The organism is Parabacteroides sp. KHUB-02 (assembly GCF_056640955.1).
In genome coordinates this window covers 576,205-633,875 of sequence record NZ_JBWQEV010000001.1, presented here as the reverse complement: position 1 = coordinate 633,875, position 57,671 = coordinate 576,205, and the positions used below count along the sequence as shown (strand labels likewise).

The 57,671-nt window shown below is 46.8% G+C and carries 47 protein-coding genes and 3 pseudogenes (2 of these 50 only partly in view); 22 read left to right on the top strand and 28 right to left on the bottom strand.

Translation table 11 applies throughout. The features are described from left to right. The 8 genes from ACYIA1_RS02940 to ACYIA1_RS02905 form a co-directional block, all read left to right on the top strand. On the top strand, positions 1 to 123 hold the 3' portion of the coding sequence (locus tag ACYIA1_RS02940) for an efflux RND transporter periplasmic adaptor subunit (RefSeq protein WP_008774010.1). The gene continues 903 nt to the left of window position 1, outside the view; the window shows 123 of its 1,026 coding nt (coding positions 904-1,026); the start codon falls outside the window, past its left edge; its stop codon occupies positions 121 to 123. Between the two features lie 6 nt (positions 124 to 129). Then, a complete protein-coding gene (locus ACYIA1_RS02935; protein WP_480334327.1) occupies positions 130 to 3,249 on the top strand; it encodes an efflux RND transporter permease subunit in 3,120 nt (1,039 codons plus the stop codon). Between the two features lie 170 nt (positions 3,250 to 3,419). Continuing rightward, positions 3,420 to 3,713, top strand: a complete 294-nt coding sequence (locus ACYIA1_RS02930; RefSeq protein ID WP_005866064.1) for a PG0541 family transporter-associated protein — start codon at positions 3,420 to 3,422, stop codon at positions 3,711 to 3,713. Positions 3,714 to 3,749: 36 nt separating this feature from the next. Then, positions 3,750 to 4,973, top strand: a complete 1,224-nt coding sequence (locus ACYIA1_RS02925) for an NADH:flavin oxidoreductase (RefSeq protein ID WP_044545947.1) — start codon at positions 3,750 to 3,752, stop codon at positions 4,971 to 4,973. Next, complete coding sequence (locus ACYIA1_RS02920; protein ID WP_005861964.1) at positions 4,973 to 5,764, top strand: SDR family NAD(P)-dependent oxidoreductase; 792 nt, start codon at positions 4,973 to 4,975, stop codon at positions 5,762 to 5,764. Before ACYIA1_RS02925 ends, ACYIA1_RS02920 begins: the two co-directional genes overlap by 1 nt. 136 nt (positions 5,765 to 5,900) lie before the next feature. Further along, the gene (locus ACYIA1_RS02915; RefSeq protein WP_005861962.1) at positions 5,901 to 6,485 is read left to right on the top strand and encodes a 50S ribosomal protein L25/general stress protein Ctc; all 585 of its coding nucleotides are present in this window, start codon (positions 5,901 to 5,903) and stop codon (positions 6,483 to 6,485) included. A gap of 85 nt (positions 6,486 to 6,570) precedes the next feature. Continuing rightward, entirely contained in the window at positions 6,571 to 7,134 is a 564-nt protein-coding gene (gene pth / locus ACYIA1_RS02910; protein WP_005861960.1) for an aminoacyl-tRNA hydrolase, read from the top strand. A 21-nt stretch (positions 7,135 to 7,155) separates the two neighbouring features. Beyond that, positions 7,156 to 7,584 (top strand): RNA-binding S4 domain-containing protein, encoded by a 429-nt coding sequence (locus ACYIA1_RS02905; protein ID WP_057326416.1) that lies wholly within the window; start codon positions 7,156 to 7,158, stop codon positions 7,582 to 7,584. A 178-nt stretch (positions 7,585 to 7,762) separates the two neighbouring features. Here ACYIA1_RS02905 and ACYIA1_RS02900 read toward each other — a convergent pair whose 3' ends face one another. The 3 genes from ACYIA1_RS02900 to ACYIA1_RS02890 form a co-directional block, all read right to left on the bottom strand. Continuing rightward, positions 7,763 to 8,233, bottom strand: coding sequence for a toxin-antitoxin system YwqK family antitoxin (locus ACYIA1_RS02900; protein WP_005866059.1), 471 nt, complete (start codon positions 8,231 to 8,233; stop codon positions 7,763 to 7,765). Between the two features lie 102 nt (positions 8,234 to 8,335). Continuing rightward, a complete protein-coding gene (locus ACYIA1_RS02895; RefSeq protein ID WP_005866058.1) occupies positions 8,336 to 9,697 on the bottom strand; it encodes a hypothetical protein in 1,362 nt (453 codons plus the stop codon). A 36-nt stretch (positions 9,698 to 9,733) separates the two neighbouring features. Beyond that, complete coding sequence (locus ACYIA1_RS02890; protein ID WP_057326415.1) at positions 9,734 to 12,529, bottom strand: TonB-dependent receptor; 2,796 nt, start codon at positions 12,527 to 12,529, stop codon at positions 9,734 to 9,736. Positions 12,530 to 12,725: 196 nt separating this feature from the next. On the opposite strand from ACYIA1_RS02890, the gene ACYIA1_RS02885 reads away from it, so the two are divergent. The 11 genes from ACYIA1_RS02885 (at position 12,726) to ACYIA1_RS02835 (ending at position 31,517) form a co-directional block, all read left to right on the top strand. Continuing rightward, positions 12,726 to 13,997: a DUF3843 family protein gene (locus ACYIA1_RS02885; RefSeq protein ID WP_480334321.1), complete on the top strand. Its 1,272-nt coding sequence runs from the start codon at positions 12,726 to 12,728 to the stop codon at positions 13,995 to 13,997. 303 nt (positions 13,998 to 14,300) lie between these two features. Beyond that, the gene (gltB, locus tag ACYIA1_RS02880; protein WP_480334319.1) at positions 14,301 to 18,818 is read left to right on the top strand and encodes a glutamate synthase large subunit; all 4,518 of its coding nucleotides are present in this window, start codon (positions 14,301 to 14,303) and stop codon (positions 18,816 to 18,818) included. Between the two features lie 25 nt (positions 18,819 to 18,843). Next, positions 18,844 to 20,268 (top strand): glutamate synthase subunit beta, encoded by a 1,425-nt coding sequence (locus tag ACYIA1_RS02875; protein WP_121961672.1) that lies wholly within the window; start codon positions 18,844 to 18,846, stop codon positions 20,266 to 20,268. Between the two features lie 26 nt (positions 20,269 to 20,294). After that, a complete protein-coding gene (asnB, locus tag ACYIA1_RS02870) occupies positions 20,295 to 21,959 on the top strand; it encodes an asparagine synthase B (protein ID WP_480334317.1) in 1,665 nt (554 codons plus the stop codon). Positions 21,960 to 22,081: 122 nt separating this feature from the next. Further along, the gene (locus ACYIA1_RS02865) at positions 22,082 to 23,803 is read left to right on the top strand and encodes a DUF6383 domain-containing protein (protein WP_480334315.1); all 1,722 of its coding nucleotides are present in this window, start codon (positions 22,082 to 22,084) and stop codon (positions 23,801 to 23,803) included. A 754-nt stretch (positions 23,804 to 24,557) separates the two neighbouring features. Beyond that, on the top strand, positions 24,558 to 25,367 hold the full coding sequence (dapF, locus tag ACYIA1_RS02860; protein WP_005866043.1) for a diaminopimelate epimerase: 810 nt from the start codon (positions 24,558 to 24,560) through the stop codon (positions 25,365 to 25,367). Positions 25,368 to 25,423: 56 nt separating this feature from the next. After that, the gene (locus ACYIA1_RS02855) at positions 25,424 to 26,653 is read left to right on the top strand and encodes an LL-diaminopimelate aminotransferase (protein ID WP_005866042.1); all 1,230 of its coding nucleotides are present in this window, start codon (positions 25,424 to 25,426) and stop codon (positions 26,651 to 26,653) included. Between the two features lie 36 nt (positions 26,654 to 26,689). After that, a complete protein-coding gene (locus tag ACYIA1_RS02850; RefSeq protein WP_008774024.1) occupies positions 26,690 to 28,876 on the top strand; it encodes a glutamine synthetase III family protein in 2,187 nt (728 codons plus the stop codon). Between the two features lie 206 nt (positions 28,877 to 29,082). Further along, on the top strand, positions 29,083 to 29,280 hold the full coding sequence (locus ACYIA1_RS02845; RefSeq protein WP_227154411.1) for a hypothetical protein: 198 nt from the start codon (positions 29,083 to 29,085) through the stop codon (positions 29,278 to 29,280). Next, on the top strand, positions 29,259 to 29,582 hold the full coding sequence (locus tag ACYIA1_RS02840) for a type II toxin-antitoxin system RelE/ParE family toxin (RefSeq protein WP_008774025.1): 324 nt from the start codon (positions 29,259 to 29,261) through the stop codon (positions 29,580 to 29,582). Before ACYIA1_RS02845 ends, ACYIA1_RS02840 begins: the two co-directional genes overlap by 22 nt. Before the next feature lie 12 nt (positions 29,583 to 29,594). Continuing rightward, entirely contained in the window at positions 29,595 to 31,517 is a 1,923-nt protein-coding gene (locus ACYIA1_RS02835; RefSeq protein WP_057326412.1) for an NAD(+) synthase, read from the top strand. A 145-nt stretch (positions 31,518 to 31,662) separates the two neighbouring features. Here the strand turns inward: ACYIA1_RS02835 and ACYIA1_RS02830 are convergent, their stop codons facing one another. From ACYIA1_RS02830 to ACYIA1_RS02815, 4 genes are all read right to left on the bottom strand, one after another. Further along, entirely contained in the window at positions 31,663 to 35,292 is a 3,630-nt protein-coding gene (locus tag ACYIA1_RS02830; RefSeq protein WP_480334311.1) for an ATP-binding protein, read from the bottom strand. Beyond that, a complete protein-coding gene (locus ACYIA1_RS02825; protein WP_005866029.1) occupies positions 35,276 to 35,845 on the bottom strand; it encodes a condensin complex protein MksE in 570 nt (189 codons plus the stop codon). The genes ACYIA1_RS02830 and ACYIA1_RS02825 overlap by 17 nt, the downstream gene beginning before the upstream one ends. Before the next feature lie 84 nt (positions 35,846 to 35,929). Next, a complete protein-coding gene (locus ACYIA1_RS02820) occupies positions 35,930 to 37,117 on the bottom strand; it encodes a hypothetical protein (protein WP_008780837.1) in 1,188 nt (395 codons plus the stop codon). Positions 37,118 to 37,271: 154 nt separating this feature from the next. After that, positions 37,272 to 38,285 (bottom strand): Gfo/Idh/MocA family protein, encoded by a 1,014-nt coding sequence (locus ACYIA1_RS02815; protein WP_005861919.1) that lies wholly within the window; start codon positions 38,283 to 38,285, stop codon positions 37,272 to 37,274. Between the two features lie 166 nt (positions 38,286 to 38,451). On the opposite strand from ACYIA1_RS02815, the gene ACYIA1_RS02810 reads away from it, so the two are divergent. After that, positions 38,452 to 39,039: a DUF4251 domain-containing protein gene (locus ACYIA1_RS02810; protein WP_005861917.1), complete on the top strand. Its 588-nt coding sequence runs from the start codon at positions 38,452 to 38,454 to the stop codon at positions 39,037 to 39,039. Positions 39,040 to 39,122: 83 nt separating this feature from the next. On the opposite strand, the gene gcvT is transcribed toward ACYIA1_RS02810, so the two are convergent. The 5 genes from gcvT to rplU all read right to left on the bottom strand — a co-directional run bounded on the left by gcvT (position 39,123) and on the right by rplU (position 43,668). Beyond that, on the bottom strand, positions 39,123 to 40,208 hold the full coding sequence (gene gcvT, locus ACYIA1_RS02805; RefSeq protein WP_122382607.1) for a glycine cleavage system aminomethyltransferase GcvT: 1,086 nt from the start codon (positions 40,206 to 40,208) through the stop codon (positions 39,123 to 39,125). A gap of 13 nt (positions 40,209 to 40,221) precedes the next feature. Continuing rightward, positions 40,222 to 41,442 carry a peptidase T gene (pepT, locus tag ACYIA1_RS02800; RefSeq protein ID WP_008774030.1) on the bottom strand — a complete coding sequence of 407 codons (1,221 nt, stop codon included), beginning with the start codon at positions 41,440 to 41,442 and terminating at the stop codon, positions 40,222 to 40,224. A gap of 56 nt (positions 41,443 to 41,498) precedes the next feature. Further along, positions 41,499 to 42,905, bottom strand: a complete 1,407-nt coding sequence (locus ACYIA1_RS02795; RefSeq protein ID WP_008774031.1) for an amidophosphoribosyltransferase — start codon at positions 42,903 to 42,905, stop codon at positions 41,499 to 41,501. A 156-nt stretch (positions 42,906 to 43,061) separates the two neighbouring features. Continuing rightward, on the bottom strand, positions 43,062 to 43,328 hold the full coding sequence (rpmA, locus tag ACYIA1_RS02790; protein WP_005861909.1) for a 50S ribosomal protein L27: 267 nt from the start codon (positions 43,326 to 43,328) through the stop codon (positions 43,062 to 43,064). Between the two features lie 22 nt (positions 43,329 to 43,350). Beyond that, entirely contained in the window at positions 43,351 to 43,668 is a 318-nt protein-coding gene (gene rplU, locus ACYIA1_RS02785; RefSeq protein ID WP_005861907.1) for a 50S ribosomal protein L21, read from the bottom strand. 221 nt (positions 43,669 to 43,889) lie between these two features. On the opposite strand from rplU, the gene ACYIA1_RS02780 reads away from it, so the two are divergent. Together ACYIA1_RS02780 and ACYIA1_RS02775 are read left to right on the top strand one after the other, a co-directional pair. Continuing rightward, positions 43,890 to 44,225 carry a helix-turn-helix domain-containing protein gene (locus tag ACYIA1_RS02780; protein WP_005861905.1) on the top strand — a complete coding sequence of 112 codons (336 nt, stop codon included), beginning with the start codon at positions 43,890 to 43,892 and terminating at the stop codon, positions 44,223 to 44,225. Continuing rightward, on the top strand, positions 44,225 to 45,355 hold the full coding sequence (locus ACYIA1_RS02775) for a type II toxin-antitoxin system HipA family toxin (protein ID WP_121960981.1): 1,131 nt from the start codon (positions 44,225 to 44,227) through the stop codon (positions 45,353 to 45,355). Before ACYIA1_RS02780 ends, ACYIA1_RS02775 begins: the two co-directional genes overlap by 1 nt. A 20-nt stretch (positions 45,356 to 45,375) precedes the next feature. On the opposite strand, the gene ACYIA1_RS02770 is transcribed toward ACYIA1_RS02775, so the two are convergent. The 16 genes and pseudogenes from ACYIA1_RS02770 to ACYIA1_RS02695 all read right to left on the bottom strand — a co-directional run. After that, positions 45,376 to 45,534, bottom strand: coding sequence for a hypothetical protein (locus ACYIA1_RS02770; RefSeq protein WP_154396217.1), 159 nt, complete (start codon positions 45,532 to 45,534; stop codon positions 45,376 to 45,378). A 193-nt stretch (positions 45,535 to 45,727) separates the two neighbouring features. Further along, positions 45,728 to 46,960: a protoporphyrinogen/coproporphyrinogen oxidase gene (locus tag ACYIA1_RS02765; protein ID WP_121961003.1), complete on the bottom strand. Its 1,233-nt coding sequence runs from the start codon at positions 46,958 to 46,960 to the stop codon at positions 45,728 to 45,730. Positions 46,961 to 46,962: 2 nt separating this feature from the next. After that, positions 46,963 to 47,730: a glycosyltransferase family 2 protein gene (locus ACYIA1_RS02760; protein WP_121960982.1), complete on the bottom strand. Its 768-nt coding sequence runs from the start codon at positions 47,728 to 47,730 to the stop codon at positions 46,963 to 46,965. A gap of 46 nt (positions 47,731 to 47,776) precedes the next feature. Next, positions 47,777 to 48,877, bottom strand: a complete 1,101-nt coding sequence (locus ACYIA1_RS02755) for a glycosyltransferase (protein ID WP_196041532.1) — start codon at positions 48,875 to 48,877, stop codon at positions 47,777 to 47,779. Further along, positions 48,874 to 49,812 (bottom strand): glycosyltransferase, encoded by a 939-nt coding sequence (locus ACYIA1_RS02750; protein WP_122382605.1) that lies wholly within the window; start codon positions 49,810 to 49,812, stop codon positions 48,874 to 48,876. Before ACYIA1_RS02750 ends, ACYIA1_RS02755 begins: the two co-directional genes overlap by 4 nt. Further along, a complete protein-coding gene (locus tag ACYIA1_RS02745; protein WP_121960985.1) occupies positions 49,805 to 50,986 on the bottom strand; it encodes an O-antigen polymerase in 1,182 nt (393 codons plus the stop codon). Before ACYIA1_RS02745 ends, ACYIA1_RS02750 begins: the two co-directional genes overlap by 8 nt. Positions 50,987 to 51,012: 26 nt before the next feature. After that, positions 51,013 to 52,029, bottom strand: a complete 1,017-nt coding sequence (locus tag ACYIA1_RS02740) for a glycosyltransferase family 2 protein (protein ID WP_195328405.1) — start codon at positions 52,027 to 52,029, stop codon at positions 51,013 to 51,015. Beyond that, positions 52,030 to 53,580 (bottom strand): lipopolysaccharide biosynthesis protein, encoded by a 1,551-nt coding sequence (locus tag ACYIA1_RS02735; RefSeq protein ID WP_121960987.1) that lies wholly within the window; start codon positions 53,578 to 53,580, stop codon positions 52,030 to 52,032. A 352-nt stretch (positions 53,581 to 53,932) separates the two neighbouring features. After that, a pseudogene (locus tag ACYIA1_RS02730) lies at positions 53,933 to 54,196 on the bottom strand (IS66 family transposase); the annotation flags it as partial. A 24-nt stretch (positions 54,197 to 54,220) separates the two neighbouring features. Beyond that, a pseudogene (locus tag ACYIA1_RS02725) lies at positions 54,221 to 54,477 on the bottom strand (IS66 family transposase); the annotation flags it as partial. A 199-nt stretch (positions 54,478 to 54,676) separates the two neighbouring features. Next, positions 54,677 to 54,820 (bottom strand): annotated as a pseudogene (locus ACYIA1_RS02720) (DUF3791 domain-containing protein); the annotation flags it as partial. Between the two features lie 83 nt (positions 54,821 to 54,903). After that, positions 54,904 to 56,028 carry an MraY family glycosyltransferase gene (locus tag ACYIA1_RS02715; protein WP_122297363.1) on the bottom strand — a complete coding sequence of 375 codons (1,125 nt, stop codon included), beginning with the start codon at positions 56,026 to 56,028 and terminating at the stop codon, positions 54,904 to 54,906. A 17-nt stretch (positions 56,029 to 56,045) separates the two neighbouring features. Further along, on the bottom strand, positions 56,046 to 56,189 hold the full coding sequence (locus ACYIA1_RS02710; RefSeq protein WP_008774046.1) for a hypothetical protein: 144 nt from the start codon (positions 56,187 to 56,189) through the stop codon (positions 56,046 to 56,048). Positions 56,190 to 56,191: 2 nt separating this feature from the next. After that, positions 56,192 to 56,329: a hypothetical protein gene (locus ACYIA1_RS02705; protein ID WP_172618146.1), complete on the bottom strand. Its 138-nt coding sequence runs from the start codon at positions 56,327 to 56,329 to the stop codon at positions 56,192 to 56,194. A 14-nt stretch (positions 56,330 to 56,343) separates the two neighbouring features. Further along, positions 56,344 to 56,745: a hypothetical protein gene (locus ACYIA1_RS02700; RefSeq protein WP_122297362.1), complete on the bottom strand. Its 402-nt coding sequence runs from the start codon at positions 56,743 to 56,745 to the stop codon at positions 56,344 to 56,346. A gap of 53 nt (positions 56,746 to 56,798) precedes the next feature. Then, positions 56,799 to 57,671, bottom strand: the 3' portion of a protein-coding gene (locus tag ACYIA1_RS02695; protein ID WP_122297361.1) for a transcriptional regulator. 249 nt of this gene lie beyond the right edge of the window; the window shows 873 of its 1,122 coding nt (coding positions 250-1,122); its start codon lies off the right edge, out of view — the gene reads right to left on this strand; it ends in the stop codon at positions 56,799 to 56,801.

Here is a 57,671-nt window from a genome sequence, read left to right as displayed (position 1 = left end):
CTAGGACGCCGTATGGGTGATAAATATGAGATCATATCCGGAGTGGAGGATGGCGACCAAGTGGTTATCACCGGGCAAAGCCGCCTGACGAACGGTATGGAAGTTGAAATCGAAAACGAATAACAGACTATGAGTTTATATGGAACAGCGGTAAGAAAGCCCGTATCGACCGCCCTTGTATTTGTGGCGATCGTGATCTTCGGACTTTTTTCCTTAAGCAGGTTATCAGTAGACTTGCTTCCGGAGATAGAGACGAACACCATCATGGTGATGACGGCCTATCCCGGCGCCAGTGCTTCGGATATCGAGATGAATGTTTCGAAGCCCTTGGAAAACGTATTGAATAGCGTAAGCGACTTGAAGCATATCACGTCGCAATCCCGTGAGAATATATCGATCGTAACGTTGGAATTTAATTATGGCATCGATATCGATGTCGCCACGAACGATGTCCGCGACAAACTGGACATGGTAGAGTCTTCCCTACCCGATGACGTAGAGAATCCGATCATCTTCAAGTTCGGTACGGACGATATCCCCATCTTGATCCTTTCCGTGACTGCGGAGGAGAGCACGAACGCTCTTTACAAGATATTGGATGATAAGGTATCCAACCCATTGGCCCGTATCAGTGGCGTGGGTGCCGTGTCTATCTCCGGTACGCCGATCCGTGAGTTGCAAGTGTATTGCGACCCGTACAAATTGGAGGCTTACGGCCAGACCATCGAAGGTATCTCTACCATCATCGCGCAAGAGAACCGGAATACACCGGGAGGTAGCGTAGATATCGGCTCTAATACCTACTCCTTGCGTGTTCAAGGAGAATTCACGGACGCTAAGCAGATGCTAGACCTAGTGATCGGTAGCCAGAACGGAAAGAACGTATATCTGCGTGACGTGGCCCGTGTAGAGGACAGTATCGAGGAACGTGCGCAAGAAACGTTCAACAACGGCACGAAAGGTGGTATGATCGTCATACAGAAACAGTCCGGAGCGAACTCGGTGAACATCGCCAAGAAGGTACACCAGAAACTTCCGGAGATACAGGCTAGCTTACCCTCAGACGTGAAGCTGGACGTAATCATGGATACTTCCACGAATATCTTGAATACGATCGATAGCTTGAAAGAGACGATCATGATTACCTTTATCATCGTTATGTTGGTGGTATTCGTGTTCTTGGGACGTTGGAGGGCCACGTTTATCATTATCTTGACCATCCCGATCTCCTTGATCGCTTCTTTCGCTTATTTGCTGGCCTCGGGTAATACGTTAAACATTATCTCGTTGAGCTCACTTTCTATCGCTATCGGCATGGTGGTGGACGACGCTATCGTGGTATTGGAGAACGTAACGACCCATATCGAGCGGGGTAGCCAGCCGAAACAGGCCGCCGTACACGCCACGAACGAGGTGGCTATCTCGGTTATCGCCTCCACCCTTACGATGTTGGCGGTGTTCTTGCCGTTGACGATGGTTACGGGTATGGCGGGTATCTTATTTAAGCAGTTAGGATGGATCGTTAGTATCATCATGATCGTTTCTACGGTAGGTGCCTTGACATTGACCCCGATGCTTTGCTCACAGTTATTACGCCAGCAACCGGAGAAGGGTAAATTGTACCGGATGTTCTTCACGCCTATCGAAAAGGGATTGAACGCCTTGGATCGCGGTTACGGACGCTTCTTGAACTGGGCCGTACGCCACCGGAAAACGGTGATCGTAGGCGCTACGCTGATCTTCATCGGCAGTATGATGCTGATACCGGTCATCAAGACGGAATTTTTCCCGACGCAAGATAACGCACGCATCGGTATAACGATTGAGTTGCCGATCGGTACACGGCAGGATATTACCCGTGAGTTAGCTCTCGACATCGACAAGAAGTTCCGTGAGAAATATCCGGAGATACTGATCAGTAACTTCACGGAAGGTACGGCGGATACGGATAATACCTTCGCTCAGCTAAGCAATAACGGTACGCATATTATCGAGTTCAATATAAACCTGACTAGCGTGGGCGACCGTGAGAGAGGTCTTACCGAGATTTGCGAGTTGATGCGGCAGGACTTAGCCCAATACAGCGAGATCAAGAAATTCGAGGTACTCGCCGGAGGGCAGGAAGGTTCTATGGGTGGAGAGACCTCGGTTAACATCGAGATCTATGGTTTTGATTTCGCCCAGACAGATGCCGTGGCGAATGAGATCGCCCGTCGTATGAGAAATGTAAAAGGATGCTCGCAAGTAAATATCAGCCGTGAGGATTATATCCCGGAATACCAGATCGACTTCGACGGGGAGAAACTGGCCATCAACGGGCTGAACGTAACAACCGCCTCCATGTATCTCCGAAACCGTGTAAATGGTTCCACCGCTTCAAAATATCGTGAGGATGGAGATGAGTATGATATCAAGGTACGTTACGCCCCAGAGTTCCGTGAGTCCGTAGAGGATCTTGAGAATATTTTGATCTATAACAATGAAGGCAAAGGCATCCGCATCCGTGATTTAGGCAAGGTAGTGGAACGTATGACTCCCCCGACCATCGAGCGTAAAGACCGTGAGCGTGTGATCACCGTATCTGCCGTAGCGGGTAAGGGAGCGGCATTGAGCGACTTGGTTGCCGCCGCCCGGAACGAGTTGAAACAAATGGATATCCCATCCGACGTAAGTTGGCAGTTGGGTGGAACATTCGAAGATCAGCAGGATACATTTACCGATTTGGGTATCTTGATGGTATTGATCATCATCTTGGTATTCATCGTGATGGCTGCCCAGTTCGAGTCGTTGGTAGACCCGTTCGTGATCATGTTCTCTATCCCGTTCGCCTTTACAGGTATCGTATTGGGATTGGCGGTCACGCAGACACCATTGGGCGTTATGGCTTTGATCGGCGTGATCATGTTGATGGGTATCGTGGTTAAGAACGGTATCGTGCTGATCGACTATACGATCTTATGCCGGGAGCGTGGCATGGGTATTATCACGTCGGTAGTGACTGCCGGTAAATCCCGTCTCCGTCCGGTATTGATGACAACGTTGACGACCGTTTTGGGTATGATCCCGATGGCGGTGGGAACCGGCGAAGGTTCCGAGATGTGGCGCTCGATGGGTATGACTGTGGCTTGGGGTCTTTCCGTATCCACCTTGATTACCTTGATTATTGTTCCGACGGTCTATGCCGTATTCGCTGCCAACGGCGTAAAACGAAGACGCCGCAAAATAAGGAAGGCATTACGAAATAATTAATTATCTTTGCGTACCATAGGGAAGCCGAGGCCAAGCAAACCTCGATGGGCATTGTTAGGTCATAACAATGCCCATTGTAAGGTGCTTACGATGCCCATTATAAGCAGGCTTGAATGCCCATCGTAAGAAAAGCTTCCCTACGGATATGCGATCTCATAAAAAACAACTATATGAAAGCGATATTTATATCTTTCAATCAAGCGTATTACGAAGCTATCGTCAGTATCATGGACCGTAATAACCTTAAAGGTTTTACCTATTGGGATGTCGTGCAAGGACGGGGAAGTAAAACAGGCGAGCCACATTACGGCAATCACGCTTGGCCTACCTTGAATTCAGCTATCCTTACGATGGTAGAAGACGAGAAGGTCGATCATTTTCTGGAAATCCTACACAACTTAGACAAGGAAACGGAAGCGCAAGGGCTTCGGGCCTTCGTCTGGAATATAGAGAAAACCATCTAACTTAATTTTTCGAAACAACTATATTAATCTATTGATATGGACAAATCAATCCTGTTTACACCCGGTAAGATCGGTCCGCTAACACTTAGGAACCGCACGATCCGGGCCGCCGCATTCGAGAGTATGTGCCCGGGAAACGCTCCCTCGGAGCAGTTATTCAACTATCACACATCCGTAGCCGCCGGAGGGATCGGCATGACGAACATAGCTTATGCCGCCGTGACGCAAAGCGGCTTGTCGTTCGAGCGTCAGCTGTGGATGCGTCCGGATATTATTCCCGGCCTCCGCAAGCTCACCGACGCTATCCATAAAGAGGGAGCCGCCGCTTCCATCCAGTTAGGCCATTGTGGTAATATGTCGCATAAGCGGATTTGCGGATGCACGCCTATTTCAGCGTCCAGCGGTTTCAACCTCTACTCTCCCACGATCGTACGAGGTATGAAACAATCCGAGATCGCTTCCATGGCTCGTGCCTACGGTGAGGCCGTACGATTGGCACGTGAGGCAGGTATGGACGCTGTCGAGATCCATGCCGGGCATGGTTATCTGATCAGCCAATTCCTTTCCCCGTATACCAACCACCGGAAAGACGAATATGGAGGAAGCCTTGAGAACCGTATGCGCTTCATGAGAATGTGTATGGAAGAGGTGATGAAAGCAGCAGGTTCCGACATGGCCGTAACCGTAAAGACCAATATGCGGGACGGGTTCAAGGGAGGACTTGAAATAGACGAATGCCTAGAAGTAGCCCGTACACTCCAAGACCAATGCGGAGCGCATGCCTTAGTACTAAGCGGCGGATTCGTGAGCCGTGCCCCCATGTATGTAATGCGGGGAGAAATGCCGATCCGTACGATGGCGTATTATATGCCTCGCGGCTATCTACCGATTGGAATCCGCATGGTAGGTAAATATATGATTCCCTCGGAACCGTTTAAGGAGGCTTACTTCCTTGAAGATGCGTTGAAATTCCGCAAAGCCTTACATTTACCTCTTATTTACGTAGGAGGATTGGTCTCCAGAGACAAGATCGAGGAGGTACTGAACGACGGGTTCGAGTTTGTGGCCATGGCACGTGCCTTGGTGAACGAGCCGGGCTTCGTCAACCGTATGAAAGAAGACGAGCACGCTCGTTGCGATTGTGGGCATAGCAACTATTGTATCGCCCGTATGTATAGTGAGGATATGGTCTGTCATAAGAACGTGAAAGGTCTTCCGGAATGTATCGTACGTGAAATCAAAAGGCTTGAATATAAATAATGGAAAAGAAATGGGCTTTAGTCACGGGGGCCAGCTCCGGAATAGGTCTCGCCTATGCCGAGGAACTAGCCTCACGAGGCTATCAGTTAGTGATCGTCAGCAATGAGGAGCAGGCGATCCGGGAGAAAGGTGAGTTTCTCTCCGAGAAATATGGTATAGAAGTTTTGCCGCTTTATCGTGATTTGGCGATCCCCGGGGCGGCCAAGGAGCTATATGATACTTGCCAAGAGAAAAACATCCCAATAGAGGTATTGGTCAATAACGCCGGTATGTTTTTTTTCTGCGAGACCTTACAAGCTAAGGCCAACATCGTCGAGAAAATGCTCTACCTCCACGTGACCACTCCTACCCAGCTTTGTTATTATTTCGGGCAAGAGATGAAGAAACGGCGTCATGGATATATCCTCAATATGTCATCCCTATCTTGTTGGCTACCTTATCCGGGAATTACGCTGTACGCTTCCACCAAGCGATACTTGAAAAGCTTCTCCCGAGGCTTGCGTTCAGAGTTACTGGATTATGGAGTAAGCGTAACCGTACTTTGTCCCGGCGCCGTCGCCACGAATTTATATAACCTAAGCGACAACTTAAAGACCTTAGCGATCCGCCTAGGTATCATGATGCGTCCGGAAAAACTGGCTAAAAAAGGGATTAATGCCTTGTTTCACCACCGGGCTTCCCTATTACCGGGCCTCTTCAACAAAATATGCACACCCCTCGTAATGCTCCTCCCCCACGGCCTTGTCCGTTGGATCATGCGAACCACGAAATTAGTGAAGCTAGATCGATAATCCGACAAATAACATGCGAAATATTTGTCACATCAAACAAAAATCGTATCTTTGCACCGCTTTTTAGCCCCGTACCGTGTGATGGGAAATTAGGAAGCAAAATAACTAATTTTGAGTAACACAAAAATTAAAGAAAATGAAGACATTTGAGTTAGAAGGAAAAGGAAGAGAGATCGTCGCTCGTTCCGCTGATCAGAAAAGAGCCTTGAAGGCAATGCGTAAGAACAATGAAATTCCCGCTGTATTATACGGTGGCGAAAAAGTAACTCACTTCACGGTTACAAAAGAAGCCGTTCGTAAGTTGGTTTACACTCCGGAGATTTTCGTTGTTGAGTTAAGCATTGACGGTAACAAGACGATGGCAATCGTTAAGGACATGCAGTTTCAACCTGTAACTGACGAAATCCTTCACATGGACTTCTTGGAAGTATCTAAGGACAAAGCCGTAGTAATGGAAGTTCCGGTTGTTTTGGAAGGTCACGCAGAAGGTGTTAAAGCCGGTGGTAAGTTGTCTCTTCAAATGAGAAAACTGAAAGTGAAAGCTATATACGATCAAATCCCTGAAAAGTTGACGATTAATGTGGATCACCTTGGCTTAGGTAAGACTATGCAGGTAGGTGCTTTGCACTTCGAAGGTCTTGAATTGATGAACGCTAAAAACGCTGTTGTTTGCGCCGTTCAATTGACTCGTGCCGCTCGTGGTGCTCAGGCTAAAGGATAATCTGAGGTAAAAACATTATTACAATACATGAAGGGGAGGATATTCATAGAATGTTCTTCCCCTTTCTTTTATAGATTCGAGGATAATGAAATATTTGATAACAGGACTTGGTAATATCGGTTCCGAATATTGGGGAACCCGCCATAATATAGGTTTCCGGGTTGTCAACCATCTGGTAGAGAGCGTAGGAGGCAATTTCACTGAGGAGCGATACGGGGCAATCGCACGCATACGGGTGAAAAACTGTGACTTGATCGTGCTAAAGCCGAATACCTTTATGAACCTCAGCGGCAACGCCGTTCGGTACTGGTTGCAAAAAGAGAACATTCCCGTGGAAAATCTATTGATCGTCGTAGATGATCTGGCATTGCCATTCGGAACCTTACGTCTGAAACCAAAGGGTAGCGACGCCGGGCATAACGGGTTGAAGAATATCGCCCAGTTATTGAATACGCAGGAATATTCCCGCCTTCGTTTCGGCATAGGCAGCGATTTCCCACGGGGCGGACAGATCGATTACGTGCTAGGGAAATTTCCCCCGGAGGAATTGCAATTGATGCCAGAGATATTGGATCGTGCGACAGAGATCATCAAGAGCTTCTGCCTCGCCGGCATCCAGATTACGATGAATCAATTTAATAATAAATAAAAAGAGACTGAGAATACAGATATGAACGAGGTACGTATCGATAAATGGATGTGGGCGACCCGTATCTTTAAGACCCGCACGATAGCCGCGGAAGCTTGCAAGAAAGGGCGTATCATGATAGGTGGAGTAACGATCAAACCTTCCCGCATGATCAAGGTTGGCGATGTGATCCAAGTGCGTAAACCGCCGATCACCTTCTCTTTTAAGGTAATCGGATTGATCGAGAATCGTGTGGGCGCGAAGCTCGTCCCGAATTACTTGGAGAACGTGACAACCCCGGATCAGTATGAGATTCTGGAGATGAACCGTATCTCCGGTTTCGTGAACCGTGCGAAAGGTCTCGGACGTCCTACCAAGAAAGACCGTCGTGAACTGGAGCAATTCACTGAGCCGGAATTCATGGATGCCGGATTCGATTTCGAGTTCGACTTTGGAGAAGAGGAAGAGTAGTAAGCATGCTGATTTCCATTTAATTACATTTACCAATATTTTCATCAAGAAGTAAAAGTATTTTCACCTAGAGGTAAAACTGTTTACATACTGATGTAACGACATTTACCTCTAGAGGAAAAAACATTTACCATTAGAGGTAAATGGCGTTACAACGGTATGTAAACGGCAATTATCCCTATTGATTCTCCTCGGAAAGCAGATTCCCCTCCTCATCCCAGCTACGCCAGACACCAGATTTCTTCCCTGCCGTATAGAACATCTCATACAACAAATTTCCCTTATCACTCCAGATACGCCAAGGGCCGTCCTTTTGCCCTTCCTTATAAGAAGCCAGGCCGATCAGCTGGCCGTTCTCATTATATGTACGCCATTCTCCGTGAAAGATCCCATGATAATAGGAACGCACCTCGGCGATCTTGCCACTCGGATAATAAATCACGTAAGTTCCCTCCGGACGGCCATCTTTCAAATATAACTCCATCTTAAGCATACCATCGTCATAAAATTCCGTATAACGACCCGTATATGGAGTGGTTTGCGTGGCATCGGTATAATACTGTCCTTCGCTTAAAACCAAGTCTTGCGCTTGTACGGTCCATGAGGCCCCCGCCATAAAAGCAGAAAATAACAATAGCTTTTTATTCATGATACATTCTTATCTAAATTATATGCGAAAAGACACCGAGGGATCTTTCCGGATACCTCAGTGCCCCAAACAAATTCACAGCCTATTCAAAGTCAAGCTAAATTAATATTCAGTGTTATTCGGATCGAAGTTGGTCCAGTTAGCGGCCCAGTCATTCTTGCCATCAAAAGCTCCCTTATAAGATACCTTCTCGAAGAAAGCGTCGTTCAAAGCCGTATCAGAGAAATCCGCTCCGTCAATCTTATCCGCTACGATCGATGTATAGTCACCATCTTTAGCGATGATATCATTGCTGGAAGCGTAAGTAAGGTTGCTCAAGTCTGCTGTCTGAAAGTAATTTTGGCTAGTTTCATCCTTGAAATTCTCCCACATACCGGCGAAGATCACATTCTTAACAACCGCACCCACATTTGCGTTTTGCAGATACAAACCGTATGGCCAACCCACGAAAATCGAGTTATACACATTCAAGGAAGAGTTACGGCGGATGTGCATAGCGGCTTGGAATGATCCACCCTTAGCGCCATTAGCCGCGTCTTCCGTAACATAAAAGATATCATTTTCCGTTTTACCAGCTGATTCACCATAGAACGGACCGATCAAGGTCACGTTAGAAAAGACCGGAGTGGTAAGTGGAGTATTATTGGAACCATCAGCGTCGTTATCAGACTCGAAGCCATTGGACTTGGACGTATCAGCGTGCTTCGGGTCGCGAACGCCTAACAAGAACTGCAATTTACCTTGGAATCCATAGTCCGTATCAAACTCATCATCCCAACCTTTGTAAGCAATCAGGTGTTTTGCGTTTACCGTACCGCCAAACCACTCGAATGAGTCGTCGCCACAGAAAGAGACCTGCACGTATTCGATCGTAGTGCCACGGCCAACACCACCGCAAGTCAAACCATTGATCTCCTTATTTGGCTCCAATGGATAACCGGCGAACTCGATACGGACATATTTCACGATACCGGAGTTATCTTCCGGATCCTTTCCACCGTAGTAAGAACGAGGACCGCCCTCTATCTGAGCCTCGCCAGCCGTATTATTCACGATAGACTTGCCACAAAGAATCAAGCCACCCCAATCACCATAGGTACGAGAAGCTTTCGGTTGGTCGGAAGTGAACACGATCGGTTTCTCCGCCGTACCCTCGGCGATGAGCTTTCCGCCACGCTCGACGATCAAGGAGCCTTTAGACGATTTCTCCCCCTTGATTACCGTTCCCGGCTCGATCGTCAAGGTCACGCCATCCGTCACATATACGAAACCTCTCAACAGGTTGTTATCAGCAGCCTTCAAGGTCATATCCGAGGTAATCTCACCTTCCAATATAACATCTTGAGTTTCCTCTACAGGCGGCTCTACATTTACGAGATCATCATCGTCGCCACAAGCGGTTGTTCCAAACATCGTGGCCATACAGAAAGCGGCGGCCACACCTTTTAATAATAACTTGTTCATAAGTAAACGAATTTAGTTTATATGAGTGAATTCAAATTAAAACTTCACGGCTACACCTAGATTCACGGTCACACCCGGACGATAGCTACGGATTAATTGCTCAACCTCCCGTTTCTCTCCGGAAGCCTCTGTTAACTCTAGGAATTGTTTATATTCTACTTTTGAGTTCAATAGATCTTTTACGCCTCCCTTGACCTCCACGTATTTACCGATCTTCTTCGAGAAACTCAAGTCCAAGGAGTTACGGGGTATCTCATAGATATCGGGAATATCATCGTTCGGGTTCTGCTTCGGTACGCCTACCGTCTCAATACGCTTGCCAATCCGGTTATACAAGGCGGAGGCTGAGATTCCTGCGTTGTCATTCTGATAGAATAAGCCCGTATTGATCAAGTAAGGGGATTGCCCCTGCATCGCACGATCCCGCTCGAAAGAGCCCTCGGCGAAATACACCCTACTATGGATATAAGCCCCGTTGAATACGAAGCTCAAGCCTTTCAGACCGATAAAGTCCAGATTCTTCTTGATATCCAGCTCCACGCCGAAAGCATTCGCATGATCGGCGTTGTGGTATGTGTACTGCAATCCGGAACCCGCTTCCATATAGGTTTGCTCGATCGGATTATCGAACCGTTTGTAGAAACCGCCGATCGTCACCGTCTCACCCGGAGCCGGGTAAAATTCATAACGCAGATCCATATTATTCGCATAAGCGTTCTTCAAGTTTACGTTACCCGTGATATTCGCATCTAAGGCGAAATCATAATATACGTAAGGTACGATCTCCCGGAACTCCGCCCTATTCACGGAACGTCCATAAGCCAAGCGTACTTGGTGCTTCTCATTCAAATTATAAGCGATGTTGACGGAAGGAAAGAAATCCGTAGCGTTCTGATCCAGATGCACCGGTTTTATACCGTCCGACTCATAACCATCTAATTTCAATTGATAGTACTCCATACGTACACCTACGTTCGCATTCAGCCTCTCTCCCCAGTTCAGTTTAGCGGCTACGTAAGCGGCACCCAGCAGATTATCGGAAGTATAAGAGTCGCTCTTGTTCGTACTCTCTTTCATATAGATACGATCGGTCGATATATTTGCGTCCGAGAAGACCGAGCTGTAGTCCCATTCGGCAAAACGGTCATAACCACTTCCCAGCATATTATAGACAAAACGACGGGCATCAAAGTTACGTTTCTTAAACTCTCCATATACCCCCGTGTTCAAGACAGGGGTAAACATCTCCGAGACGGCGAACTTATGCTCGTAATTCAAGGCGGCGGAAGCGCTGTTATCTTTCAAGTCTTGATAATAACGAGTCGGGTCGGACACGTAATAACGAGAGTCACCATCCGTCGTACTCTCCAAAGATTTTACCACCTTGCGATCCGGTTCCTTGTAAGCGGCGAAAGCATAACCTAACGTCCAATCCAGTTTATTCATATCTTCTCTCAATTTATGCTCCCCGCTTAGCTGGCCGGAATAGGTAGTGCGTCCGGTATAAAGGGATTCCCATTTCCGGATATTTTGGTCGGAGTAGAAATCCGTTCCCTCTCGTTGCGATAAGGAAGAGGTTCCACGCTGGTTGAAGAAATTCCTGAACTCATATTTGCTCGTTCCCTTCATCAACGACCAGTTGAACAAGGCTCCTAATTTTGTCGTATTCTTATATTGTACATCATCGTAGCGGTAACGGTATGAGGATTGATCCTTGGCCATGTCGTACGAGAGGTAGTTGTTGTTTTTCATCTCGTAATAATCATAGCCTGTGCTATAGTTCACACTGGTGATATTACCGATCTTCATGTCACCGATATCAAAGGTACGATTCATCGTGAACGTCAGTTTCTGTTCCGGCATCGCCGTGAAATGACACACGTTCCATCCCGTATTCACCCGCTTCGTAAACGCCGCCGCATCCGCTGCCGATATGTCGTTCAAATGAGATGGGGCGTTCGAGGGTAACATTCGGGAGCCAGCGCCAAAGCCCAGATAATCCAAGGCGGAACCTTTCGTCAGTTGGAAATCTCGGAAAGCGGAGTTTGTATTAAACCCGACTTGATAGGAGACGTTGAGCGTATTACCCTCGGGAATATTCTTGGTCAGCACCCGCACGAAACCTCCGGAGAAATCCGCCGGCAATTCCGCCGAGGGGCTTTTATAGATCATCATATTATCGATCAAGGAAGAGGGCAGCACATCGAACGAGAAGGCACGGCTGTCCGTCTCGCTGGAAGGGGTCGTGGCATTGTTCAGCCATACATTATTATAACGTTGCGCAAGCCCTCGAACTACGATAAAACGATCGTCCACGATGGTGATTCCCGGGATACGGCGTAGTACCTCGGCGGCATCGCTATCCTGTGTTTTACTGATTTGTTGGGCGGAAATGCCGTTCACGACCGGAAGGCTCTTGCGTACGGTATTTAATACGGCCATCTCGGTTCCCAATTTCCGTTGGGCCACTACGACCACATTCTGTAATTGGAGGTTAGCGTCGGAAAGCTCGATATTCAACACCGCCTCTTGGCGTGCGACTACCGGAACATCCTTTACCGTTTGCGTTTGGTACGACACGTAAGAGGCGGCTACCGTATAAGTACCTGGTCTCACGTTCTCGATACGGAAATTACCGTCTATATCCGTGATAGCGCCAACCGTAGTCCCCTCGATCACGACCGAGGCGCCGATCAACGGTTCTTTCATCTTAGCGTCCGTAACCGTCCCGCAGATAACCCCTGTTTGTGCCCATAGAGAGAATGACAGGAAAACTCCCATCCAGAAAAGCCCTAACCTTTTCAATCTTTTGCCCCTTAAACTCTTTCCCATTATCTTACTACTTATTATTTCATCTTTGATTTCGACGCAAAAGTACGGGGGCGGTATTTCAAAGATGTTTAGATCCGATAACAATAAAGACAACAAATGTTACATTTTTAAGACCGCAACTTTTCCTTATCGTTTGACATAGCTAACGTATTTTTACTACATTTGCACTCCTGAATGCATAAAGACATTTAATAACATGAAGAACATTAAAATTTTTCCGAAAGACTGGTTGCAGTTGCATCCCTATAAACAAAGCACTCCCGTGGATTCCTATTATACCGGAATAGCGAACCGTATCTACGATATCATGGAGAAGACCGAGTTGGTAAACTCCTTCGAGAGCGAGGAAACAAAGCAGATCTGTATCCGCATGGCCGCCTACTTCGAGGACGTGATCTCCGGCATGGGGATTTGGCGTGCCTTCATCCTTACCCATAAGGAGCTATACGGCAAATACCTCCCCTTCTACACTCCGGACGATCATTATTATGACGATGAGGTGAACCTTGAGGACGTGCGTTTCCTCCTTTGGCATTATACCCAGCAGTATCACGGCTATCGTAAAGGCACTTTCGTCAGTCCGGACAACCCTGCCAACGAATCCACCGGCATGCTTATCTACGACCTGTTCTGCAAAGAGTGGACCACGGCGCCGGAGAATACCCGCATGGCCAAGCTTTTCGCCCTTGATACCCGCTACGAGCGGCAAGAGGATTACGACCGTCTATTGCAATGGTTCCATTACGAATCCTATATCCTGCCTGAGTCGGCCCGGGAACTGAGCGACTTCGCCCACGACCGCTGGAAGGAGCAGCCCGACCTCAACCAAGAGCAGCTTAACAACCTGCTCGTCAACAGCCACGGCATGATGGCCTACACCAGCAAGACCTCCTTGCTAGGTCTGACCTCCCCGCAATGGCTGGCAAAGATATTGCCCGCCGAGCATCCCGACCATGCGGTATTTCAGAACACCGCCGACGAGTCTGTAGCCACCCTGCCCGACGATATGCTGGAGGAAAACCGCCAACAATACGAGACTTTCCGCAAAGCCGCAGGTGACAAACTGCTTCTCTATTTCGACAAGACCGAAGACGCACAAACATTTATCACGGAGACTTCCGGCCTTATCCCCGCCGAGAACTTCCATCTTCCCGAAGACTGGCAAAGCAAGAAACTGGCGATCTACGCCACGCCCGAGGAAGGCGCCCAAGTCATTACCCGTGACGTGGAGCTGATCAAGGATGAGAACAATCCCTTCTACGACGCCAACCGTGCCGCCAAGCAAGCGCTCTCTTTCTTCATCGTGAAACATTGCAGCGTTTACTTCCTGAAAGAGCTGGTAGACCGAGGCATGTTGGCCGACGCACAAACGAAAAGCCTTACCAGCCCGGAACGTGGCAAGGCGATCATACAAGATAATTGGAAATTCCTATCCCGCTATTTCATCCGAGAATATCCCGATAGATAAAACAGATAGGAAGCGACATCACAATCCGTGACAGCGCTTCCGGAGAAAAAGAAGCACTGTCGCAAAACGTGACGGTGCTTCTTTTTTTAGTTCATCTTTCATTTAGCAAACTAACTAGCCAAATATCTTTCAAATAAAAAGAATAAACCCAATAAATACTTACAAATAGAAACATCAGATAAGATATTCTTATCTTTTCTCCGTTCTTTCGCTCCTACAAGCAATCACATTATGCCATTAATACCTATATTTGCGAAACAAATTGACGCAATAATCATTTATACGCAAACATAAGGTCAACAAATGAAAATAAACAGAAATCATTTTAATAGCAGACAAGGATTATACGACCCGTCTTATGAACATGACGCTTGTGGAGTAGGAATGTTAGTAAATATCCACGGCGAGAAATCGCACGACATCATCGAATCAGCCCTTAAGGTACTAGAGAACATGAGGCATCGAGGCGCTGAGGGAGCCGATAACAAAACGGGTGACGGAGCGGGAATCCTATTACAGATCCCTCATGAGTTCATCCTCCTGCAAGGAATTCCGGTTCCAGAGAAAGGCAAATATGGCACCGGACTAATCTTTCTCCCCAAAGACGAGGAACAGCAAGCAAGCATCCTCAGTATCCTCATCGAGGAGATCGAGAAAGAGGGATTAACCTTGATGCACTTACGCAAAGTTCCCGTTCATACGGAAATCTTGGGAAAGGACGCACAAGCGACCGAACCAGATATCAAGCAGATATTCATCATCGGCTGCAACGATCAGCAAGAGCTGGAACTAAAGCTATACCTCATACGTAAGCGGGTCGAGAAAAGGGTATCGGCCACCGACCTTCCGGCCAAGGATGATTTCTATATAGCGTCTCTTTCCACCAAAAACATCGTTTACAAAGGCATGCTGGAATCCATGCAGCTACGCCATTACTTTCCGGACCTGACGCAACCTTATTTCACTAGCGGACTGGCCTTGGTACACTCACGTTTCAGCACCAACACCTTCCCCACTTGGAGTCTGGCGCAACCTTTCCGCCTACTGGCACATAACGGGGAAATAAACACGATACGGGGCAACCGGGGATGGATGGAGGCCCGGGAGAGCGTACTATCCTCCCCCAGAATCCCGGATATCAACGATATACGCCCGATCATCCAGCCGGGCATGAGTGACAGTGCCTCACTGGATAACGTATTGGAATTCTTCGTGGCCTCCGGGATGAGCCTGCCGCATGCCATGGCGATGCTGGTACCGGAGAGTTTCAACGAGAAGAACCCGATCTCCGAAGACCTAAAGGCTTTCTACGAATATCACTCCATCTTGATGGAACCGTGGGACGGGCCTGCCGCCCTGCTCTTTAGCGACGGACGCTACGCCGGAGGCATGCTAGACCGTAACGGTCTCCGCCCCGCCCGCTACCTGATCACGAAACATGACATGATGGTCGTGGCCTCCGAAGTCGGCGTCATGGATTTCGAGCCTAACGAGATCAAGGAAAAAGGCCGTCTGCAACCCGGAAAGATCTTACTCATCGATACCGAGAAAGGCGAGATTTATTACGATAGCGAGCTGAAGGAACAACTGGCGAACGCCCAGCCCTACCGTACTTGGCTGGAGAAAAACCGGGTGGAATTGGACGAGTTGAAATCCGGCCGTAAGATTCCTCATAAGGTAGAGAAATACGACAAGCTACTGCGTACGTTCGGATACAGCCGTGAGGATATCGAACGTATCATCGTACCGATGTGCACGGGAGGGGCGGAACCGGTCGGCTCCATGGGCAACGATACGCCACTGGCCATATTATCCGCCCGTCCGCAAATCCTCTATAATTATTTCCGCCAACAATTCGCCCAAGTAACCAACCCGCCGATCGACCCGATCCGCGAGGAACTCGTCATGAGCCTGACCGAGTATATCGGGGCCGTGGGAAGCAATATCTTAGTTCCAACCGAGAGCCACTGTAAAATGGTTCGGCTGAACCATCCGATCTTGACCAATACACAACTGGATCTCCTGTGTAACATCCGGTATAAGGGCTTTAAAAGTGTTAAGCTCCCCACTTTGTTTGACGCAGAGAAAGGATGCGCAGGACTGAAAGCTGCCTTGGACGAATTATGTAAGCAAGCGGAGCAATCCGTCACCGATGGCGTTAACTATATCATCCTAAGCGACAGGAACGTAGATAAGAAAAAAGCGGTGATCCCCTCCCTGTTAGCGGTAAGCGCCGTACATCACCATCTGATCTCCGTGCAGAAAAGGGTGCAAACAGCGCTGGTAGTGGAAACCGGCGAGATGCGTGAGGTAATGCACGCCGCCCTCTTACTAGGCTACGGAGCCAGTGCCATCAACCCTTATATGGCTTTCGCTATCTTGGATGATCTAGTAGACAGGCAAGAGATACAATTGAATTACGAGACTGCCGAGAAGAATTACGTAAAAGCCATTTGCAAGGGTTTATTCAAGGTTATGAGCAAGATGGGGATCAGCACGATCCGCAGTTACCGGGGAGCAAAGCTTTTCGAGGCGATCGGCCTAAGCCGGGATCTGGCAGATACTTACTTCGGGGGAACCACCAGCAACATCGGTGGTATCCGCTTGGAAGAGATAGCGGCAGATGCGATCGCCATGCACAATGACGCATTCTCCCACCCCACGGATTCTTTATTGGAACATAAAGGCATTTATTCCTTCCGCAAGGATGGCGAGAAACACGCTTGGAACCCGGATACCATTTCCATGCTTCAACTAGCTACCCGCTTGGGGAGCTACAAGAAATTCAAGGAATATTCCCATGTGGTTGATGAGAAGGAAAGCCCCATATTCTTGCGTGATTTCCTGACCTTCAAACAACGCACCCCGATCCCCTTGGAGCAGGTAGAGCCGGAAGAAACGATCATGCGCCGCTTTGTCACGGGAGCGATGAGCTTCGGCTCTATCAGCCGGGAAGCGCACGAGACGATAGCTATAGCCATGAACAAGATACACGGACGCAGTAACACGGGCGAGGGTGGTGAGGACTCGGCTCGTTTCATCCCCCGTGAGGACGGGTTATCGCTCCGCTCCGCCATCAAGCAAGTAGCCTCCGGACGCTTTGGCGTGACCACGGAATATCTGGTAAACGCCGACGAGATCCAGATCAAGGTCGCCCAAGGAGCGAAACCGGGCGAAGGAGGACAGCTTCCCGGCTATAAGGTGAACGATATCATAGCGAGAACCCGTCACTCGATCCCGGGAATCTCTCTGATCTCTCCCCCACCTCACCACGATATTTACTCGATCGAGGACTTGGCGCAATTGATCTTCGATCTGAAGAACGTGAACCCTCAAGCCGAGATCAGTGTGAAACTCGTATCCGAGAGTGGCGTGGGAACCATCGCCGCCGGTGTAGCCAAGGCAAAAGCGGACCGGATCGTGATCTCCGGGGCAGAAGGAGGAACGGGGGCTTCCCCGATAAGCTCTATCCGTTACGCCGGAATCCCACCCGAGCTAGGACTATCCGAGACTCAACAGACGCTCGTGATGAACGGCCTCCGGGGACAAGTCCGCTTGCAAACAGACGGACAGTTGAAAACCGGACGGGATATCGTATTGATGGCGATGCTGGGTGCCGAGGAGTTTGGATTCGCCACCTCCGCCTTGATTGTCTTAGGCTGTGTGATGATGCGTAAATGCCATATGAACACGTGTCCGGTAGGTGTCGCTACCCAAGATGAGGAATTACGTAAACGCTTTCATGGCCGACACGAATATTTGGTGAATTTCTTCACCTTCCTCGCCCGTGAAGTTCGGGAATATCTGGCAGAGCTAGGCTATACGAAACTAGACGATATCATTGGCCGTACGGACTTACTCATGCGTAAACCTTCTGATCATATCGAGAAACATGATCTATTGGATCTCAGCCGCTTGATCCATCTACCGGAACAAGCCGCCACGCAGGCCATCCATCATGTCACCCGTCAACTCCATGCGATCGACAACGTGAAAGATGTGGATATAATCCGTCACGCAAAGGCCGCCATCGAATCCGGACAGGAAGTATCGTTGGATTACGCGATAGCCAACACCGATCGTTCCGTAGGAGCCATGCTTTCCGGCGAGATCGCCAAGCGGTACGGGAACATCGGGTTACCGGAGAACACCCTGCATATCAAGTTCAAGGGGGCGGCAGGCCAGAGCTTCGGAGCCTTTCTGGCTCACGGCGTACATTTCCGGTTGGAAGGCGAGGCGAACGACTATCTCGGAAAAGGATTGAGTGGCGGACACATCAGTTTAATGCCTCCGGTACGCTCCACCTTTATAGCGGAAGACAATACGATAGCCGGTAATACCTTATTATATGGGGCTACCAGCGGTGAGGTTTATATCAACGGCCGGGTCGGAGAGCGTTTCTGCGTGCGAAACTCCGGGGCGATCGCTGTCGTGGAAGGTGTAGGCGACCACTGTTGCGAGTACATGACCGGAGGCCGGGTTGTCGTCTTAGGCAATACAGGCCGGAACTTCGCCGCCGGAATGAGTGGCGGTGTCGCTTACGTATGGAACAAGAATGGTGATTTCGATTATTATTGCAACATGGAAATGGTAGAGCTTTCCTTGATCGAGGATAGCACCTCACGGAAGGAACTTCATGAATTGATCCGCAAGCATTATCATCATACCGGCAGCCATCTGGCCGGATTAATGCTCGATAACTGGAACAAGTACGTGGATGAGTTCATCCAGATCGTCCCGATCGAATACAAGAAAGTACTCCAAGAGGAACAGATGCGCAAACTCCAACGCAAGATCGCGGAGATGCAGAAAGACTACTAAATATTTACACAAAAACAAGAGAACTATGGGAAACCCAAGAGCATTTCTAACGATACATAGACAAGAGGCGGGCTATCGTCCCGTCCACGAACGTATAGATGATTTCAGCGAGGTAGAACAGACCTTGAACAGCGGCGACCGCCGTACGCAGGCCTCCCGCTGCATGGATTGTGGCGTACCCTTCTGCCACTGGGCCTGCCCGCTGGGTAACAAGCAACCCGAATGGCAAGATTTGTTATACAAAGGCCGTTACAAAGAGGCATATCACGTATTGGAGCAGACCGACGACTTCCCGGAGTTCACGGGACGTGTCTGCCCCGCCCTCTGCGAGAAAAGCTGCGTACTGAAACTTAGCTGCGACGAACCTGTCACGATCCGTGAGAACGAGGCGGCTATCGTGGAAGCCGCTTTCCGGGAAGGATACGTACAGCCTATCCAACCGGTACGCAACGGGAAAAAGGTAGCCGTGATCGGTAGCGGTCCCGCCGGATTGACCGTAGCGAACCAATTGAACCGGAAAGGATATGAAGTCACCGTATTCGAGAAAGATGAGTTACCGGGCGGCTTGCTACGCTTCGGCATCCCCAATTTCAAGCTAGGCAAGCACATTATCGATCGCCGTATCCGTATCATGGAGCAAGAAGGGATTCTTTTCCGTGTAAACACGATGGTCGGCAAAGAGATATTAGCGAAAGATGTAGTGAAAGATTTCGACGCTGTTTGCGTAGCGATCGGCGCCGAGGTTCCCCGGGATCTATCTATCGAGGGACGTCATTTAAGAGGCGTACATTTCGCCTTGGAGTTATTAAGCCAGCAGAACCGGATCTTAGAAGGCATCCCCATCCCGCCCAAAAGCCAGATCAATTGCAAAGGCAAGAAAGTCTTAGTGATTGGCGGAGGTGATACGGGTAGCGATTGTGTAGGGACAGCGAACCGTCATGGGGCGGCCTGTGTCACCCAGATCGAGATCATGCCCCAGCCACCCGTCGGACAGAATCCGGCGACACCTTGGCCCATGTATCCCCAAGTACTGAAAACCAGCAGCAGCCATGAGGAAGGTTGTATCCGCCGGTGGAACCTAACCTCTAACCGTTTTATCGGAGAGAAAAACAACCTGATAGGGGTTGAGGTAGAAGAAGTCGAATGGGTTCCCTCCCCAGACAGAGGCCGTCCGCAGATGAGGCTGACCGGCAAGAAAGAGATCATCGAGGCCGATCTGGTTTTCCTCGCCATGGGCTTCCTGCATCCGGAGCAAGAAGGATTGATCAAAGAACTGCGATTGGCTACCGACAACCGCGATAACATCGCCGTAGACAACGCCGGATATACCGCCAACAGCAACCTATTTGCCTGCGGAGACGCTGTCAGCGGAGCGAGCCTAGTCGTAAAAGCGATGGCCTCCGGCCGTAATGTCGCCCGATCCATCGACCGTTTCTTACAAACCAACTAATTTTCAACTTTCAATTTTTAATGATCATGTGTGGTATAACAGCGATATTCAATATACACGACGGAGCGCAAGCCCTGCGTAAACAAGCGTTATTAATGAGTAAACGAATCCGTCACCGGGGGCCGGACTGGAGTGGTATCTACCAAGGCAAAACCGCTATCTTGGCCCATGAACGCCTTTCCATCGTAGACCCTGCCTCCGGAGGGCAGCCTTTGGTCAGCCCCGACGGGAAACTCATCCTCTGCGTCAACGGAGAGATCTACAACCATCAGGAATTACGAGAACGGTTAAAAGGCGATTACGAGTTCCAAACCGGCTCCGATTGCGAGGTGATCCTCGCCTTATACAAGAAGAAAGGGATTGATTTCATCGAGGATCTCAATGGTATTTTCGCCTTCGCTCTCTATGACGAGGAGAAAGGGGTTTACTTGATCGCCCGTGACCCGATCGGCGTGATCCCGCTCTACATCGGATACGATGACGAGGGACACTTGATGGTATCTTCTGAGTTAAAAGGACTTGAAGGCTTCGCCACTCATTACGAGCCGTTCCTCCCCGGTCATTATTTCTATAGCGAAGACCGTAAACTCACGAGATGGTACACCCGTGACTGGATGGATTACGCCAACGTGAAAGATAATCCTACCGACGTACAACAACTTCACGATGCGCTGGAAGCCGCCGTCAAACGCCAACTGATGAGCGATGTCCCTTACGGCGTCCTTCTATCCGGAGGTCTGGATTCCTCCATCACCTCCGCTATCGCCAAGAAATACGCGGCGAAACGCATCGAGACCAATGGGAAAGCGGACGCATGGTGGCCTCAACTCCACTCGTTCGCCATCGGATTGAAAGATGCCCCGGACTTGCTCGCCGCCCGTAAAGTAGCGGATGCGATCGGTACGGTTCATCATGAGATCCATTATACGATACAAGAAGGATTGGACGCTTTACGAGATGTCATTTATCATATCGAGACCTATGATGTCACTACCGTCCGAGCCTCCACCCCCATGTATTTACTGGCCCGTGTGATCCGGAGCATGGGTATCAAGATGGTACTAAGCGGCGAGGGGGCGGACGAGGTATTCGGGGGATATTTATATTTCCATAAGGCCCCGAACGCACAGGCTTTCCATGAAGAGACCCTGCGTAAATTAAGCAAACTGTATTTATATGATTGCTTGCGCGCGAACAAAAGCCTTTGCGCATGGGGCGTAGAAGGACGAGTGCCGTTCTTGGATAAAGAGTTTCTTGATGTGGCCATGCGTCTGAATCCGGTGGCAAAGATATGCCCGGGTACGATCATCGAGAAGAAGATACTTCGAGAAGCATTTTCCGACAGCTTGCCCAAGGAGATCGCTTGGCGGCAAAAAGAGCAATTCTCGGATGGGGTAGGCTATGGCTGGATCGATACATTAAAGAAAATAACCTCCGAGTCGGTCACTGATGAAGAGATGGCGAATGCCGCCAAACGATTCCCAATCAATCCACCCCAAAACAAGGAAGAGTATTATTACCGCTCCATCTTTGAAGAGCATTTCCCCAGCGAAAGCGCGGCGAGAAGCGTACCTTCCATTCCTAGCGTAGCGTGTTCTACCGCAGAGGCTTTAGCTTGGGACTCGGCTTTCAAAAACATGAACGAGCCAAGCGGCAGGGCCATAAAAGACGTACATGAATCCGCTTATTGACGAATATTTCTTTTCTTTAGTAGCAAAATGCACCAACTTTTATGAATAATAAACGCTGGTGCATTTAATTTTTATAATAACTTTGCCAGCTAGAGTCATAAAACACTTTAAAACAAATTTATATGAAGAAAATCTTTACATGCATTAGTTTGGCAGCCGCTACATTCATGGCTACCACCCCAGTGATGGCACAACAACAAAAACAATTAACAGATAAAGAAAAGGCTGCTGTTGTTAAAGTTATTGTTCCTGCCGTTTTTGATCAAGTAAAGCAAATTAGTGGAGTTGATTTCATGTCTCTCACAAATCCTAATATCGAAAGCATAATTAATTCCCCTTTATTTTTGCCTCAAGTATCAAGCCTACGTGCAGATCAATTAAATCCAATCTCGGTTACTCCTGATAGTTTAAAATTGGATCTTAGTTCTATGGATTTTTCTGCGATAGCACCGGGAATGGGTGATTTCATCGCAGGGATCGTTAATGACGTAAAACTGACATTCAGTGATTATAAAGAATATAACGTTTCACTTAACGGACAATCCGTAAAAATTGATTTACCAGAGAAAATTGATGTATCCGCAGCTGCTTTAGTTGACGCAGAAACGGGTAAACCCACAAATTTATTATCGGTATTAATCAAGACCGGGAACAAAGGAACCATTCTTCCTTTCAACAGCTTATCCGTAGAATTGAAATTAGGTTGGTTAGGTACCGTGGGTAGCATGATCCCTAATTTCCCGCTTAAAGATGGAAAATTGATAAGCCTAACAGAAACAGCAAATAGCTCTGGTACGATTGATTATACGATTACTTTAGAAGATAATTTACGTAGTCTAGCTGCAACGTTAGCTCAAGTCCCGAACTTCCAAATATCTCTTGATATGACAAAGTTGATGACAGAAAGTACTATCAAGGCTAGCTTATTCGGTAAACCTCTACAAGCACCTAACGCAAAATTGCCAATGGGTGACGCTGTCGTATATGCAAACTTGAAATCAACAACAGGCATGCCTGCAGATTCTATTGTCTTGACTTCATATGATGCCGCATCTAGCAAAATCAAAGGATATAAGAAGTTGACTCCGACAATTGGCGTATCTGGAGCAAATCTAGTTTTAACGACAACAGATTCAGTACGTGCTGACGTAAATACAGCTTGGACTCCAATGTCTAAACAGATCGTTACAATGCCAGCAACAATGAGCACAGCAATCAATTCTATTATGTCCTCTCTTGTTAATGGTGTCGTTAGTAATCTTAAAGCAAGCGCAGAAACCAATTACACTATTACAATCGATTCTATTTACGAAGCTAAAAAAGATGAGGTTATTCGTGTAATGGAAATCGACGCAACGACAAAAGTTGAAGCTACGAGCTTAAAAGATACAAAGATGATCGTAGATGTCAACTTCTTGAAAGGAAGCAGTAAAGAAAAAGTCATGAATATCAAGGCTACGGCTCCTACAAATGATACTAAGATTACGGTAGACTTTAGTCCTGCTGTTGATCCTAATGGCGATGGCGTTAAAGAAAATGTCCGCATGGCGACATTATATATTACATCTGACGCTATTGGTATCATCACCGATAACGAGACTATCAATGACGAGGTTCAAGAGGTTACGGTATCTACAACCGCTAGCGGTCTTTATGTAAAGAATGGTAAGGGTAATTATGTAATCGTTAATATGGTAGGTAAAGTTGTTTCTACGGGTATCATCACTAGCGATGAGCAATACATCAGCACTCCGAATATGCCGAACGGCATTTATATGATCTCAATCGATCAGTCTAAGCTCTTGAGATCTGCTCATAAGACAACTGTTAAGTTCGTAAAATAAATTATCTAGATAATTAGTTAATCTGAAAAAAGGAGCTATCCGGAAACAAAACCGAGTAGCTCCTTTCTTTTTGTCAATTTGTAAACCAAACTCCCGGAGAGTTGATTTTTCTGGCCAGATGTACTTCTCGTCCCTAAATATGAGAAAAAATATTAGCAAATGATTGTTTAGTAATATATTAGCCAAATACGACCTTTTGTTCTAGAAAAATAATTCATGCTAGTTCACATTTATACGGGTCAAAATATGTTTTTTATACGGATAAAAGAGGCATTTCATACGGTTGTATCGCCCAACGCGACTATATGTATCGCCTTACGCGACCTATCGCATTGGCTAACGCCACTACTTGCGTCGCCCAACGCGACCTTTCGTGTGACAAAACATGACCTTTTACGTAGAAATCAGTGGTTAAATACGTATTTTCACCCATTATCTATCCCTAGTTAAGGCTTCTTGAAAAAGAGGCTCGTCAGACAAACAGACTTATTTTAAGCAAATAGATAGATATATAGCTTTTTTACTTACAGTTACAGCAACCCATATTCACAAAGCATATATTACGATATAAAACCAAAACACACACTTCTAATTATTATTTATAACTAAAAGCATATATTATAACTTCAATCTATTACAAACCTCATATTTATAAAACATTCGAGCCTCTCACCTGTTATATACTTATCAAAACGTTATATATTTGTATTACAATAAAACAAAAAGAAATAATATAAAGAATAATATCATCAAAATGACAAAATCAATCAGATTCACAAAGATGCACGGTGCCGGAAATGATTACATCTATGTAAACACGATGGTCTATCCGATAGACAATCCCGAGGAATTATCTATCGCATGGAGCAAGCCGCACACAGGCATAGGATCTGATGGTTTGGTCTTGATAGGTTCTTCAGACATCGCCGATTTCAGCATGCATATCTATAATGCGGACGGCTCCGAGGCGATGATGTGCGGAAACGCATCCAGATGTATTGGCAAATATGTCTATGAGGCCGGCCTAACGCAAAAGAACAAGGTTACCTTAGAGACCTTATCTGGTATCAAAGAGCTACAATTGAAAATAGAGCGTGAAGAGGTCACCGAGATCACGGTAGATATGGGAATGCCTGCCGTAGGCGAGATCGCCTTGGAGGTTGAGGCTGGAGGAGAAATTTACACCGGCACCGTCATCTCTATGGGAAATCCTCACTTGGTTATCTTCGTGGACGAGATGGACCAGGCCGATCTGGCAAGCGTAGGCCCGTTACTGGAATGCCTCCCGCTTTTTCCGGACCGGACAAACGTGGAGTTCGTGCAGGTGCTAAAACCGGACGAGGTACGGATGAGGGTGTGGGAACGAGGTTCCGGCATCACCCAAGCCTGCGGAACCGGAGCTTGCGCCACCGCCGTGGCCGGGGTCGTACGTGGGAAGACAAAGCGAAAGACGAAGGTCATCATGGATGGGGGCCCTTTAACCATCGAGTGGGACGAGCGGAGCGGTAAGGTCTTTATGACCGGCGGAGCTGTCAACGTATTCGAGGGATTCATCAAAGTCTGACACGGGGAACGAGACAACACAACGAAAACAACAACATAAAAACAAAAGAACTGAGTATGGCACTAATTAATGAACATTTCCTGAAACTACAGAACAATTACCTTTTCTCCGACATCGCGAAAAAGGTAAACAGCTTCAAGGTTACCCATCCCAAGGATAAGATCATTCGAATGGGTATTGGTGACGTTACGCAACCACTTGCCCCCGCCGTTATCGAGGCGATGCATAAAGCCGTGGAAGAAATGGCGAGCAAGGATACATTCCACGGATATGGCCCCGAGCAGGGATATCCTTTCCTAATCGACGCTATCATTAAAAACGATTATGCCAGCCGGGGAGTCTTTATCGAACCGAGCGAGGTATTCATCAGCGACGGAGCGAAAAGCGATTGTGGAAATATAGGCGACATGCTCCGCCACGACAATAGTATCGGGGTGACAGACCCCGTATATCCGGTCTACATCGACTCGAACGTAATGAGCGGACGCACTGGGGTATTGGAAAACGGGAAATGGAGCGATGTCGTATACATCCCTTGCACGGAGGAAAACAACTTCGTACCGGATCTGCCCAGTCGCAGGGTGGACATCCTTTACCTCTGCTATCCCAATAACCCGACCGGAACGACCTTGACTAAGGACGAATTGAAGAAATGGGTAAACTATGCCCTTGCCAACGACGTGCTTATCATGTACGACTCCGCTTACGAGGCTTATATACAGGACCCGAATATCCCCCACTCTATCTACGAGATCAAAGGAGCGAAGAAGGTAGCCATCGAATTCCGGAGCTTCTCTAAAACCGCCGGGTTCACGGGGATACGTTGCGGATACACGGTCGTACCGAAGGAGCTGAACGCCTTCACGCTGGACGGGCAACGGGTACAGTTGAACAAATTATGGAACCGTCGCCAATGCACGAAATTCAACGGAACCAGTTACATAACCCAACGGGGTGCGGAAGCGGTTTATTCCACCGCCGGGAAACAGCAAGTAACAGCTACTATCAATTATTATATGACCAACGCGAAGATCATGAAAGAGGGTCTGCAAAACTGCGGTCTTACGGTGTACGGAGGCGATAACGCCCCATACCTCTGGCTAAAGACCCCGGACAGCCTCTCCTCATGGAAATTCTTTGACAAACTGCTTTATGAAGTCAAGATAGTCGGAACCCCCGGAGTGGGATTCGGACCGAGCGGGGAAGGTTATCTACGCCTCACCGCTTTCGGCGATAGGGATGACACCCTAGAGGCCATGGCTAGGCTGAGGAAGTGGCTAAGATAAGTCATTTACTATAAACAACAATAATCATCAGGTATTATGTCAAAGTTAAGATTTAGAGTCGTAGAATCGGCGTTCGAGAAGAAAGCGACCGAGCTAACCACTCCCGCCGAGAGACCTTCCGAGTATTACGGTGAGTTAGTATTCAACCGTGAGAAGATGTTCAAATATCTTCCAGAGAGAGCGTACGAGAGACTGGTGGACTCCATCGACAACGGTACCCCGCTAGACCGTGAGACAGCGAACGCCGTGGCCTCCGGCATGAAGAAATGGGCGATGGAAAAAGGCGCTACCCACTACACCCACTGGTTCCATCCCTTGACAGAAGGTACCGCCGAGAAGCACGACGCTTTCATCGAGCACGATGGCAAAGGCGGCGTACTTGAGGAATTCGAGGGCAAACTACTGATCCAGCAAGAGCCGGACGCCTCCAGTTTCCCGAACGGCGGTATCCGCAATACGTTCGAGGCCCGTGGCTACTCGGCTTGGGATCCTTCCTCCCCTGCTTTTATCGTAGGAGACACCCTGTGCATCCCGACGATCTTCATCGCTTACACAGGCGAGTCCCTCGACTACAAAGCTCCCTTGCTGAAAGCCTTGGAAGCCGTGAACAAGGCGGCGGTCGATGTCTGCCACTACTTCAACCCGGACGTGAAGAAAGTATACGCCTACCTAGGTTGGGAACAGGAATACTTCCTAGTAGACGAGGGCCTATACGCCGCACGTCCCGATCTGTTGATGACCGGCCGAACCTTGATGGGACATGAAAGCTCGAAGAACCAACAGTTGGAGGATCATTACTTCGGAGCCATCCCCACCCGTGTCATGGAATTCATGAAAGACCTCGAGGTTGAGGCATTGAAACTTGGCATTCCCGTAAAGACCCGTCATAACGAGGTCGCCCCGAACCAATTCGAGCTGGCTCCCATCTTCGAGGAATGCAACCTCGCCAATGACCATAACTTACTGATCATGGCCCTAATGCGCAAGATCTCCCGCAAACATGGGTTCCGTGTCCTGTTGCACGAGAAACCGTTCAAAGGCGTGAACGGTTCCGGCAAGCACAATAACTGGTCGCTGGGAACCGATACCGGAATCCTTTTGATGGGACCGGGTAAGACGCCGGAAGACAACCTGCGCTTCGTGACCTTCGTGGTCAACGTACTGAAAGCCGTGTACACCCATAACGCATTGCTGAAGGCCAGCATCTCCAGCGCGACCAACGCCCATCGTCTGGGAGCGAACGAGGCTCCCCCAGCGATCATCTCCAGCTTCTTAGGTACACAGTTATCCAAGGTATTGGAACATCTGGAGAACAGCGACACGGAAGATTTCAACCTAGCGGGAAAGCAAGGCATGAAACTCGATATCGCCCGTATCCCCGAGTTATTGATCGATAACACGGATCGTAACCGTACCTCCCCTTTCGCCTTCACCGGTAATCGTTTCGAGTTCCGTGCCGTAGGTTCCTCCGCGAACTGCGCCGCCGCCATGCTGGTATTGAACGCCGCCGTAGCGGATCAGTTGAGGCAGTTCAAGGCCGAGGTAGACGCTAAGATAGCCACCGGAAAGGATAAGTTCGCCGCTATCATCGAGGTAATCCGCAAGGATATCAAGGAATGCAAGGCAATCCATTTCGACGGCAATGGCTACAGCGAGGAATGGAAGGCCGAGGCCGCACGCCGGGGCTTGGATTGCGAGACCAGCGTGCCTTTGATCTTCGACGCTTATTTGAAAGATAGCAGCGTCCGCATGTTCGAGTCCACGGGAGTCATGACCCGTAAGGAGCTGGAGGCTCGCAACGAGGTCAAATGGGAGATGTACACGAAGAAGATCCAGATCGAGGCCCGTGTATTAGGCGACCTGACAATGAACCATATCATCCCGATGGCCACCAAATACCAGTCTTCCTTGATAGACAACGTATATAAGATGCGTGAATTATTCCCCGCCGATAAAGCCGCCCATCTATCCTCCAAGAACATGGAGATCATCGAGGATATAGCGAACCGCACGATCTTCATCAAGGAAAAAGTGGACGAGATGGTCAACGCCCGCAAGATAGCCAACAAGATAGAGAGTGAGCGGGAGAAGGCGATCGCTTACCACGATCGGATCGTCCCGATGATGGAAGCCATCCGTTACCATATCGACAAGTTGGAACTGGTTGTCGACGACCAGATATGGACCTTGCCGAAATACCGTGAGCTTTTATTCATCAGATAGTCTTATTCAGACAGTAGTTTTTTGTTGATTGTTTTGTGTTAATAAGGAGAGGATGCTGCGAAGTATACCTCTCCTTCTTTTTTATCCCATACAAAATACATACCTTTGGGGCATAAATATATAGGAGGGAAATTGATATGACGACAATAGAGTTACAACAATGGAGAGAAAGCTTTATCGAGAGGTATCTCAATAAAATAGACGATATGGAAACGGTCCTAAAGATCGAGAAATATATGAAACGAATTATGTCCAAGGCGAATGCAGCATCTCCCATTTCATTCAGTTTGAAAGAAGCCAATAGGGAAATAGATATAGCCGAACAGGAGCTAGAAGAAGGTAAAGGCATCAATGAGGATGATATGCACCAATTCTTTGAGACATGGAGAAACAAGCTAAAGTAATCTGGGCACCCCGTGCGAAAAGACAAGCTGATTTAGCCATAGCCTACTGTTTAAAGCACTTTGGGAAACAAGCTGCTCTCAACTTTATCGATAAGTTGGAGAAGAATTGTATCCGGATAAAGAACAATCCTCTTATTGGTACTATAGAAGAGACTTTCGCCGATAGAGACAAGGAATATCGCTCCTTGATCGAGGGACATCATAAACTTATATATACCCAAGAAGGAAAACGTTCCATACGTATCGTATTGTTGTGGGACTGTCGTCAAAACCCCGATAAATTAAGAACATCTATCAGATAAACAATAACAAATATGAATTACGGATTCGTCAAAGTAGCGGCAGCCGTACCACAGGTTAAAGTGGCTGACTGCTTTTATAATATTCAACAGATCGAGGGATTGATGCGCCAAGCGTCCCAAAAAGAGGTCCAGATCATCGCCTTCCCCGAATTATCGGTTACGTCTTATACTTGCATGGATTTGTTCTCGCAAGAGACCTTACTCAGAAACGCCGAGAAAGCCTTGCTGGATTTAGTGAACAACACCGCCGATCTGGATTTACTAACGATCGTAGGTTGCCCGCTTGTCAGCGGAAGCCAACTGATAAACGCCGCCGTCGCTTTCCAACGGGGCGAGATATTGGGGGTAGTGCCCAAAAGTTACCTGCCCAGCTACAAGGAGTTCCAAGAAGAGCGTTGGTTCACGGCCTCTTCACACCTACAGCAATCCATGATCACGATCGGTAACCGGGAAGTGCCGCTGGATTGCTACCTGATCTTCGAGTACGATGAGGTACGTGTGGGTATCGAGATCTGCGAGGATCTTTGGGTTCCCATCCCTCCCAGCTCCGAGCTAGCCATGCAGGGGGCGAACTTGATATTCAATCTATCCGCCAGCAACGAGTTGATCGGTAAGCATGCTTACTTACGATCCTTGATCTGCCAGCAATCCGCACGTTGTATCGCCGGATACGTCTACGCTTCCGCCGGTTTCGGGGAATCCAGTACCGACCTCGTATTCGCGGGAAACGGTATCATAGCGGAGAACGGCACGTTGTTAAGGGAATCCGAGCGTTTCTCCATGGAGGAGCAACTCGTTATCAGCGAGATCGATATCCAGAACTTACAGAACGACCGACGGATCAACACCAGTTTCATGCAGGGTTATCTCAACCATAACATGGATAACGGCACCGTAGTCTCATTCAGCCTTCCCAACCGGACACTGGATTTGACCCGGGCAATCGACCCGCATCCCTTTACCCCTTCCGGCGATGCCTTGAAAGAACGTTGCGAGGAAATATTCCATATACAGGTAGCGGGATTCGCCAAGCGTGTCCTCCATGCCCACGCCCAAACCGCCGTCGTAGGCATCTCTGGGGGACTGGATTCCACCTTGGCCCTACTGGTCACCGTCATGACCTTCGATGCCTTGAAGATCCCACGGGATAAGATCATCGGCATCACCATGCCCGGCTTCGGAACGACGGATCGTACCTATACCAATGCCTGCGACTTGATACGCTCCCTTGGCGTGACCCTCCGGGAGATCTCCATCAAGGACGCTTGCATCCAACACTTCAAGGATATCAATCACGACATCCATGTACATGACGTGACGTACGAGAACAGCCAAGCCCGTGAGCGTACCCAACTTCTTATGGACGTGGCGAACCAAGCGAACGGCCTCGTGATCGGTACGGGAGACCTCTCGGAGCTTGCCTTGGGCTGGGCTACTTACAATGGCGACCATATGTCTATGTACGGCGTCAACGGTAGCATTCCCAAGACATTGGTTAAATATCTGGTGGAATGGGTGGCCAATAACAAGGTAGACGAGGCTTCCCGCGCCACGTTATTAGATATAGTAGACACTCCGATCAGCCCGGAATTGATTCCCGCCGACGAGCATGGGAATATCAAGCAGAAGACAGAGGATTTGGTAGGCCCGTACGAGCTGCACGATTTCTTCCTCTATCACTTCTTACGCTTCGGAGCCCCACCCGCGAAGATTTATTTCTTGGCGAAGCGGGCATTCGGGGAAACCTACGACGATGCCACCCTCAAGAAATGGCTCCATACCTTCTTCCGCCGCTTCTTCCAGCAACAGTTCAAGCGCAGTTGCCTGCCGGACGGCCCGAAAGTAGGTTCCATCAGCCTCTCCCCCCGCGGAGACTGGCGAATGCCGAGCGACGCAATGGCTACGCTTTGGCTGGATGAGATCGCAGGGCTTTAACATTTTTTCAATGGTATAGTCATAGACGAGGCTCTCTTATGGGCCATAGACGAGACACCTACCCCCATAAGAGAGCCTAATCTATGACCTATGAAAGAGCCTCGTCTCTCACCCGTATCAACCGAGGCCCTAACATAGATCGTAACTAATCGAACTGCGTAATCACCCTGCGAATCCGGGTGAAGCTATCCGTATCCTTCTCCAGTTTATAGATGTGCTTATAGGACAGGGCATCCTGCTCGGTCGGCGAACCATTGATCAAGAGAATATCCCGGTCGTTGGCAAATTTCAAGATACCCGCCACGTTGTTCGGGTGCAGCTTCCCGATCTCATCCATCATGCAATGGAGCCTGAAATCGGAGAATACCGTGGAGGCGTTCCGCTTGAACACGTTCAGCAACATGATATTCACCATGGATTTGACCAAGATATCCGTACCCTCGGAGCCTACGTTCGTAAGACGTTCTACGAAGCCCGTATCATTCCGGTTCTCGATCACCCGGAATTTAAGGTCGAAGAAGTCCGCCAAGCGGATCAAGTTGCCGGAATAAGCGTCCATCGACTTGATCAACTCACGTAGCAACGTCGTCGCCTTCTCCCGGGTAGCCGTATCGTCGGCCGAGGAAGCGAACAGGTTCTGCCCCAAATCCCAGCTATATTCCTCGTTGAATCGCTTGATCTCCTTCAACAGATTGACGATCTTGTTCTGGCTCGGATCAATACGCATCTCGATACACTGGATAATCCCCACGAAGTTCTTCTCCTTGAAATCGGCGTTGATCTGATCCACCACGCCACGGATATTACCTTCCTGAGAGACCATGCTTTTCGTGTCCGCCGTAATCTGCCGGAAGATATCGGAGTTGCGGGTATTGATACGCGATTGGTATTCCGAGACCTTATCCTCGTCGATAAACTCCTTCAAGTCGCAAGCAAAATCCATATACTCTTTATCATCCGAGAAGCTCGTCTTGAAGGCGAACACATTATCCTCGGAGAAATTGCCGGTGTAGGCGGTTATCTCCTTGCGCAGCTCGGAAAGTTTCTGGGATTGCTCGCTGACGCGGATCGTGATCTCCCGTACCAAGGAACGGCAATCGCCATCCGTATCGGTACGGTTCATGGAAGAGAAGATGGATTCCCTAGAGGTAAACCAGTCCAACAGGGTAGAGCGGTGATATTCCTCCCGGTTCTCCAACGCTTTCCGGTTGGACTCCTTCAGCTCCTTCAACTCGGCATCTACCTTGAAGATACTCCGGTTCACGTCCGCCAGACGCTTTTTCAATTCCTCCCGTTCCCCGTGGATGATCTGCTGCAAGCGCAGGCTCTCCGTCGTCCAGTCGGATACCTTATCCAGCATCTCTCGTTTATCTTTCAGATACTCGATAATCAATGCCTTGGTCTCGTTGATATACTTGATCTCCCCACCGATATACGCCAAGCGGGAATGGATCTCCTCCAAACGTTTCGGATCGCCACCGCTAGCGGTCAAGCTATCCAATTGCTCCCTGTCATATCCGGATTTGCGCTCTTCCAGCTCCGCTTTCTTGCGTGCGATCTCCTCCGAGATAGCTTCCCTCGCGACGGAGAGTTCCTTATCCAAAGCAGCCAACTCATCTTTCTCTTGCTCATCCAAGGAAGCGAGTTCCCGGTCCATCTTGCCTTGAAGCGTGGCGATCTCCTGCTGGATCGAGGAAAGGACGGCTTCGGCAGCGTTCAACTCCTCCTCCAAGCGCCGGATCTCCTCCTGCCTCAGACGGGTCGCCTGATCCCGCAAGGCCGACAGACGAGACTCGTCTTCCTTCTTGCGGACCGCCAGTTGCTCCAACTCATATTCCGCATGATAGATATCCTCCTTGATGGGCTTCACCGAGGATTGATATTGCTTGCGAAGATTCTCTTTAGCCGCCTCCAAATCCTGCCGCGCCGTAGCGATGAACCGCTGGATTCCGGCACGTTTTTCCTCGGCCTCCTTCTTCTCCGTCAAGTAATCCTCCTTGGTCTTGACATTCCGGTGAATCCCGGAGGTGAAGCGGATTCCATAAAAGGTATCTCCCTCGCCTACCTCCGCCGTAAACTCTTTCCCGTAAAGCAGGCGCTCGTCACACACTTGCCCGATCGTCTGCTCCCAGCCGGGCTTATGCTCGGACAGCCAGTTGAAGAAGCTATCTTTCTGGTTGTCCAAGAACTCCGTCAGTTCCGCTAGCTTAGCGCTCAGGGCCTCGATCTTCACCTCGTTGGATTCCGCTAGCTTTTGATAATCCTCATCCAGATGCTTCTCGGCGGTCTCGAACTCTTTCGTCTGGTAGTTCAACTCGTACTTCAGCTCACGGATCTTCAGCTCCAAGTCCTTCCGGTTCGCGTCGTAATTACCGAGACGCCCTTTGACCGCCTCCAATTCCTCCGAGGTTCCCGACTGCCCCCGGGCAGTCTTGATACGCATCTTCAAGGCGGCGACCTCCGTCGTACGTTTCTCCCGATCCACCAACAAACGCTCTTTCTCCTCCGAGGCGGCATGGCGCGATTCCTCCCGTAGCCGTCGATAATACTCCCGGCGAGCCTCCCGACGAGCATTGATCTCGGTCTCTGCCGCCAGTAATTGTTTCTGTTTCTCGTTCTCGAAGCCGGCCAACTCGTTCTTCAGATTAGCGATCAAATTGGCGTGCAAGACCGAGGCTTCTTTATTCTTGGAAGAAAGCAAATCTTTCTCCACGACTAAGGATTCCTGTTCCTGCTGTAAGATCTCCAATTTGTTACAACGATCCATCGCCGTCTGGATATCTTTCCCGGCATAGAAAACCCGTTTCGCTTCCGCCTCCGACAAGGAGTTTTTCAGCACGGCCAACTCGCCTTCCATCGTGGCTGTCCGGTTCTTCGATTCAGCGTCCAGCTTATCCCTTTGCTTATAGAAATCCGATTTGACCGCCTCCTGCTCGTGTATCTTCCGGGACAACTCCGGCAAGATACGCTCCGTTTGCAGATAAGCCCCGCGCAATTGGCGGCACAGATCGTTGATCCGTAAATCCCGCTTACGGATATCGTCCGACAAGGTGGAGATCCCGGCGGCCTTCCGCGCCATGCCCGGCTCACGGAAAACACCGATATCATTCAGTTGCGCCTCAAAGCCGGATAGATGGCTCCGATAACGGCTCAAGTCGATCACGCTATCCGCCTCGTTCAAGGAGGTGATGATCGTCTGCTTGATATAATCCGCCTCCAAGCGTGAATTCAGCAAGACGTTCTGGATCGTACGGATGATATTCTGGTAGGAGCCGCTCTCCATCAAGGAAAAACAGGAGTAATCCCGTTTATTATCCGAGTTTCCGTAGAGGATATTCCGGTATTCCTCATACGTGGAGATCGCCCCGCTATACTTGATACCGTTCTTATCGAGCACCGAGCGGATACGATCCGACGGATAAGGCGCTCCCTCCTCGTCGATAAAAAGATCCGACCGGTACGGAGAGGCGATAAAACGGTAGCAGATACGGTTCATCGTCTTATAGCTAAGTACCGTAAACCAACCATCCTCCCTCGCTACCTCGTAGATGATCGAGGAATCGGCATAAGGGAAATAATAATCCTGATACGACTTCTTCTCGACCGGGATTCCGAGCCGCTGCGTATCGGCGTTGTAAAAGAAAAGGATCGCACGGAGGATCGTACTCTTCCCCACTCCCTGCGTTCCGATTAAATGTATATTTCCATCCAGCTGTACTTCCGAGTAACGGATAGCGGCGCTGTTTATAAATACTATTTTATTGAGATATCTCATCTTCGTTCTTTATGTTAATACTATGGATCATCTTCGTGAGGTAATCCCACGAGGAGAGCACTTTCCACGTCCCGTTCATATCGCTCACGCACTCGATAAAGCCCTCTTTCGTCATCCTGTCCAAGATGGTATCGAGGATATCCTTGCGTTTTTCCTTGCCTCCGGTATGTTTTTTCAACCCGTCCAGCTTCATCTCTAGATCCATGTCGATACGGGAACGTACCAATATCTCCGCCGGCGAGAAAGTGAAACCGGGCCCGAAGGCCGTATCGTACGTACAGAAGAAGTCCATGATATCGATCCAAGCGAAGAAACGCTGGAGCTTTTGCTCCAAGGTAGCCCGGGGCTCCTTGCGGGAGAAGTAGAAGTAATTATTCCCCTGCTCCAACACGAAATTGATATGCGAGAAATAATCACGTAAACGCTCAAAATTATCTTCTACGACCGAGAAGAGTGTCCTCAACTCCTTTACACTTGTATTCGAGCACAGAAAATTACCTTTCGACAGGTAATCATAGATCTGTGCGGTCTGTACCGGTAAATTATCTATCATCTTATTATTGTTGTTTTATTTTATCCAGTTGTAGAGACGGGGCGTGCCCCGTCTCATCACAGGGGGCACGCCCCGTCTCTACAACTAGGTTCTTTGAATAATGGCATATTCTATATGCTCCGTATGCCCAAAACGGTCTGTTATCTCCAACTCATTTTCATAGAGGGAGAGTAAACGGCAAAATAACGTAACCTTCGCCTCGAAATCCATCTCCCGGTTATACTCGTAGCCCATCACGAAAGAGAACAAATCCCCTCCGGTCCGGCTAAAAACATCCATCATCTTCCGGGTATTGATAGCGGCCTCCCCCACTTCTTGATTTTCCATCTGCTCGGCGGAGATCACGCCCAACTCCTGCCGGTGGATCACCTTATCCGGTCGTATGCCGTCGGCCACCTTCAAGATGACATCCAGCGCCTCGTCCGTTTGCAAATAAGGAATGGAAATCTTGAATAAGGTAGGCTGCACGCCCTCCAATACCACGGAACGCTCCGCATCTACCACCTCCCGTACATTCGTGTTCTCTTGTAACTCAAACTGCTCCCGCAGATATTTGATACGACGCAGCTTACGGGTAAAACCCACCTGCGTACGGATCTGGTTCAAGTAATCAATGATATCCTGTTGGGAATGGATCAAGCTATGGCCAGCGCTCAATAACTCCGTCTTCAACTCACGGGCGATCGTCAACAGCTCCTCGTCCGGGACTTGGGCGAAAAAGGGAGTCCGTTCCCGATCCAGCAGCTTCTCCACTTCCACGATCAGGCGGTTGATCTCGATTCGTTTAGCGTCCAGATTCTCCAGTTTGGCGATCTTCACCTTATAGCTCGGCTCGTTCTTGAACGTATTATCGATCACCCGTTGCAAGGACACCACGTTACGTACCAAGATCTTCCCGATCTTCCGCAAATGCGCCTTGACCGATCGCAGATAACCCAGCTTACGCAAATCGTTATCCTCCTTACCATAATAATCGATCAGTTGATACACCAACTGGATATTCTCATCGATCACCGAGGTAGAAATCTCCTCATTCGCCTCCAGAAGCAGCTCATAGAAAGAGAGATAATGCTCATCCATCTCGATATAAGGGCCGTTCCTGCGGATCACCTCACGCTCGATCAAGATATTCAATTTATTCTCATCGATAATATCCAACGCATAATCATAGCGAAACGGTAATGATTTTCTTTTCTCAAATAAGACCTCCAATAGGTCCTTTCCCAGATTTAGCGTGTTCGTTATATGGGGTATTGAATTATATATGTACATCCTAAACAATTAAGGACACAAAGGTAATAAAAATACAAGTAACCCTTTTTTCTCCGTGATGAAAAAGGATTTCCATCGTAGTGAAAAAGCTTTTTCATCACGGTGGAAAAAGTTTTTCACTACGATGGAAAAAATGGAAAATCACGAAGAGTTATCAATCCGCCGGATACACAATTCCCAACTGCCGGCGTACTTCATCGATAATCTCCAATGTAATCAAAGAATTATCAAGGCTATTGATTTCTGACTCCCGCTTGCCAGACAAGACGAGGTTGATAAATTCCGCTACCTCATAATAGTACTCATCCTTATCGGCGACCACGCTTAGGTCTTCCGGAACCGGTTCCGGGCCTTTTCCCATCGCCGGAGCTAAACGGGGAGAATACGTCACTTTACGGATGATATTGATCCGGTCCAAGGTCAAGTTCCCCTCCTCCCCTTGTATCTCGGTAGGCAAGGCGGAGTTGGCGATCTTAGAATAAAGCACCGTGGCGTTCATCCCCTCATACAAGAAATTCACGGCCCCTTGCCCGTCCGCTCCTGAGGACAGGACTATGCCCGAGGCATCTATCTTCTTTGGGCGACCAAACAAGACAACCATCGGATAGACCGTATAAATACCGATATCCATCATGGCCCCATTAGACAACTCCGGCTTGAAAGCGTTTAACACGATTCCTTCCTTGAACTTATCATAACGGGAGGAATACTGGCAATAGCAGGCGAAATAACGACGAACCGTACCTACACGCCCAAGATTCTCTCGTACGGCAAGAAAGTTCGGCGTAAGCGTAGGCTTCATCGCCTCCATCAACGTGACATTATATGTACGGGAAGCCTCGATCATCGCACGTACTTCTTTCGCGTTGGAAGCGAAGGGTTTCTCGCAAAGAACATGCTTGCCATAGCTCATGCAAAGAATACTCTGGGAGGCATGAAGGAAGTTCGGGGAGGCAATATACACAGCGTCGATCAACGGGCTTTTCGCCATCTCCTCCAAGGAGGTAAACGTATACGGTATATTATGTTTCGAGGCGAAAGCATCCGCCGTCTCCTGAGTTCTCGAATATACAGCTACCAGTTCAAAACGCTCATCCTGCCGGGCTCCGGCAATTACCCAATCACTTATGAAATTGGTTCCGACTACACCAAAACGTACTTTATCCATATTCTATCGTATTATGTTCTTTATTTACAAATGTACGATTTCTGTTTAACATAAATACTCCGTGGAAATGTTATTGTATCTATAAAAAGGATAAGTCACAGGAACTTTTTCGCGACGACGCTGTTTAATCTATACAATTTAAAACCGTTTTAAAACTAAATCAAGTATGAAAAGAATTGTATCTTTTATCGTCGTTCTCGCTGTCGCTATGTGCGGAATGACACAAGTAATGGCTCAAAAATCGATAACAAAGGAAGCCAAAAAAGTAGAGAGAGAAATCAAGAAACAAGAGCGTCTGGCACAAGATGCCGTAGAAGGCCAAGAAGAGTTTAACGCCGCTGTACAAGCTATCAACAACCAATCATTCGTATTGGAGGCTAACAACATACAACCGATGAACGGACAGGTATTCTACGTAAATTCAAATACGAACTTCGTATCTTTGAATGACGGACAGGCTATGGTCCAGATCGCGTCCAACTCTCCGTATCCCGGTCCTAACGGATTAGGTGGTATCACCGTACAAGGTAGCGCCTCCAATATCCAGACCAAGCAGGATGACAAGGGCAATGTTTATCTGAACATGAACGTACAGGGTGTGTTTATCTCCGCTACCGTTAGCTTGATGCTTACCAACGGAACAAACAACGCAACCGTTACCGTAGACCCGAACTTCTCCGGTAGAAACTTGAGAATGACCGGTACCCTACTTCCGTACTCACAATCGAACATTTTCCAGGGAACAACATATTAATCATGTCCAACTTTTCTATAATAAGGAAGGCGGTGCTCCGTGAGGAACATCGCCTTCGAACTATTTATAGATAGCCTTATCTCTTATTTACGGAAAGGAGCCTTTACCACTTGAGCCTTCAAGTTCTTATTACGCACCTTGATAAAGATATCCGTACCAGCTTTCGCAAACTCAGGTTTCACGTATCCCATACCGATCCCCTTCTTCAATACCGGAGACATCGTACCGGAAGTAACCACGCCAATTACATTCCCTTCCGCATCGGCGATCTCATAGCCATGACGGGGAATTCCCTTTTCCTGCAACTCGAAAGCACACAACTTACGGGTTACGCCCTCTTTCTTCTGACGCTCCAATTCCGCACGATTCGTAAAGTTCTTACCCTCGGCGAACTTCGTGATCCAGCCTAAACCAGCCTCGATCGGAGAAGTCGTATCATCCAAATCATTTCCATACAGACAGAAGCCCATCTCAAGACGAAGTGTATCACGTGCTCCCAAACCGATCGGCTTGATCCCTTCCGGCTTTCCAGCCTCGAAGATAGCGTTCCAAATCGTCATCGCATCACTCGGATAGAAATACAACTCGAAGCCACCCGCACCGGTATACCCCGTGTTGGAGATAATCACGTTCTTGCAACCGGCGAACTCACCCGTCACAAATGAATAGTAAGGAATAGAAGATAAATCAACCGGAGTAAGACGTTGAAGAACCTCCTGTGCTTTCGGTCCTTGGATAGCCAATTGAGCCGTACGGTCGGAAGAATTCTCCAATTCGACACCTACCGTATTATGGCTTACGCACCAATCCCAATCCTTGTCGATATTACCGGCGTTTACGACCAGCAAATATTTCTCCGGCTCGTAATGATATACCAAAAGGTCATCCACGATACCTCCCTTGTCGTTCGGGAAGCAAGTATATTGAGCCTTGCCAAGCGGCAAGACAGAAGCGTCGTTAGAAGTTACGCTTTGAATGAAAGCCAAGGCGTTCGGGCCTTTTACCCAAAACTCGCCCATGTGGGAAACATCGAACACACCTACACCATTCACTACAGTCATGTGTTCGTCGATAATTCCGGAATATTCGATAGGCATATTGAAACCTGCGAATTCGTGCATCTTTGCGCCCAACGCGATATGCACGTCGGTAAACGGAGTTGTTTTCATGTAATTATTGCATTTAAGATTTACGAGCCGATAGCTCTATGATTTTTATAACTGTTTCCATACTCTTCTCCAACGAACGAACGGGCAAGAACTCATAACGTCCGTGGAAATTCAGGCCTCCCGCAAAAATATTCGGGCAAGGCAATCCCATAAACGACAGGCGGGCACCATCCGTACCTCCCCGGATCGGTTTCACGATCGGTTCTACCCCAACGGAGGTCATCGCCTCAAACGCCAAATCAACGATATGTTTCTGGGGCTCCACAACCTCGCGCATATTGTAATATTGATCCCGAAGCTCTAAATGCGCACATCCCGGATGCGCTTCATTCATCTTATCAACCAACATACGAAGCAATTCTTTCTTCTCCTCGAACAACTTCCGGTCATGGTCACGGATGATGTAAGATAGAGTAGCTTCCTCGACTGAACCGGTCATACCGGTCAAATGGAAGAATCCCTCATAACCAGTCGTATGCTCCGGACGTTGCTCGGCCGGCAACCAAGAAGCAAACTCGATCGCACGCAAGGAAGCGTTTTGCATCTTATCCTTGGCGTATCCCGGATGTACGTTCAAGCCCTTGAAGATAATTTTAGCGCCGGCGGCATTGAAATTCTCATATTCCAACTCACCGATTTGTCCACCGTCAATCGTATATCCCCAATCACAACCGAACTTCTCCACGTCGAAATGATCGGCACCTTGTCCGATTTCCTCATCCGGGGTAAAAGCGATACGGATCTTACCGTGCTTGATCTCCGGATGATCCTTCAAATATTGCATAGAGGCGACGATAGCGGCTACACCTCCCTTATCATCGGCACCTAATAAAGTCTTACCATTCGTTACGATAATATCCTGTCCCTTATAATCTGAAAGCTCTGGGAACATCGATTGAGATAGTACAACATTTTCTTCCGCATCCAAGACAATATCACCACCCAGATAAGTCACGATACGAGGTTGAACATTCTTACCCGACATATCCGGACTCGTATCCAAATGAGCGATAAAACCGATAGTCGGGATTTTCTCGTCCGTATTAGCCGGCAGAGTAGCCATTACATAACTATTCTCATCCAAGGAGATCTCCTCCATACCAATCGCTTCCAATTCCTTCACCAAAGCCTCGGCAAAGACACGTTGTCCCGGCGTACTAGGAGTCGTACCCGTCTCCTCGTTCGACTGGGTATCGAACGTAACGTACTTTAAAAATCTATCTAAAACTGTCATAACTCACTCTTTTTAGCCATTAAAACATTGCAGGCATAAAAGTAGGTAAAATTTTTCTAAAAACAGCTTGAACCATCAAAGCAATGCGTACAAACCTTACACTTAGGAAGGTCGATCGCCTCCACCAAGGTTTCCAGCGTATTAAACTTCAAGGAACTCAACCCGAAACGCTCGGCGATAATTCCGACCATCTTCTTATATTCCGGAGAGTCTGTCGTAGCATATTTATCCAGATTCTTATTCTCATCCCCTTCCAATTCCTTGATAATCTGACGAGTTATCAACTCCAAAGGACTCTTGGAAGAAGTAAAACCGATAAACGGGCAACTATAAATCAATGGAGGGCAAGCGATACGCATATGTACCTCTTTCGCCCCATAATCATATAAGATCTTCACGTTATCACGAAGCTGTGTACCACGCACGATCGAGTCGTCGCAGAAAAGGATGCGTCTGCCTTCCAGCATCGCACGGTTCGGTATCAATTTCATCTTAGCCACCAAGGAACGCATCTCTTGGTTAGCTGGGGTAAAACTACGAGGCCACGTCGGTGTATACTTAGCGATAGCCCGATGATAAGGCACCCCCTTACCTTCCGCATACCCCAAAGCCATACCCACACCGGAGTCCGGTATACCACAAGCGCAATCCACCTCCGAGTCATCCTTCTGCCCCATCTTATAGCCACTCATAAACCGGACATCTTCCACGTTCTTTCCCTCATAGCAAGAAACAGGGAATCCATAATATACCCAAAGGAAAGAGCAGATCTGCATCCCTTCATTCGGTTTACGCATCTGCTCCATACCATCGGCACGCAACCGGACGATCTCGCCCGGGCCTATAAATTTCTCGATCTCATAATCCAAGTTCGGAAGACTGCTGGACTCGCTGGTCGCCGCATAAGCCCCGTCTTTCCTTCCGATTACGATCGGCGTACGCCCCCATTTGTCACGGGCAGCGATAATACCATCCTCCGTCAGGAGCAACATGGAGCAAGAGCCCTTTATCTTATTGTAAACATTCTCAATGCCCTCCACGAAGTCCTTACCTTGTGTAATCAGCAAAGCGACTAACTCCGTCTGATTCGTTTTTCCTGAACTCAATTCCGAAAAATGCATATTCGCCTTCAATAACTCATCCTCCAATTCGTCCAAGTTATTGATCTTCGCCACCGTCACGATCGCGAATTTTCCTAAGTGAGAGTTGATAACGATTGGCTGCGCATCCGTATCGCTGATAATACCGACCCCGGCATTTCCTTTGAATTTAGGAAGCCCCGGTTCAAACTTGGTGCGGAAATAAGAATTCTCCAGATTGTGGATCGAACGCGTAAATCCTTCTTCCTTATCGTACGTAGCCATACCGCCTCTGCGGGTTCCTAGATGAGAATTGTAGTCCGTACCATAGAATAAATCCGTAATACAGTCTCCATTAGAAATAGTTCCGAAAAAACCACCCATTGTTTTTTATGTTTGTATTTATGTTTGAGACCGCAAAGTTACAAGTTTATTTATATATGTTCCAAAATTTACTTCATAACGTTTATTATCATCGGCAATAAAAAAAGGATACCCCTTTTCGGGATATCCTTTTCCTTATTCTTTGGTCGCAGAAACTTAAGCCTCAGCAACAACTTCTTTTACAGAAACGAATGATCTGTTTTCTTTTCCTCTACGGAAAGTAACAACGCCATCTACCAACGCATACAACGTATGATCCTTACCGATACCTACGTTCTCGCCCGGATGATGAACCGTACCTCTTTGACGAACGATGATGTTACCAGCTTTAGCAACCTCACCACCAAAAAGCTTAACACCTAATCTTTTACTTTGTGATTCACGGCCGTTCTTAGAACTACCCACACCTTTCTTATGTGCCATTTCTTTTCTTCTCCTTTAAACGTTAAGCAATAACTTCTTTAATACTCACCTCAGTGAACTGCTGACGGTGACCGTTCAATTTACGGTAACCTTTTCTTCTCTTCTTGTGGAATACCAGCACCTTGTCACCTTTTACCAGCGGAGATAATACCTCACATACTACCTTTGCGCCCTCTACAGTAGGAACACCCACTGTTACCTCACCGTTGTTATCTACTAACAACACCTTGTCAAACTCCACAACAGCACCGCTTTCTGCGTTCTGAATGTGATGAACGAACAATTTCTTGCCTTGCTCAGCCTTGAACTGTTGTCCGTTAATTTCTACGATTACGTACATCTGTCTTAAAATCTTTTAAACAGGTTAGGTCCCGGGGGTGGGCTCCGTCTCCGGCTCCACTTATTTACCCTCTGCGGAAAATCGAGTGCAAAGATAGAGTTTTTTATTTAATTCCACAAACATCTTCTTGAACTTTTAAAAAGCCACGCATAAGACGATGAGAATACAGAGCTTTTTACTACCTTTGCAACTAATAATATATTACTATTATCCAAATAAAGATGCAGGAAACAAATAATATGTTATCAGTTCTTGACAACTATACGCTAGACAACCCGGATGAGATCGCTAAAGAAATAGCCAACGACTTCCGCAAGCGACGTATAGAGAAGAATCTGACACGCGAACAAGTGTCGGAGAAGGCAGGTGTAGCAGTCAGTAATATCGTGCGATTCGAACAGAAAGGTCTTATCTCACTCAAGAACCTTATCGGCATAGCAATGGCATTAGGTTACACTTCGGAGATAAAGAAGCTTTTTTCCGAACCAAAATACTCCACCATGGAGGAGCTACTACAAATCCGCAAGAATACCAACAAGAAAAAAGTACATAAGTAATGAGAATCAAAAAAATAGAAAGACTTATCGTAAAGTATCACGAACAGATAGTCGGGACGCTTTCGCTCACTCCCGACAACAAACAGTGTGCCTTTGAATACGATAAAGCATGGCTTTCCAACGGTTTCAGTATATCCCCATTGGAACTTCCGCTGAAACTGGGATTGTTCATCGCAAAGCCCTCACCTTTTTATGGAAATTTCGGCGTTTTCGAAGACAGTCTGCCCGACGGCTATGGCCGCTACCTCTTGCATAAGACCTTACTCAAAGAAGGCATCAACGATACCCAATTGTCAGCGCTCGACCGTCTAAGCCTAGTGGGAAATGGGGGTATGGGAGCACTCACATACGAACCGGAAACCACCATAGGCACTTCGCATGAGACCCTTGATTTCGATCTGCTGCAAGAAAAAGCCTTGGAAGTGTTGCATGAGAAGAACGACGATGACGTAGAACTTCTTCTTTTCAACAGCCGAAATAGCGGCGGATGCAGACCCAAGGCACTGTTCTCCAACAATGAAGGGCATTGGATGGTGAAGTTCCGCCATACATACGACCCTCAAGACATGGGATTGATAGAATTTCATTACAATGAGTTAGCACGACAATGTGGCATCCACGTTCCGGACTTCAAACTAACCAACGGTAAGTATTTCACGACACGCCGCTTCGACATCTCGCAAGAAGGAGAACGTTTGCATACAGTCACAGCCGGAGGGCTGCTTAACATTCCACTATCCAACCCAATTCTTGATTATAGCAACTTACTGGCCCTAACTGGCTATCTAACGCAGAATCCTTTAGAAGTGGAAGAAATGTTTCGTCGTATGGTTTTCAACTATTTCACAGACAACAAAGATGATCATTGCAAGAATTTCAGTTTCACAATACAGAAAAGTGATACCAGCACATGGCAATGGCATCTTGCTCCCGCCTACGATCTCACCCTATGCACAGAGGGTTATAATGGTGAACATGCGACTTCGGTCAATGGAACCGGACATCCCACCATTCAGGACATGATAACCATCGGTACTAAAAGCAAGATGAATAAACTGCGCTGCATGCGAATCATTGAAGAGGTTAGAACTGGCTGCGGAGATTTGTTGCGGAACAAAGACTGGGAGTAATTTCGATGACAGGTAAGTACTCATTCACCTCCACTACCCTTGTTTTTCAACACCGCATTCACTACCATAGAACAGCTATCAGACTTCTCTGACCCGAAATATCCATACACTACACTGTTCATCTGACAGAAACAGACGATGAAGAGATGATGCCCCCCTTGCGTTGATAACGATCCCATAGGGTCTTAAAATCTGTACTTGTTACCATATCTTTTTATGAATCTGGAACGAAGGTCTAGAGATATCGCTCTTTGTTTATCAACAAGACTATTTGTCTATAGAAATCTACTTTTTGCCTTCAAAAAAATCAAAGTCAATACTTACCTCCGAATTTTAAACAACTTGAATTTACTCTTCTTAAACAATCTAAAATCAAATTCCCAGTGCTACTTCTTTTGCTTCCAATATATTATCCTCAATAGAACAATAAGTCCAACTTCCATACCGTCCTATGGAATAGATGTCTTTTTCTTTCAATATACTCTTATAACGAGAGATTGCTTCTTGACTTTCTTTACTAATATGTACATAAGCAGGCTTCATCAAGACAGTTTCATAGTCAACCAACTTCTGTGTTGTCACCACACCCATCCTCTTTAAATCTGTCATCACACGATCTAAATACAAGCCTTCTTTGCATAATACCTCATTTTCCGGAAAACCTATCTCAACATACAAAGACATCTTGTCTGTTCCCAATATATTGTCATAATAGCCCAACCGATAAAAAATATAATCCTTTTCAGGAACATACACCCAACTATTCCTTTGGTCGTTGCCTTTAGAATCAAAACCTAAATTAAATACCAAAACCTTATTGCATGAAAAAGTATTGGAATCATATCCCAAGCGACATTGGTCTAACAAAGAGGGTAATGGCTGAGTGGATATCAATCGATCATATTTTATTTTCCGTTTATTAGTTATCGCAACTTTCTCCTCCATGTCTATTCCCAAGAGCTCTTCATTCAAGCAGACTTTTGTACGATCTACATTCTTCAACAGAGACTGAACATATTCCATCGCACCGTCTTTAGGATAAGTAAAAGAACTATTGTAAGAGGAATTATCTTGCGAACGAAAGTTCAAGATAATATCTTCCTTATTCGCTTTTGGGAAAAAGCGTCCCATCGCATTCATATCTAACCGATCCAAATCATAGGCATACAATTTCTCATTATAAGGGATCAAGAACTTTTCAGCGATTGATTTACCATAATTGGCATAAACCATCTCCTTAAAAGAGCGTATACCTCCATGATTTACGGAAAACAAATCATAAAGACAATCGATCAGCTCCTCTTTATCCAATTGATGAATATTCTTCTGGAAAGGAAAATCTATATAATCGCCTTTATAATAAATCTGAGTGTGTTTCTCCACTTTCAACAAAGAAGAAGGAGATAAATTCTGGCAAACAAATTCTTCGATATTCGGATGTTGGAAATGAAAGAAATGCCCCGAATAATCCCACACATATCCATTCCGTTTAATCGTACGGCAATATCCTCCCGGTTCATTTTCTTTCTCTATCAACAAATAATCATTTTTTATAAAATTGGCATAACTAATACCAGATATACCCGCACCTATAATCAAATCCATCATCAACTATATTTTAAAACGCTCCTTATAGCCCAGTTTATAAAATAATAAATACTTCTCAGTAGCCCCAACTTCTCCACTTTATAATAAATCAAGAATTGAGGCTTAATCAGTTTTTTCCTGTTACGTGTGACGCTGGTGGAAACCAAACGGTAAGATGCCAAGACTTTCGGATTACCATAAGCATAGTCCACCTTATCCCGCAATATCTCCAACCAAAAGGCATAGTCATCGCGCAAGCTTTTCAATTCTTCTCTAAAATAGCGATCACCCGCTACCTTGCGATCATATATGGTAGTAAGACAAGAAATAGGATTAGATTTCAGTATATCCCTATAATTCACCTTCTCCGGAACAATGAATGGCTGTAATACTTGTTCCCCTTGTTCGTTGATACGATGATAGGAGGCGGTGACTATCGCCGCGTTCTTTTCTCTCATGAAACTCAATTGAGACTCCAAGAAAGCAGGAGACCAAATATCATCTGAATCCAAGAAAGTAATATACCGCCCCCGCACTTCGCGCAACGCTATATTCCTAGCCCCAGACGAGCCTTTATTCACCGGAGATGCGATCAATTTTATACGCTTATCCTTCTCCGCATATCTCTTCACTTCAGCTATTCCCGCGCCACCATCAGGCGAACAATCGTCTACGATAATCATCTCCCAATCCGAATAGGTTTGTGCCTGTACCGAACGAATCGTCTCACCTATAAAAGCCGCACCTTTATACATGGGTGTAATAATAGAAACCAATTCTTCCTTCATATCAATAAGTTTTAATAATTCTTTCCACTAGTACAATAAACTCATGCTACTTAATCCCTCTACCATTTATCAAATTCGTATATAAAGTGGTATATTCCTTCACTGTCGTATCTATATTAAAATCCAAACTCCTTTGCTCGCATCTACAGGCGACTTCCTCATATACTGCGGGATGCTCGGTTAAATAACGTATCTTTTCCGCCAAATCGCGTTCATTCCCATTTTCAAACAAGAGGCCGGCCCCCTCAACGACCTCACGAATACCATCTATATCCGACACGATAACCGGGCGACCTGCCGCCATTATCTCCACCGTGGAAAGGCCAAATCCTTCATAAAAAGACGCTAACACACCGATATCGCTAGCCTTTGCCAATCGCGGTATGTCCGCACGTCGTCCTAAGAAATGCACACGATGTCCTACGCTACATCTATTCACCTCTTCACGACAACGAGCCGTATCACCAGAGCCTACATAAAACAAATGATACTTCTCCGGCAACAGAGCTATCGCTCTTACGGGTGTAAGATGGTCTTTTTGGGAAAAAAATCGAGCCACCATTATTACCGCCACATCTTCACTTTTTAACCCAATCTCTTTTTTTGTATATCCCGTAGCGTTTATAAAACGTCGCAAAGGGATGCCATTATAAACAACAAGGCTCCGCCGTCCTGTCCCGGCCCAAGTATCCAAAGCGATTTTTGCGGCCTTACTCACCGCCGTTATCGCGTCATAACAGCGATAAACAAGTTTCTCAACCGGACGAAACAACCAAGGTTTCTCCCGTCTGCGATTCCATGCGGAATGTTCCGTCGTGACAAATATCCGTTTCTTCCGACATAGCAGACTGATTAATGCCACAAAATACTGCGCCGGAAACAAATGAGCGTGTATAAAGTCATACCGACGGATGTATTTATACAAGAAAAACAAGTTCAACGGATTGCGAACAGACGCATATTTCCCATGAATGACATGAATGCCAGACCTCTCAAACTCATCCGCCATAGAATCCTTATTTTTATCCAAGACTAACACATCTATAGTGGATCCCGGTATTTGCTGTTTTAAAGAAGGAAGAAGAGTAATCAGGAAAGTCTCCAAGCCTCCTTCTGATAAGGTACCTGTGATATGTAATATCCTCATAAGAATGTAGTATGATTATCCCAAAGTTTACGTGTAAGTATTTTCAAGAGAATAGGATAGGTTTTACTATATAATGTACAATGATTTTTTAAGACAAAGTTCAACATCTGTAACCTAGATAGATTAGGGAATTCAAAAAAATCATCCAACAACTTTAAATTTTCATTCGAAATTTGGTCGCAAAAGCAGGCTGTTATCTGTTTCATTGTTTCAAACGTTTTACAATTAAGTATACCTTTCCGCTTATTATCTTTCCAAAAATTTAACGCAATCTGCAATAAACTCTTAGGACGTATCCCCGTGACATTACATTCATGTTGCCGATAAAGCATCAACGGCTTATCTATAAAAGTAATTTCACCAAACAATACCGCTAAAAATGTCACCGTAAAATCATGCATAATTGTAACACCATGATATTGGAGAACAAGTTTTTTCAACTTATCATTAAACAATGAGGAACACCCCTGTACACCTCCACAACGAAATAACATATCCGGCAAAGATTGAATAGCATAAGCGATCTCGGGCTGTCCTACTCCATCTTCCATATTATAAGAATAGGCATTACAATACACCAACTGCGGAACATCTTGCCGCCTCCTTTTCATTGTTTTCCACAACACCTCCAGTTTATTCTCCAACCAAAAATCATCTTGATCACAGAATATGGTATATGCAGTTTTACTATAAGGCAATAATGCCAAGAAATTACCAATACACCCCAACGATCCTTGTTCATCTGTTACAAGATGAATACGGTTATCCATTTTTTCATAACGACGAACAATAGTCACCGTCTCATCTTTAGAGCCATCATCACGCACATATAATTGCCACTCTTTATATGTCTGTCCGATAAGAGACAGCAGCTGTTGCTCTATATAGCGTTCGCCATTATAGGAGGCCAATAAAATACTTATTTCACTATTCATATTTAATTTTAAAACGAATAAATAACAGATGAGATATAAATAAATACTGAATACTCAATGACAAGAAAGTAAAAATCCAATCCGCAAAAAAAGCGAGTAATAAAGCATGAAAAAACAAGGCATATATCGCCACAAATAATTTCACACCCCGTCTCATAAAGTTATATAAAGTCCCCCAAGCAATTCCAACAAGAATAGCAAACAAAAAAATGCCCCAGTATCCAAAATCAACATAATAATTAAACATATTTGTATACACATTGGTAGGTAATGGAACATACGCCCATCCAGAAGCATCAAGATGTTTGATATTATCCCCCAGCCCCATAACATCCAGCACTTTCACTATACTACTAAAAGTCGCTGCGCCCGGAGTCACATTGAATGATAAATCACCTTTCAATATCAGATCAAAAGCTGGCATTGGAGACAATATATAAATCAACAAATATTCCGTTAATGTTACATCTTCAGCATCCCCTCTTACCAAAACAAGTATCGTCATTACTCCCACCAACAATAACAAACAAATTATCATTCTCGAAAATGTCAGCTTTCCATAATAATATTGCAAGAATAAAACAGCAAAAACAGAACATGCGATTCCTCCCTTATTACCTAAACATAGTAGTACAATCAAAACTGCGACAAACAGCAATTTAAAACTAATTGATTTAGCGCCATAAGTGTACATATAAGAGATGATAAACACCACCGACACATTTAAGAAATACATCAAATAGTTTAAAAGAGCAGGAAGTTCATCTTCATGATAAATAAACATATTACGAGAACCACTCATTATATTATCCCCATAATCCTTACTTATCGTATTTAGAAAACAAAGTAGAATAACATTCAATAGAACTAACAAAAGAGACAATTTTTGAAAGATCTTCATATTTGGCATCTGCCACAACAAGATCTTTGGAATAGGTAAATTGAATTTTGAAAACGCCAAAGAACAGACACAAAAAGGGATACACCACAAAAGCAGCGCACAATAAAATAAATCCGATAACGGATATAATCCATGTTGCAGTACGTTATAACACAACACCATAATCAGCCACAACATCGAGGTTAAAAACGCAGGATGAGTCCAAGAATGAGAACATTTATAGCTAAAGAGAGCTAGAAACGATAATATCACAACAACAATTATGGCCAACATGATAATTTTTCAATAAAATGCCCCAACTATAATAAATCACGCATCCTACGCTTATGATTCCAATCAATCAACCAACATGCTAATTTCGGAAAACCAATCGCAGCTAATATAAGAGTTAATCTAATAGATTTAGATAATGCTTTGTAACTCCAAATGCACTTATTAGTTTCCGGGTAAGTGGCTTTCCATGCCTTTACGTCTCGATTCGCAGCATTCCATATCAACCCGCGTTTTGATTCGAACTTGATGTATAAAACAATTAAAGCGAACTCGGTATCTTCCGACTTGCCCTGCTTCTTGAAGAAGTCTTCCAATATGGAAGCACAACGTATCTGTTCATCGATATTACGACGCGAAAGCTGCGATACCGTAGAAGAAGTATTCTGCTTGTTGTAATGATATAACGCTTCGGGAACGACTACCGTACGCTGGCTAAAATAGCGCAATCGGCAAGTGACACTTACATCTTCCCACATATTCAGCCCCGGGAAAAACGAGATTTTATTATTTACATATAAATTTCTCTTGATCAGTTTGGAACAAACTGAACAACGCAATACATCTATATACAACAGATCTTTGTATTGCTCCTCTTTATATGGGTAACAAAGATTTTCCTGCCGACTTTTATATTCTAAACTAATATTACAACAAACTATGTCGGCTTTTGTATCCATGGCACACGCATAAAGCTTCTCCAGCATATCCGGCTCTATCCAGTCATCACTATCCACATGGATCACGTAATCACCTGTAGCATAATTCATAGCGGTATTACGAACCACGGCCTGGCCGTGGTTCGTGTCGTGGTTCACGACACGAACCGACATTTTTTCACCCCTTTCATTCCCAGAATAGGCGCGAAGCGCCTCAAAAATTTCCTCCATACTATGATCTGGGGTACAATCATTGACTATAATAACCTCCACTCCTTCTTGCATGGTCTGATTCAATACGGAAAACAGGCAACGCCTTACATATTTCTCCACATTATAGACAGGAATCAACACACTGATTTTGGGATGATTTGATTCTTCAAACATTTATTTTCGCAAATTTATGATTAGACAACATACACGTTTAAACAAGTTTATAGCATAAGTATCGGTCAGACATAACACGAACGTACTTAGCAGAACATATAGGGTAACAGATTTTAATCCATAAACACTCCAATCCCAATAAGAATTTACAGAATAGGTAAAGTAAACACGTGAGATTTTCATACAAAACATAAAAAGCACGATCATGATCACTACATATTTTGAATATCGCCTCACATATTCCCAAGTACTTTCCCTAAAACCATTATGATAAAGAAAATAAGGCTTCCAGCCACAAACAATAACCAATAGGCTAATCATAACCCCGGCCAAAATACCATCCAAGCCGAAGAAATGCCCCAACAAAATTGAAAAGCCCAAATTTAAAGAAGCCTCCGCTACAGGAGCCCATACATCTTGAAACAGGCCATAGGCAGCTATAAAGGAATCATTGGTGCGTGTCAAACTGATAAATGTGTTAATAATCAGAATGACAAAAGCTACAGGCGGCAAGATATACTCCGCACCAACCCACAATGTGACGAAAGAGTCACCCAATATGTACAAGCCGAAACAAACAATAGAAGCCAGCCACATGCGTAACAAAGTGATCTCCCAAAATACGTTCTTAATATGCCGTTTGTCATTTCCCGCAACTAAATTCCCTATACCCGCATTTAGGCCATTAAGAATGGCGTTCATCAAGGCAGTGACACCGAGCGTAATCAACATGTAGTTGCCGTAAACAGCCACCAACGTCAAGGACGCATAGGCATAAATCACCAGAGGGCTAGTCTGCGTCAAAACAAAAACACCAATCTTATGAAAAAAGAGTTGTTTCGTTTTCTTGACTATCTCGGGATAGGCATCCTTCAACCGTTTCCCATCAGCCACTTGAGACCTCAGCCACGGATATTCTCTCCGAATACTTCGGTCAAGCACATAAGAAGTAGCGACAGCCATCAATACCTCTAGTATCATCCACCAAACATAACCGTCCTGAAAATAGCAAATGGCAAGCAACTGCAAGATAACCTTGGTAATCTTTCCACCCTGCACACTCTGCGTAATCTTATACTCCTTTTGGTCAGCAGAGAGAACGACCTGCCGATAGTTGACAAAATAACCCAACAATGCGGCGATCAACAATGCGATGAACGAGCCGTAGGCATACCACAACGGCACTTGCGCCTTGGCGAATAGCAATGGGAAGAAGCACATCAATACTACAGCTCCCGCTATGATAATGAAAGCGATCCTACGATATAGCCAACCTTGGATGGACACGATATCATTTATCGCTTGGCGGTTTCCCTCGAACAAGGGCTTGTAAAGACTGTACGCCACTGCCGTGCCGATTCCTAATTCCGCAAGGTTAAGGACCCCCAGTAGATTCTGAGCCGTGGTATTCAACCCCAGTACCTCCGCCCCCAAATAATCCAAGAAAATCTTCCTTGAAAAGAACTGGAGGATCAGGTTGATGAAATAAAAAAACAACGCTACCGAGCTGTTTTTAATACTCTTGGATGTTCGTGAATCTGTTTTTGCCATATTCTTCACAGATCTATTTGCCCCAAGGCATAGGACAGTACACTTTCAAGTAATGAGACAAGTCATTCCCTATAGGAACACCTCATATCTCGTTCCTATAAGTTAAAATCCTCGCATATCTTCTTGATTATTAAGGGGGGGGGGAGGGGGGGGGAGCGATCGTAAGCACTCAATAGTGTTCACCCTCTTAAAAATCAAGAGGATGAACTTTTGATTATTTTTAAATTTAACGATTTATAATGTATTATATAGCCATTGACGTTACATCATCCTAGCACCGTCGCTTCTTTATCTCGGGAGGTTTCAAGTGTTTCAGGATACATTCTGCCTCTATCTTATACAACTCTCCTATTTACTGGACAAACCATTCCGCATCCGCGTCCTTGTTCGCCTCAAAGGTCATGGCAAACTTATTGCGTACATGCGCCCAACAGAGTATGAACTCACAGTGAGGGGTCACCTCCGCCAAGTGCTTGTAAACCACATAGCCATCAGACTGTATGCTCCCGAGGAAACTTCCCAAGAATGTCTCTATGGGACGGCTGCCGCAGCTGTCATCCTCCTCGTTGTCATAGAAGAAATAAGTGACATTCTCCAATTTATTCACCAAGGCCCATACATACTTCTTATAATAATGACCCTACTTGGTCGCGTCTCCCCCATTGGCTAATGAGATCTTAGCGGGGATTAAGTTCTGATAATCCCTACAGCCATTAAAGATTTTATGGAAAAATGTCCCGATGAATACCCAGGCTGAACTCCCTTGTAACTTCACGGTTCCTATCACGCTATGATAAGTGGTAGCCATTTCAGCCCACCATCACTTCCATAATGTAGAGCGGTGTTTCGCCGGGTGGTCAACTTACAGATCGCTCATTCCGCTAAATTATTATCTAACAGTGCCGTTCAATTTGAATTCGAATAGATAAATATAGTTTGCTGTTTTAACAACAGCATCGGCACAACCTTTAGCGCAGATCAAACTACTCACTGCCTGTCCCCAAGTTCCCTCAATAAATCATTTAAAATATAATCGTCACTCATCAAATGAAGTCCATACTTGCTATCATGCAACATAGAATAAGTGCGCATATCATAGAAGATGACGACGCACCAATCCGACCTTTTCCAAACGTCTACGCATTTCCATCGGAGAGATACTCATTTCCTTGGCGGAGGCTTCTATGGCCATCACCGCAAAATGGATCTTATCTCCTATTTCTGCTTGTCGAGTATCCATGAGTCTTATATTTATCCTTCTTTATCTACAAATAAAATCACATTTACGATTTCCCCACACCTATCCCGATAATAATTCTTCACTTACCGCAGTTGTTCGCTCTCTTTCCGTTCCCGATTACGCTTAATCAGCCCATTCAAGCCTACATGCAATATACTCCAGCAAAAGAGGTTTAAGAAAAACAAATAGGTTATGTCAACACGCCATGCCAACGAGCTATTAAGCAGGATAAAGAAAGCGGAAATCGCAATGATACAAACCATCACTATCCGCACCCGCATCCCCGTGCGCAACAACTTATGATGAAAGTGATTCTTATCCGGCAAAAACGGATTCTTGTGCTCACGCAGGCGATGCAAGACCACACGGATCACGTCCAGCAGCGGAACCAGTACCGTAGAGAAAGCGATCACCATGTACGGGTTGGACAATGTCGGAGAGACCTCGTTCGTCACGCTCATGTGGATGATCAGGAAGCTGATCACGTAGCCCAGCGTAAGGCTGCCGGCATCCCCCATGAAAAGCTTATGTCCACGGTTGGCGTTACCGAACACGTTGTAGCACCAAAAGGGCATAAGGATACCCAGCGTACAGATCGCCAACAAGGCGTAAACATACTGCCCACGAAGAAAGAATATCACGCTCAAGACCGACAAGGCGATACAACACAGGCCCGAGGCCAGGCCGTCGATACCATCAATCAAGTTAATGGCATTTGTTATATATACCACGATAAACACCGTAAACGGCACCCCTACCCAAACCGGCACCGAGTAAATACCGAACAAGCCACCAAACGAGTCGAACCAGTTGCCGGATAGCACCAGCAGCAACGCAGCGGCGATCTGCACGGCGAACTTATAGCGGTAGCCTACACCGACCAGATCGTCGCAAACACCCACCAGATAAAGCAGCGTCATGCCCACGAACAGGAACAGGTACTCATAAAGCATATTGAATGACAAGCTCGAGGTGTCCATATCCCAAAAGTACAGACGAAAACCGATCACCAAGAACATCGACATCAGGATCACCGGAAAAAAGGACAGCCCACCCAGACGGGGAACCGGCATCGTATGTACCTTACGGGCGTCCGGGACATCATAGAGCCGTTTCTTATGGGAAATCACCAAGATCCTCGGGATGATCACCATGCCGAGCGATACGGCAAACAGGAAACCGAATAATAGAAACAAAGATGTTTGCATGATCCTAACGTATAAGATTAATTCTTTCCTCCATCCATCTTCCCCCGCATGTAAGCGATATACCGCTCCACGGCCTCGTGGGCCAGCCGGCGGAAACGATCCTCGTCATCCAGATGTTCCCAAAGGAGGTCCAACAGACGGACATAGATGCTGAAATGCATGTCTATACCTTTTTTAAAGCGTTATAGGTACTGCCGCCCATACCTCCGGTTACGCAGACGATGGATTTGGTCAGCTTGGTGACTTTCAGCAGCGTGTCGATGTAATCACCCAGACGGGGAAAGGATTGTTGTCGGTACATATGTGATAATCGTATTAATTTCTCTGAAATCCGTACGTGTGGGGATACGGCAGTCCCGATACCTCCCGGTCGTGCCACAACCGGTAATCTTCCGCAGGGAAAACGGGGACGGTCAATCGCTTATAATCCGGCTCGTCGATCCGCAAGATATGCTTGCGGGCGTACGAACGCAGCGAGCGATCCGTTACGGACACCATCACGACCGGAAACGGATACCCGAACAGGCGCATCGGCGTGGTCTCGCTGTCCGGGAACGCACGGCGTAACTGATAGGCCGAACGCTCGAAGGCGACCCAGTAAGGCCCCGTACAATACAAGTGCATGGAGGTATGGTTCGCACGCTCGCGCCCCATGATCTCGCACAAATGGTCGTTCAGCAACGCCACCAAACGAACGCCGGAAGGAAGGGTAGACATCAAATTTGAATTATGAATTTTGGATTATGATTTAAACTGTCAACTGCCACTTCTCAACTGTCAACCGATTCGTGGCCCAGCCATCTATCATAGTCGCCCAGCCGGCGGATCAAGGATAATTTACTTTTCTTAGGCGAGAGATCGACTTGCCAAGGATCCACTAGCTCGTGTGCCATGCGACGGTAGAGAGCGTTATCCGTACAGCCGTACAAGGTGACCAGCAACAGGGCACGGGATTGCGGTGCTTTCACGACAGGCAATAAGCCGCGCATCGTGTCGTGCAAGCGAACGAAAGCCTCCTCATCGCCCGACAGCTTATAGGTCGGGAGGAGCAACGCGCACAGCTTGCAGCGCATCACGTCTGTCTCCGCACGCAAAGAGGCATACCCCCGCAGTACCTCGCCGGCCAATCGTCGATCCTCCTCGCAGACACTGCCGGAAGCATGGTAACGTCCCAAGGCCTCGTGCAGGCCCTCCGACAGGCGGTCGTTGTCCAGATGGGTATAAACGTGCTTGCTCTTCGCGTTCAACTCGATCAACTCGTACTCACCCGCCTTCACCTCGAACAAGGGTACCCACATGCAATCCAGTATGCGCGCCATCACCTCCTTATGACCGCCGCCCGGCTGGATCACCACCTCGGCCTCCATCCCGGTAAAATAACCGGATGTTATGCGTACCCGATCCCCCTTCAACAAGCGGGTACTCTCCGGCACGTACACCGGAAGCTCGTTGGAGTAAGCCTCCGCCACCCAGCGCAAATTCGCCATCTCCTGATCCAAGAGGTGCGGGAAATAGGTCGTACTCCCGGAAGAGACACGGGGAAGGAAATTATACAAGGGGAGTGCCTGCTTCATGCGGAAGATTTCCTCTACCGAAGAACGGATAAACACGTAGTTGAACAGCAAAGGTCGCCTCGTGTTGAC

Excerpts from the sequence above, each read along its gene's own strand:
- ACYIA1_RS02745 (WP_121960985.1), bottom strand. The coding sequence starts at position 50,986 with ATGTTGGCCATAATTGTTGTTGTGATATTATCGTTTCTAGCTCTCTTT.
- ACYIA1_RS02825 (WP_005866029.1), bottom strand. The coding sequence starts at position 35,845 with ATGATAGATAATTTACCGGTACAGACCGCACAGATCTATGATTACCTG.
- ACYIA1_RS02815 (WP_005861919.1), bottom strand. The coding sequence starts at position 38,285 with ATGGATAAAGTACGTTTTGGTGTAGTCGGAACCAATTTCATAAGTGAT.
- gltB (WP_480334319.1), top strand. The coding sequence starts at position 14,301 with ATGAAAATAAACAGAAATCATTTTAATAGCAGACAAGGATTATACGAC.
- pepT (WP_008774030.1), bottom strand. The coding sequence starts at position 41,442 with ATGACAGTTTTAGATAGATTTTTAAAGTACGTTACGTTCGATACCCAG.
- ACYIA1_RS02765 (WP_121961003.1), bottom strand. The coding sequence starts at position 46,960 with ATGGATTTGATTATAGGTGCGGGTATATCTGGTATTAGTTATGCCAAT.
- ACYIA1_RS02935 (WP_480334327.1), top strand. The coding sequence starts at position 130 with ATGAGTTTATATGGAACAGCGGTAAGAAAGCCCGTATCGACCGCCCTT.
- ACYIA1_RS02845 (WP_227154411.1), top strand. The coding sequence starts at position 29,083 with ATGGAAACGGTCCTAAAGATCGAGAAATATATGAAACGAATTATGTCC.
- ACYIA1_RS02835 (WP_057326412.1), top strand. The coding sequence starts at position 29,595 with ATGAATTACGGATTCGTCAAAGTAGCGGCAGCCGTACCACAGGTTAAA.
- ACYIA1_RS02755 (WP_196041532.1), bottom strand. The coding sequence starts at position 48,877 with ATGAGGATATTACATATCACAGGTACCTTATCAGAAGGAGGCTTGGAG.
- rpmA (WP_005861909.1), bottom strand. The coding sequence starts at position 43,328 with ATGGCACATAAGAAAGGTGTGGGTAGTTCTAAGAACGGCCGTGAATCA.
- ACYIA1_RS02715 (WP_122297363.1), bottom strand. The coding sequence starts at position 56,028 with ATGCAAACATCTTTGTTTCTATTATTCGGTTTCCTGTTTGCCGTATCG.
- ACYIA1_RS02710 (WP_008774046.1), bottom strand. The coding sequence starts at position 56,189 with ATGCATTTCAGCATCTATGTCCGTCTGTTGGACCTCCTTTGGGAACAT.
- ACYIA1_RS02885 (WP_480334321.1), top strand. The coding sequence starts at position 12,726 with ATGAAGAACATTAAAATTTTTCCGAAAGACTGGTTGCAGTTGCATCCC.
- ACYIA1_RS02890 (WP_057326415.1), bottom strand. The coding sequence starts at position 12,529 with ATGGGAAAGAGTTTAAGGGGCAAAAGATTGAAAAGGTTAGGGCTTTTC.
- ACYIA1_RS02865 (WP_480334315.1), top strand. The coding sequence starts at position 22,082 with ATGAAGAAAATCTTTACATGCATTAGTTTGGCAGCCGCTACATTCATG.
- ACYIA1_RS02855 (WP_005866042.1), top strand. The coding sequence starts at position 25,424 with ATGGCACTAATTAATGAACATTTCCTGAAACTACAGAACAATTACCTT.
- ACYIA1_RS02830 (WP_480334311.1), bottom strand. The coding sequence starts at position 35,292 with ATGAGATATCTCAATAAAATAGTATTTATAAACAGCGCCGCTATCCGT.
- gcvT (WP_122382607.1), bottom strand. The coding sequence starts at position 40,208 with ATGAAAACAACTCCGTTTACCGACGTGCATATCGCGTTGGGCGCAAAG.
- ACYIA1_RS02760 (WP_121960982.1), bottom strand. The coding sequence starts at position 47,730 with ATGAAGGAAGAATTGGTTTCTATTATTACACCCATGTATAAAGGTGCG.
- ACYIA1_RS02840 (WP_008774025.1), top strand. The coding sequence starts at position 29,259 with ATGGAGAAACAAGCTAAAGTAATCTGGGCACCCCGTGCGAAAAGACAA.
- ACYIA1_RS02900 (WP_005866059.1), bottom strand. The coding sequence starts at position 8,233 with ATGAATAAAAAGCTATTGTTATTTTCTGCTTTTATGGCGGGGGCCTCA.
- asnB (WP_480334317.1), top strand. The coding sequence starts at position 20,295 with ATGTGTGGTATAACAGCGATATTCAATATACACGACGGAGCGCAAGCC.
- ACYIA1_RS02915 (WP_005861962.1), top strand. The coding sequence starts at position 5,901 with ATGAAGACATTTGAGTTAGAAGGAAAAGGAAGAGAGATCGTCGCTCGT.
- ACYIA1_RS02735 (WP_121960987.1), bottom strand. The coding sequence starts at position 53,580 with ATGGCAAAAACAGATTCACGAACATCCAAGAGTATTAAAAACAGCTCG.
- ACYIA1_RS02850 (WP_008774024.1), top strand. The coding sequence starts at position 26,690 with ATGTCAAAGTTAAGATTTAGAGTCGTAGAATCGGCGTTCGAGAAGAAA.
- ACYIA1_RS02820 (WP_008780837.1), bottom strand. The coding sequence starts at position 37,117 with ATGTACATATATAATTCAATACCCCATATAACGAACACGCTAAATCTG.
- ACYIA1_RS02780 (WP_005861905.1), top strand. The coding sequence starts at position 43,890 with ATGCAGGAAACAAATAATATGTTATCAGTTCTTGACAACTATACGCTA.
- ACYIA1_RS02740 (WP_195328405.1), bottom strand. The coding sequence starts at position 52,029 with ATGTTTGAAGAATCAAATCATCCCAAAATCAGTGTGTTGATTCCTGTC.
- dapF (WP_005866043.1), top strand. The coding sequence starts at position 24,558 with ATGACAAAATCAATCAGATTCACAAAGATGCACGGTGCCGGAAATGAT.
- ACYIA1_RS02775 (WP_121960981.1), top strand. The coding sequence starts at position 44,225 with ATGAGAATCAAAAAAATAGAAAGACTTATCGTAAAGTATCACGAACAG.
- ACYIA1_RS02700 (WP_122297362.1), bottom strand. The coding sequence starts at position 56,745 with ATGTCTACCCTTCCTTCCGGCGTTCGTTTGGTGGCGTTGCTGAACGAC.
- ACYIA1_RS02905 (WP_057326416.1), top strand. The coding sequence starts at position 7,156 with ATGAACGAGGTACGTATCGATAAATGGATGTGGGCGACCCGTATCTTT.
- ACYIA1_RS02810 (WP_005861917.1), top strand. The coding sequence starts at position 38,452 with ATGAAAAGAATTGTATCTTTTATCGTCGTTCTCGCTGTCGCTATGTGC.
- pth (WP_005861960.1), top strand. The coding sequence starts at position 6,571 with ATGAAATATTTGATAACAGGACTTGGTAATATCGGTTCCGAATATTGG.
- ACYIA1_RS02920 (WP_005861964.1), top strand. The coding sequence starts at position 4,973 with ATGGAAAAGAAATGGGCTTTAGTCACGGGGGCCAGCTCCGGAATAGGT.
- ACYIA1_RS02770 (WP_154396217.1), bottom strand. The coding sequence starts at position 45,534 with ATGGGATCGTTATCAACGCAAGGGGGGCATCATCTCTTCATCGTCTGT.
- ACYIA1_RS02795 (WP_008774031.1), bottom strand. The coding sequence starts at position 42,905 with ATGGGTGGTTTTTTCGGAACTATTTCTAATGGAGACTGTATTACGGAT.
- ACYIA1_RS02750 (WP_122382605.1), bottom strand. The coding sequence starts at position 49,812 with ATGAATAGTGAAATAAGTATTTTATTGGCCTCCTATAATGGCGAACGC.
- ACYIA1_RS02705 (WP_172618146.1), bottom strand. The coding sequence starts at position 56,329 with ATGTACCGACAACAATCCTTTCCCCGTCTGGGTGATTACATCGACACG.
- ACYIA1_RS02930 (WP_005866064.1), top strand. The coding sequence starts at position 3,420 with ATGAAAGCGATATTTATATCTTTCAATCAAGCGTATTACGAAGCTATC.
- rplU (WP_005861907.1), bottom strand. The coding sequence starts at position 43,668 with ATGTACGTAATCGTAGAAATTAACGGACAACAGTTCAAGGCTGAGCAA.
- ACYIA1_RS02925 (WP_044545947.1), top strand. The coding sequence starts at position 3,750 with ATGGACAAATCAATCCTGTTTACACCCGGTAAGATCGGTCCGCTAACA.
- ACYIA1_RS02875 (WP_121961672.1), top strand. The coding sequence starts at position 18,844 with ATGGGAAACCCAAGAGCATTTCTAACGATACATAGACAAGAGGCGGGC.
- ACYIA1_RS02895 (WP_005866058.1), bottom strand. The coding sequence starts at position 9,697 with ATGAACAAGTTATTATTAAAAGGTGTGGCCGCCGCTTTCTGTATGGCC.